Genomic DNA, 57671 nt, shown 5'->3' on the forward strand with positions numbered 1-57671 from the left:
GCCAACGCCTTGTCCAGCGCCTGGAGGAAGGCGTTCACGGTCGCACGGTCCCGTACGGCCAGCCGGAGCCACTCGGGTCCGAGCCCGGGAAACGTGTCCCCCCGCCGCACCGCGAACCCGAGACGGCGCAGATGCCCCCGTACCGCGTCCGCCCCCGGCAGGCGGACCAGCACGAAGGACCCCTCCGCGGGCTCGGCCACCCGTAGCCCGTCCGCGGCGAACTCCCTTAGCCCCGCGACCAGATGGGCGCGGTCCGCGGCGATCCGGCGCGCCGCCTCCTCCGCCTCCGCCACCGCGTCCGGAGTCACACATGCCTCCGCCGCCGCCAGCGCCGGCGTCGACACCGGCCACAACGGCTGCGCGCGCTCCAGCTCCGCGATCGTGTCCGGCGCCGCCAGCACATAGCCGATCCGCAGCCCCGCCAGCCCCCACGTCTTGGTGAGACTGCGCAGGACCACCAGGCCGGGAACGTCCTGCCGCCCGGCCAGCGCCTCCCGCTCACCCGGCACCGCGTCCATGAACGCCTCGTCCACCACCAGCGTCCGCCCGGGACGGGCGAGCCCGGCTATCGCCGCCGCCGGGTGCAGCACAGACGTGGGATTCGTCGGGTTGCCGATCACCACCAGGTCGGCGTCCTCGGGCACGACCCCGTCCGACAACCGGAAGCCGTTCTCCTCCCTCAGCAGCACCCGCCCGACATCGTGCCCGGCATCCCTGAGCGCCGCCTCCGGCTCGGTGAACTGCGGGTGCACCACCACCGGCCGCCGCACCTTCAGGGCCCGCGCGAGCAGCACGAACGCCTCCGCGGCACCGGCCGTGAGCAGCACGCGATCGGCCGGCAGCCCGTGCCGCGCCGCCACCGCCGCCCGCGCGGTCCGCCCGTCGGGGTACGCCGCGAGTCCGCCGAGCGACGCGGCGATCCGCTCCCGCAACCACGCCGGGGGCGTGTCCGCGCGCACGTTCACGGCCAGGTCGACCAGCCGGGCGCCGTCGTCGCGCACCTCGGCGTCCCCGTGGTGCCGCAGGTCGTGGGCGTCGCGAGCGGCGCCCTCCTCCTCAGTGCGCATGGGAGTGGGAGTGGGCGTGCCCGTGCGGACCGTGATCGTGCGGGCCGTGACCATGATGGTGATGGCCGTCGTCGTCCGGGTGGAAGTGCGGCTGCTGCGGCAGCCCCACCTTCTCCTCGAACCCCGGCAGCGCGATGCGGTAGACGCACGAGTCGCAGTTCATCCGCAGATCGCCGGCCAGGGCTTCCCGGTAGCGCTCCATGACCAGGTCGAGCAGTTCGGGCTCCGGGCCGATGACGTCGGCGGAACGGACGTCGAGTTCGGGGTGGGCGGCCGCCCAGCCCTCGGTCTGCATCCGCACCCGGTCCGGCAGCACACCCGTGAAGAGGAAGTAGGGCAGCACCACGATCCGCCGCGCGCCCAGCCGGGCACACCGCTCGAGCCCGGCGGGCACGTCGGGCGCGGCCAGCGACACGAACGCCGTCTCCACGCCCGCGTAACCGCGCCCCTCCCACAGCAGCCGTGCCGCCTTGTACACCTCGGCGTTGGCGTCGGGATCCGTCGAACCCCGCCCGACCAGCAGCACCGTCACCTCGGCCCGGTCGCCGGGCGTACGCGTCGCCGTCGCGCCGAGTGCCTCCTCCAGCCTGCGCTCCAGCACCGACAGCAGCGCCGGATGCGGACCGAGCGGGCGCCCGTACGTGTACGAGATCCCGGGGTGCCGCTCCTTCTCCCGGGCCAGCGCCGCGGGGATGTCCCCCTTGGCGTGCCCGGCGGACACCAGCATCAGCGGGACGGCGGCGAAGCGGCGTACCCCGCGTTCCACCAGCTCGGTCACGGCGTCACCGAGCGGGGGCGGCGACAATTCGATGAAGCCGCCCGCGACGGGCAGTTCGGGATGACGGCGCCCCAACTCCCTTACGAACGAACGGAACGCCTCGGCACCCGCGTCGTCCCGGGTGCCGTGTCCGGCGATGAGCAGGGCGGGGGGCGGGGTGGTCACAATGTCTCCCTTTTCTTGTGGGCTCGGTTCGCCTCCGGGGCGCCCGTCCCGGTCTCGAGGACGGGCAAGACCTACGGAACCGCTCACGACTCCCCCTGCCACCGGTAGCCGCGCGGCGTCACCATGCGGCCCGCGATCTCACGGGTCGCCGTGTTCCCCACGGTCACCACGGTCATCATGTCCACGATGGCCGGATCGAGCGCTGACAGGGTGGTGAGCCGGCTGGACTCGTCGGCCCGGGAGGCGTTGCGCACGACCCCGACGGGTGTGGACGGCTCCCGGTGCCCGGCGAGGATCGCCAGCGCCTTCGGCAACTGCCAGTCACGGCCCCGGCTGCGGGGGTTGTAGAAGGTCACCACGAGATCGGCCTCGGCGGCGGCCCGGACGCGGCGCTCGATGACCTCCCACGGTGTGTGCAGATCGGACAGGCTGATCGACACGTGGTCGTGGCCGAGCGGCGCACCCAGGATCGCCCCGGCCGCGAGGGCCGCGGTCACCCCGGGCACGCCCACCACGTCGATGTCGTCGGACGCCTCGGCGAGCGCGGGCGACGCCATCGCGTACACGCCCGCGTCGCCGCTGCCGATGAGCGCGACGGCCTGACCGCGCCGGGCCTCGGCGACCGCGGTGCGCGCCCGCTCCTCCTCGGCCCCGAGCCCCGACTCCAGCACCCGGGTGCCGGGCCGCAGCAGATCGCGGATCTGGTCGACGTACTGGTCGAGCCCGACCAGTACGGACGCCCGCCTGAGCTCCTCGCGGGCGCGCGGCGTGAGCAGGTCGCGCGCCCCGGGTCCGAGCCCGACGACCGCGAGCCGCCCACGCCCCGGGCGCCGTACGACGGCACAGGTCGCCATCGCCGGCCGGCCGTCGGCGCGCTCCGACTTCCGCTTGGGGACCAGGAGTTCACCGCCCCGCACGAGCGCGGCGGCCTCGGCCACCGAGGGCGTGCCGACAGCGGCCAGCGGCGCGCCGGACGGGTTGGGCACATCCACCCGCGCCAACTCCTCGGCGGAGTAAGTGACCACGGGCACGCCCAGCCGCCGGGCCGCCTGAAGGATCCCGGGCTCCTCGGCTTTCGCGTCCACCGTGGCGAGCTCCGCGAGGGACTTCACCGACAGCCCGGCCTCCCGCAGCGCGCCCGTCACCAGGTCGTGCACCTCGTCCGCCGGAGCGCCCCTGGAGGCGCCCACCCCGACCACCAGGGACGGCGGGCGCAGCAGCACCTCGTGTCCGGCCGGCTCGACCGCGCGATCGGTCGAACGGATCGTGTACGACCCCTGGTCCGCGACCGGCAGCGGCGGCAGCGGCCAGGGCAACTCCGCCTCCAGAGCGACGGGTTCGCCGTCCAGCAGCGCACGCGACACCGCGGCGACGTCCCCCTCCACCGGGAACCCGAGCGTGTCCAGGCCGGGCAGCCCGACGGAGTCGGTCGCGGTCGTCACCACCGGCCGCGCACCCAGCAACCCCGCCACCTCTCCGGCGAGTTCATTGGCGCCGCCCGCATGCCCGCCGACCAGCGACACGGCGAACCGGCCGCCCTCGTCGACACACACCACACCCGGGTCGGACACCTTGTCACCCAGCAGCGGGGCGATCAGCCGGACGACCGCGCCCGTCGCCAGGAAGCACACGAGCTGCTCGCACTCGGCGAACGCGGCCCGCACGGCGTCCGCCACGGGCCCGTCGTACACCCGCGTACGGTCCGGCCATGCCGCGGCCAGCCGGTCCCGCGCGGCCGCTCCCGCCGCCGTGGCGGAAATGAGCCCGATCACCGGTCAACTCCTTCACTACGCGCCGCGGGCCGGACGCCCCACAGCAGGAAAACGGGATTGGCCGCCGCGAGCCGGGTCACGTCCCCCGGCAGCGGCGCGAGCCGCGACGACTGCAGCAGTACCCCGCCGCAGTCGAACCCGGCGCCCACGAGTGCCTCCCGCGCCGCCGGCACCCGGTCCAGCGCGGCCACGGCCACCACCACGGCCCTGCGGGCGCGCCGCGCGCACGCCGTGACGATGGCGGGCAGCTCACGGCCCCCACCGCCCACGAACACGGCGTCGGGGTCGTCGAGATCGGACAGCACCGTCGGCGCCGCCCCGTGCACGACCCGAACGTCCACACCGTGCGCCGCCGCGTTGGCCCGCACCCGCTCCACACCGTCCCGGGTCTTCTCCACGGCGGTCACCGCGGCCCCGAACCGCGCGCACTCCACGGACAGCGACCCCGACCCGGCCCCTATGTCCCACACATGCTCACCGAGCCGCGGCCCCAGCCGGGCCAGTGCCAGCGCCCGCACCTCGAACTTGGTGATCATCGAGTCGCGGTGCTCGAACTCGTCCTCGTCCAGCGCCCAAAGGGCAGGCGGAGCCACCACCCCGGCGACGGTCCGCACCGGCGTGAGGGCCCGCCCCTCGGCCAGACACAGCACCACGTTCACCGCCCGCCCCCAGTCGCGGGCCGCGGCCTCGGAGGGCGTGCACCGCACGATCCGCTCGTGTCCCGGGTAGCCCAGAGCGGTGGCCACCACGAGGACCCGGTCGGCCCGGCCGGCGGAGAGCGCGGACCCCAACTCGGCGGGCCCGGCCCCGGGTCCGGTCAGCACGGCCACCTTCGGGTGCGCCCGGCACACGTTCACCGCCGCCCGCAGATCACGTCCGTGCGCGCTCACCACCACCGCGTCGTCCCACGGCAGCCCCACCCGCGCGAACGCGGCGGCCACCGACGACACCGCCGGCCGAACATCCAGCCGCTCGGGCCCGAACCGCTCGGCCAGCGCCCGTACGATCCCGAAGAACCCGGGATCCCCCGAGGCCAGCACCACGACCCCGCGCTGCTGTTTGTCGTCCTTCTCCAGGTACGCCTCGACGGCGTCCAGCGCGGGCGCCAGCGGGCCCAGCACGATCCGCTCGATGGCGTCCGGCAGCCGGGCCGCCGCGATGTGCCGCCGCGCACCCACCACGAGTCCCGCCCGGCCGAGCGCGATCCGGGCGTCGGGGGAGAGCGGCGCCCCCGTCCCCGTACCGACGACGGTGATCACGACGGACCGCCCTTGCGCGCCGCCCGCAACTCGGCCCGCGCCTGCGGATCGGCCTTGCGGTAGCCGTGGAAGTGGCCCGGGTGGTACAGGTGCGAGCGGGTGCCGTGCGCGTCGAGCGCCGGGCCGACCAGGAACAGCGTGTGCTTCCACAGCTTGTGTTCCTTGACCGTCTCCTCCAGCGTGCCGATCGTGCACCGCACGATCAGCTCCTCCGGCCAGGTCGCCTGGTACGCCACCACGACCGGCGTGGACGTCGGATAGCCGCCCTCCAGCAACTCCCGTACCAGCTGACCGCTGCGCGCCGCCGACAGGAACACCGCCATCGTCGTCCCGTGCCGGGCGAACTCCCGCACCTCCTCGCCCGGCGGCATCGGCGTCTTCCCGCCGCCGAGCCGGGTCAGGATCACCGACTGAGCGACCTCCGGGATCGTCAGCTCGCGCCCCGCGAGGGCCGCGACGGCGGAGAACGACGACACCCCCGGCACGACCTCGGTGTCGATCCCGATTCCGGCACAGCGGTCGAGCTGCTCCTGGGTACCACCCCACAGGGCGGGGTCGCCGGAGTGGATACGGGCGACCTTGAGACCGCTGTCCCGGGCCCGTTCGTAGACGGCGACGACGTCCTCCAGGGACATGGCCGCCGAGTCCAGGATCTCCGCGTCCGCGCGGGCGTGCCGAAGGACCTCCTCCTGCACCAGGCTGGCCGCCCAGATCACGACGTCGGCCTCGGCGATCGCCCGCGCGGCGCGGAACGTCAGCAGATCGGCGGCGCCGGGGCCGGCACCGACGAAGGTCACCTTGCCGGCGGTGGTGTCGGCCATGGGAGGGTCCTCTCCGGTAGGAACTTCAGGGACGGAACTTAGGTGACGGGACGGCACGGCCGATGTGCGTGGACCGGCGCCGATCGGATAGCAAGGACCCATGGCGGTGTTCGTCGCGCTCGGCGCGTTCCTGATGACGTTGGCCGGCGGATGGACGGCGCAACGCGTCACCGACCGCCGCCACCTGGTACTGGGCCTGGCGGGCGGGCTGATGCTGGGCGTGGTCGGCCTGGATCTGCTGCCGGAGGCGCTGGAGGCGGCCGGGCACGAGGTGTTCGGAGTACCGGCCGCGCTGCTGCTGTTCGTCGCCGGTTTCCTGCTGGCCCATCTGGTGGAACGCCTGCTGGCGGCCCGGCAGGCCGCGCACGGCGCCGAGGAGACGGACGGTCGCACACCCGAGGTCGGCCTGACGGCGGCCGCCGCGATGGTGGGGCACAGCGCGATGGACGGTGTGGCGATCGGCGCGGCCTTCCAGGTGGGCGGTGGCATGGGCGTGGCGGTGGCACTGGCGGTCGTCGCCCACGACTTCGCGGACGGCTTCAACACCTACACGCTCACCCGCGCGTACGGGAACGCCCGCCGCAAGGCCCTCGTCATGCTCTTCGCGGACGCCGCCGCCCCCATCGTGGGCGCGGCCTCCACACTCCTGTTCACCATCCCCGAGCCCCTGCTCGGCGGCTATCTCGGTTTCTTCGGCGGAGCACTGCTGTATCTCGCCGCCGCGGAGATCCTCCCCGAGGCGCACCACGCCCACCCCGCGCGCTCGACCCTGCTGTGCACGGTCGCCGGGGCGGCCTTCATCTGGCTGGTGGTGGGCATCGCGGGCTGACCCCGCGAATCTCCCGGCGTCCCGCGGGTTCACAGTTTCCCGCCGCGTCCGCCGTCGCGCCGGGCGGGCGCGATGAGGGTCGACAGATAGGGCAGCGGACCGCCCTCCTCCAGATCCGCGGCCGGACGGATCGACTCCTCCGGCAGCCCCAGCGCGGACCCCCACACGGCGTCCTCCACCCGCCCCGTCTCCCGCAGGGCCGCCGCGACCTCCTGGGCGAGCCGCCCGAACTTGTACGCCACGACCGTCCCCGGCCCCTGGAGCGCCTCCTTGAGCACGGCGGCCCCCGCGGTGACGGGAACCAGGGTCAGCGGCTCCGTCCCCTCGGTCAGCACGGCGCCGGAACGCGCGGCGAGGTCCTGCATGGCCGTGATGCCCGGGACGGTCTCGATCACCGTGCCCGGCACCAACTCCTCGACGGTCTGCGCGAGATAGGTGAACGTGGAGTACACGTTGGGATCGCCGATGGTCGCGAAGGCCACCGACCCGTGCCGCCGCAGCAGTTCCGCCACACGCTTCCCGGCCGCGTCCCAGGCGGCCTCCCTGCGCCCTCGGTCGGTCCGCTCGTTCAGCGCGAAGACGACCCGCTCCACCTTGTCCCCGGGCACGTAGTGCAGCACGGTCGCCTCGGCCCGCCCGCGCTCTCCCGTGTCCATGACGGGCACGACGACGACATCGGCGGCCCGCAACGCGCCCACGCCCTTGACGGTCACCAGCTCGGGATCCCCCGGCCCGACCCCGACCCCGATCAGTGTGCTGCTCATGACGTCCGGCACCTCTCCACGAACCGACGGGCCACAGCGGGCGCGGACGCCCAGTGGGTGTGCAGATAGCTCGCGTGCACACCGTCTTGTACGAAACCCTCCACACGCCGTTCAGTCCCCCGGAACCCCCACGCCGGGGCGGCCCCGGCGCCCGGCTCCACGACGGTCCGGTGGAACTCGTGCCCGCGCGTCCGGGACCCGGCGGCGACCAGCACACTGTCACTCACGGCCACCGCGTCCCGGTAGCCGAGCGTGAGCCGCTCACCCATCCGCGCCTCGGCGTCGATGACACCACACATGGGCTGCCCGTCGAGCGCGCGGGACAGGTACAGCAGCCCCGCACACTCGGCGGCGACTGGCGCACCGCTCTGCGCGAGCGCCGCAACGGCCTTGCGGAGCGGCTCGTTCGCGGAGAGTTCGGGCGCGTAGACCTCGGGGAAACCGCCGCCGATCACGAGCCCGGCGGTCCCGTCGGGCAGCTGCTCGTCACGCAGCGGATCGAACGGCACGACGTCGGCACCGGCGGCACCGAGGAGTTCGGCCTGCTCGGCGTAGGAGAAGGTGAAGGCGGGGCCGCCGGCGAGAGCGACGGTGACCTTCGAGCGCGCATGAGCACGACTCAGCCCGTCCGGCGTCCGAGCAGGAGGCCCTGCGGACGGGGACGGGGAACCGGGGGCGGAGCCCCCCGGGTCGGCAACGGGAAGGGACGGAGGGGACGGAACGCGCAGGGCGTCAACCGGATCCCAGGCCGCACCCGACAACGAACCGGCACTGCACGCCAGCGCGAACAAACCATCCAGATCACACCCTTCGCGCACCCGCGCCCCCATGGCCGTCACGGCCTCCACCGCCTCGGCCCGACGCTCGGCGACCGGCACCAATCCCAGGTGACGTGAGGGGGTCCCCACCTGGTCGGCCCGCCGCAACGCGCCCAGCACAGGCACCCCGGCAGCGTCCAGCGCCTCCCGCAACAACCCCTCATGCCGGTCCGAGGCAACCTTGTTCAGGATCACGCCCCCCACCCGCACCCCGGGATCCCAGGAGGCGAACCCGTGCACGAGCGCCGCCACCGACCGCGACTGCGACGACGCGTCCACGACCAGCACCACCGGCGCCCCGAGCAGCTTCGCCACCTGCGCCGTGGAAGCCAGCTCACCCTCGCCGGCCGCCCCGTCGTAGAGCCCCATCACCCCTTCGACGACGGCCAGATCACACCCCCGCGCCCCGTGCGCGAACAACGGTGCGACCAACTCCGCGCCGCACAGGTAGGCGTCGAGGTTCCGCCCCACCCGCCCGCAGGCGAGCGCGTGGTACCCGGGGTCGATGTAGTCCGGCCCGACCTTGTGCGGGGACACGGCGAGCCCCCGCGCGGCGAACGCGGCCATCAACCCCGTGGCAACGGTGGTCTTGCCGCTGCCCGAGGAGGGCGCGGCGACGACCAGCCGAGGGACGGACGACATCACCACTCGATGCCCCTCTGCCCCTTCTGCCCGACGTCCATCGGATGCTTCACCTTGGACATGTCGGTCACGAGGTCCGCGAAGCCGACCAGCTTCTCCGGAGCGTTCCGCCCGGTGATCACCACATGCTGGGTCCCCGGCCGGTCCCGCAGCACGGAGATCACCTCGTCGGTGTCGACCCACCCCCAGTGCATCGGGTACGCGAACTCGTCGAGGACGTACAGCCGGTAGGTCTCGGCGGCCAGGTCCCGCTTGACCTGCTCCCACCCCTCGCGGGCCTTCTCCTCGTTGGTTGCGTTGTCGCCCTGCAGGTCACGCTGCACCCAGGACCACCCCTCGCCCATCTTGTGCCAGGCGACGGACCCGCCCTCCCCGCTGTCACCCAGCACCCGCAGCGCCCGCTCCTCGCCGACCTTCCACTTGGCCGACTTTACGAACTGGAAAACCCCGACCGGCCACCCCTGGTTCCAGGCGCGCAGGGCGAGCCCGAACGCGGCGGTGGACTTGCCCTTGCCGACCCCGGTGTGCACGACGACCAGCGGCCGGTTGCGGCGCTGACGAGTCGTCAGTCCGTCGTCCGGCACGACACTCGGCTGTCCCTGCGGCATTACGCGGCCCTCCTGCTGTTGCCCTGCATGTCCTTGACCAGCCCGGCGATCGACTCGGCCCGCAGCTCGTCCAAGGTCACGGCCGTACCGCCGAGTTCACCCGCGAGTTGCCCGGCGAGACCCAGCCGTACGGGCCCCGACTCACAGTCGACGACCACCGACGCGATGCCCTCCGCGGCGAACAACCGCGCGGCCCGCCCGGCGAGTTCGACCGGCTGGGGGCCTCCGGTGGCCCGCCCGTCGGTCACGACCACCACGAGCGCCCGCCGCGCGGGATCGCGCAGCCGCTCCACCCGCAGCACGTCATGAGCCTTCAGCAGCCCGGCCGCGAGCGGAGTCCGACCGCCCGTCGGCAGCGACTCCAGCCGGGCCGCGGCCGCGTCCACGGACGAGGTGGGCGGCAGCGCTACCTCGCCCGCCGACCCCCGGAAGGTCACCAACCCCACCTTGTCCCGCCGCTGGTAGGCGTCGAGCAGCAGCGACAGCACGGCACCCTTCACCGCGCCCATCCGCTGCCGGGCCGCCATCGACCCGGAGGCGTCCACGACGAACAGCACGAGATTGCCCTCGCGGCCCTCGCGGGTGGCCTGCCGCAGATCGTCACGCCGTACCACGAGCCCCGGCCCGGACCGGCCCCGGGCCCGCTGATGCGGCGCCGCGGCCTGCACGGTCGCCGCCAGATGCAGTTTCGTCAGCGCACCCTGCGGACGCCGCGCGCCCGTGGTCCGCCCGTGCTGCGTCCGCGCCCGGGACCGCCGCCCGGCCGCGCCCTCGCCGAGGCCCGGCACGGTCAGCACCTTCGTACGGAACGGTTCCGAGGCCCGGGCCGGCGACTGCTCACCGCCGCCCGCTCCGGACGGCTGCGGTTCCCCGTCCTCGCCGGCCTCGGGACGCGCGGCGGAGTCGTCGCCCCGCGGTCCGTCGTCCGGGTCCGGCTGCCCACCACCCCCACCGGGCCCGTCAGGACCGGGGTCGGGGTCCGGATCGTCGTCCTCTGAGCCCCCGAACTCCTCCAGCGTCTCGTCGAGCTTGTCCTCGTCGAGCCCGGGCGCGTCGAACGGATTGCGCCGCCGCCGGTGGGGGAGGGCGAGCAGCGCGGCCTGCCGCACGTCCTCGGCGAGCACATCGGTCCGCCCGGCCCACGCCGCCAGCGCGGTGGCGGTCCGCGCCATCACGATGTCGGCCCGCATACCGTCCACCTCGAAAGCGGCGCACGTGGCGGCGATCTGCCGCAGCGCGCCGTCGCCCAGCCGCACGGAGGGCAGCAGGTCGCGCGCCGCCACGATCCGCGCCCGCACGGCGGCCTCCTCGTCGGCCCAGCGCGCGGCGAAACCCTCCGGGTCGTCGTCGTAGGCGAGCCGCCGCCGCACGACCTCCACCCGCTGCTCGGGCTCCCGCGAGGCCGCGACCTCCACGGTCAGCCCGAACCTGTCCAGCAACTGCGGGCGCAGCTCGCCCTCTTCCGGGTTCATCGTCCCCACCAGCAGGAAACGCGCGGCATGCCGTACGGAGACACCCTCGCGCTCCACGTACGACGCGCCCATCGCGGCGGCGTCGAGGAGGAGGTCGACGAGATGGTCGTGGAGGAGGTTGACCTCGTCGACGTAGAGGATGCCGCGGTGTGCGTCGGCGAGCAGTCCGGGCTCGAACGCCTTCACGCCCTCGGCCAGCGCCCGCTCGATGTCGAGCGCGCCGACGAGCCGGTCCTCGGAGGCCCCGACGGGCAGTTCGACCATCCGCGAGGCCCGGCGAACACCCGCCCCGGTCTCGTGCGGCCCGTCCGGGCACGCGGGGTCGGGCGCGCCCGGATCACAGGAGAAACGGCACCCCGGGACGACGTCCACCTCGGGCAGCAGCGCCGAAAGGGCCCGCACCGCCGTGGACTTGGCGGTGCCCTTCTCACCGCGGACCAGCACACCGCCGACCGCCGGTGACACCGCGTTCAGCAGCAGCGCGAGCCGCAGGTCGTCCTGTCCGACGACGGCCGTGAACGGAAACGGAACAGTCACTGGTCGTCGCCCTCCGAGTTGCCTTCCAGGTCTCCCTCGAGCTCCAGGTAGGTGGCGCGCAGCCGTTCCAGCGTGTCGGCGTCCGGCTCCGCCCACAGCCCCCGGTCGGCCGCTTCCAGCAACCGTTCCGTGATGCCGCGCAACGCCCACGGGTTGGACTTCTTCATGAAGTCCCGGTTCTCCGCGTCGAAGACGTACTCGGCGCTGAGCTTCTCGTACATCCAGTCGTCGACCACACCCGCGGTGGCGTCGTACCCGAAGAGGTAGTCGACGGTCGCCGCCATCTCGAAGGCGCCCTTGTAGCCGTGCCGCCGCATCGCCGCCATCCAGCGCGGGTTGACCACCCGGGCGCGGAACACTCGGTGGGTCTCCTCGCCCAGCGTCCGCGTCCGCACCTGGTCCGGTGTCGCCGAATCCCCCACGTACGCCTCGGGGGAGGCCCCCGTCAGATGCCGCACCATGGCGACCATCCCGCCGTGGTACTGGAAGTAGTCGTCCGCGTCGACGAGATCGTGCTCGCGCGTGTCGACGTTCTTCGCCGCCACCGCGATCCGCCGGAACGCCGTCTCCATGTCGCCCCGGGCCGCGCGCCCGTCGAGCCCGCGCCCGTAGGCGTAGCCGCCCCACACCGCGTACACCTCGGCGAGGTCGGCGTCCGAGCGCCAGTTCCGGGCGTCGATCAGCGGGAGCAGACCGGCCCCGTACGCGCCCGGCTTGGAGCCGAAGATACGGGCCGTGGCACGCCGCCGGTCACCGTGCTCCGCGGTGTCCGCGTCGGCGTGCGCCCGGACGTAGTTGGACTCGGCAGGCTCATCAAGTTCCGCGACCGCGCGCACCGCGTCGTCGATCAGCCCGACCACGTGCGGGAACGCGTCCCGGAAGAAGCCGGAGATGCGGACGGTGACGTCGATGCGGGGCCGGCCGAGTTCGGCGAGCGGCACCACCTCGAACCCGGTCACCCGCCGCGACGCGTCGTCCCACACCGGACGGCAGCCCAGCAGCGCCAGGATCTCCGCGATGTCGTCGCCCTGGGTGCGCATCGCCGACGTGCCCCACACCGTGAGCCCGACGGACTTCGGGTACTCACCGGTGTCGCTCAGATAGCGCGCCACGAGCGAGTCGGCCAGCGACTGCCCGACCTCCCAACTCAGCCGGGACGGAATCGCCTTGGGGTCGACCGAGTAGAAGTTCCGGCCGGTCGGCAGCACGTTCACCAGGCCACGCGTCGGCGAACCCGACGGACCCGCCGGAACGTAACCGCCGTCGAGGGCCTTGAGGATGTGCCCGATCTCGTCCGTGGTCCGCGCGAGCCGCGGCACCACCTCACGGCAGGCGAACTCCAACACGGCGACCGCCTCGGGGAGTTCGATGCCGAGCACGTCCCGCACGAGGGACGGCACGGCCGCCGCGTCCCACCCGCGCTCCTCCATGCCCTCCGCGACCCGCCGGCACAGCTGCTCCAGCAGATCGATCGCGTCGGCGGCCGTACGCGACGGCCCCTGAACCAGATCGGTCAGCTCGGCCGGCACCTTCACACCCGCCCCGGGCTCGGCCAGCAACTCCTTCTCCACCAGCCCGAAGTGCTCCGCGAGCGAGGCCCTGAGCCCCGGCAGCGCATTGGCCTGCCCGCCCCACACCTGAGAGGCGCGCAGCACGGCCAGCACCAGATTGACCCGCGGCCCACCGACCGGTCCGCCGCCGAGGATGTGCAGACCGTCCCGGATCTGCACGTCCTTGATCTCGCACAGATAGCCGTCGATGTGCATGACGAACTCGTCGAAGTCGTCGTCGCCCGGCTGCTCGTCGACGTGCAGGTCGTGGTGGAGCTCGGCCGCCTTCACCAGCGTCCAGATCTGCGCCCGTACGGCCGGCGCCTTCGCCGGGTCCAGGTCGGAGACGAGCGCGTACTCGTCGAGGAGCTGCTCCAGCTTGGCCAGGTCGCCGTAGGTGTCGGCGCGGGCCATCGGCGGTACGAGGTGGTCCACGACGGTGGCGTGGCCGCGGCGCTTGGCCTGGGTGCCCTCGCCGGGGTCGTTGACGATGAACGGGTAGATCAGCGGCAGGTCACCGAGGACCGCGTCCGGGGCACAACCGCCGCTCAGCCCGAGGCCCTTGCCGGGCAGCCACTCCATCGTGCCGTGCTTGCCCATGTGCACGATCGCGTCGGCGCCGAAACTGTCCTCCAGCCACCTGTACGCGGCCATGTAGTGGTGCGAGGGCGGCATGTCGGGGTCGTGGTAGATCGCGATCGGGTTCTCCCCGAAGCCGCGCGGCGGCTGGATCATCACGACGACGTTCCCGAACTGCAGCGACGCGAGCACGATGTCGTCCCCGTCGACGTACAAGGACCCCGGCGGCTCGCCCCAAGCCTCGAGCATCCCGTCCCGCAGCTTTGGGTCGAGCTTGTCGAACCACGCCCGGTAGTCGGCGAGCGGCACCCGCGCGGGTGCCGCGGACAGTTGTTCCTCGGTCAGCCACTCCACGTCGTGACCACCCGCCTCGATGAGCCGGTGGATCAACTCGTCGCCGCCCGCGGGGTATTCGGTGAGCGCGTACCCGGCGTCCCGGAGCGCGTCGAGCACCCGGACCGCCGACGCGGGCGTGTCCAGCCCGACCGCGTTGCCGACCCGTGAGTGCTTGGTCGGGTACGCGGTGAAGACGAGCGCGAGCTTCTTCTCCGCGTTCGGCTTGTGCCTCAGCCGGGCGTGCCGCACCGCGATCCCGGCGACCCGCGCGGCCCGCCCGGGGTCGGCGACGTACACCGGCACGTCGGCGCCGTCTTCGTCGACCTGCTCCTTGAACGAGAACGGCACGGTGATCAGCCGTCCGTCGAACTCGGGGATCGCGACCTGCATCGCCGCGTCCATGGGGGAGAGGGCGGCGTCCGACTCGTCCCACGCGGCACGGGAGGAGGTCAGGCATAGGCCCTGCAGCACGGGGACGTCGAGTTCGGCGAGCGCGCCGATGTCCCAGGCCTCCTCGTCGCCGCCCGCGGACGCCTGCGAGGCGTGCGTACCGCCGGCCGCGAGCACGGTGGCCACCAGCGCGTCGGCCCCGCCGAGCAGCTCGTACAGCCCGGCGTCGGCCCCGCGCAACGAACCGCAGTAGACGGGAAGGGCGTTGGCGCCGTGGGCCTCGATCGCGTCGCAGAGGGTGTCCACGAACCCGGTGTTGCCGCTGAGTTCATGGGCCCGGTAGAAGAGCACGCCCACAGTCGGACGGCCCGCCACGACGGCACGCTCGCCATGGACCCCGTACTCCGGCATCTTCTGCGGTTCGACGAACCCCTCGCCGGTCAGCAGCACGGTGTCGGAGAGGAAGCGCGCCAGCTCGGTGAGGTTGGCGGGCCCGCCCTCGACGAGGTAGCGCAGCGCCTCCGCCACCACACCCGCGGGGACGGACGACTCGGCCATCAACTCCGCGTCCGGCACGGCCTCCCCGCCGAGCAGCACGGTCGGGATGCCGGCCGCCTTCAGCGCGGCGAGTCCGTCCTCCCAGGCGCGCTTGCCGCCGAGCAGCCGTACGACAGCGATGTCGGCGCCCTCGACAAGACCCGGCAGCTCCTCCGTGACGTCCACCCGGGTCGGGTTGCCGATCCGGTAGGGGGCGCCGGAGGCACGGGCCGCCAGCAGATCGGTGTCGGCGGTCGACAACAACAACACTGTGCTCATGCGGGTGCTCCCGGTGGAATGAAGGGCAGTCCTTGCGGCGCGCCGGACTCGATGAGCCGCCACAGCGCGTCCGTGTCCGCGTGTTCCTCGATCAGATCGCCGAGCCGGTCCAGCTGCGCCTCGCGCAGCGCGGCGAACGACGTGCCGGCGGCCGGTACGAAGCGGCGGCCCGCGGCGGCGGCCACCTCGCGCAGGAAGGCCCGCCGGAAACCGTCCGACTCCAGCGAGCCATGCCAGTGCGTGCCCCAGACGGCCCCGACCCGGCAGCCGTCCAGGCTGTGTCCGTCGTCATCGCGGATGAAGGCCTCCCCGCCGGTCACCTCGGCGACCCCGTGGTGGATCTCGTACCCCTCGACGTACTCGCCGAGGGCCTCCCCGACGGGCCTGGTCAGTGTCTTCTCCCGGGCGAACCGCACCCGCACCGGGAGCAGTCCGAGTCCGTCGACGTGCCCTTCGCGGCTCTCCACGTCGTCCTCGATGTGCTCGCCGAAGATCTGGAAACCGCCGCAGATGCCGAGCGTCGGGCGGCCCTCCGCGGCTCTTCGGACGAGCGCGTCGGCGAGTCCGCGCTCACGCAGCCACTCGAGGGCCCTGACCGTCCCCCGGGTCCCCGGGACGACGACCAGGTCCGCGTCGCTCAGTTCCTCCGCGCGGTCCACGAACCGCACGACGACGCCGGGTTCGGCGGCGAGAGCGTCCACGTCGGTGAAGTTGGACATGAGCGGGATCGCGCAGACGGCGACGCGCAGGACGTCCTCGCCGACGGGCGCGGACACCTCGGACTCCCGCACGGCCCCGCGCAGCGAGACCGCCATCCCGTCCTCCTCGTCGATGCCGAGCCCGCGCCGGAACGGCAGAACCCCGTACGTGCGGCGCCCGGTGAGCCCCCGCAGCATGTCGAGGCCCGGCTCCAGCAGTGAGACGTCCCCCCGGAACTTGTTGACGAGGAACCCGGCGACGAGGGCCTGGTCCTCCCGGGACAGCAGGGCGACGGTCCCGAAGAACGAGGCGAAGACACCACCGCGGTCGATGTCACCCACGACCAGCACCGGAAGTCCGGCGTTCCGGGCGATGCCCATGTTCACGATGTCGGTCCGCCGCAGATTGATCTCGGCGGGAGAGCCGGCCCCTTCGCAGATCACCGCGTCATACGTGCCCCGCAACTCGGCGAGGCACTCCAACACCGTCCCCAGCAGCGCCTCCTGGCGCCCGCCGTGGTAGCCGCGGGCCGACAGCTCGCCCACGGGCTTGCCCATGAGCACGACCTGGCTGCTGCGGTCGCTGCCCGGCTTGAGCAGTACGGGGTTCATCCGGGCGGTGGGCTCGATGCGGCACGCCTGGGCCTGCATCGCCTGCGCCCGGCCGATCTCCGCGCCCTCACGTGTCACGAACGAGTTCAACGACATGTTCTGCGCCTTGAAGGGCGCGACCTTCACCCCCTGCCGCACCAGCCAACGGCAGATCCCGGCGGTGACGACGCTCTTCCCGGCGTCGGAGGTGGTTCCGGCGACCAGCAGTCCACCGCTCACGAGGTCCTCCTGCGTTGGGTGACGAACCGTCCTGCGACACACACCGCGAGGGCCAGCCAACTCACCCGGTGCGACAGCCGAACCGCCCGTTCGATGTCGTCCACGACCACGGGCCGCCCGTCGCCGTTGAGCACTGGCCGGTGCTCGACGCGTCCGCCGTAGGAGAGGGTCCCCCCGAGCCGTACGCCGAGCGCTCCCGCGAAGGAGGCCTCCACGGGACCGGCGTTGGGGCTGGGGTGCTTGCCCGCGTCCGCACGCCACGCGCGCACCGCCCCGCGCGGATCGTCCCCGGCCGCGGCGGCCAGCGCGGCGGTGAGCCGGGCACCCGGCCATCCCGCGACGTCGTCCAGCCGGGCGGACGCCCACCCGTACCGCCGGTACCGCGGCGACTTGTGGCCCACCATCGCGTCGAGCGTGTTCACCGCCCGGAACCCGACGAGGCCCGGCACCCCGCCCACCGCTCCCCAGACGAGGGCACCCACCACCGCGTCGGAGGTGTTCTCGGCGACGGACTCGACGACGGCCCGGGCGATCCCGTCGGCGTCGAGCGCCTGCGGATCCCGCCCGCACAGATGCGGCAACCGCGCCCGGGCGCCCTCGATGTCCCCGGCCCGCAGCGCGCGCCCGACGGCCCGCGCCTCACGTCCGAGGGAGGTGCCCCCGACAACGGCCCAGGTGGCGGCGGCGGTCAGCGCGACGGAGGCGGTTCCGGAGCGGCGTACGGCCGAGGCGGCGACGGCGGCGGCACAGACGGCCCCACCGGCGCACGCGGCGGTGTGCAGCGCTCCCCACCCCCGGTGTTCCCGCCACAACACCCGCTCCACGGCGCCCGCGGCACGCCCGAACCCGGCGACCGGATGCCACCGGCGGGGATCGCCGAGCAGCAGGTCACCGACGAGTCCGGCGGCGGCGCCGTACGCGAAGACGCGATCGGCACGCATCGCTCAGCCGATCGCGGGGTCAGTCAGGGCCCTGCGGATGGTCCTCGGGGTGGTCCGGTGGCGGACCCTCAATCGGCAGCCCTGCATGGCGTTTTGTCCTCACTCAGGGTGTCCACGCCCTGGTTCGACGAGACCGGCGACGAGAGTTCCTGACTCCCGGGGACGTTCGCACCCCGGTCACAGTGGCGGGACCGCGCCGGATTCTCACCGGCTTCCTCTCCTGTCGCCGTATTGGCTCCGGCAGTCCACCACGGCCCGAGAAGGCCCGTCAACTTGCCTTTGACCTGCAACGGGAGAGTGTGCTGAGGCCCACACACAGGTGGGGTGCGGGACGGGTGACACCTCCCGCACCCCCCCGGGTAGAGGTGCCGCGCCGGCCGGCGCGGCTCAGGTGCCGGTCAGGCGACGATCAGCGAGATCCCGTACGCGACCGCCGCCGCGCAGGCGGCGAAGCACGCGTACGCGCCGGCTACCGCGAGCGCCGCGGAGGCGCCCGTGGCCGACTCCTTCTTGGAAAGACCCGCGATGCCCAGGGTGAACAGCGCCACCAGGGCGACCGTGACCACGAGGCTGACTCCGAAGACGGAGCCGAGGGCTGCCCAGTCGATGTGCATGGTGTGTTACTTCCTTCGGACTCAGGCTCAGGCTCAGGCCACGGCCGACGGGGACGAGGAGTTCGCCGGGGTCTCCTGGCCGGCCGGGACGGAGGCCGCTAGGTCCTCCGCGGGGTGGCCGACCGGGGGCGGGGTGACGGCGGCGATGGCGGTCGTCACCACGCCGGCGGGCTCCTCGGTGTCGTTGACGTTGGTGTGGTCGACCACCTCGCGGCGGGAGACGACCCAGATCGCGGCGCTGGAGGCGACCAGGAAGACCGCGACGAGGCCGGTGCCCCACGCCCCGAAGGAGGTCACGAACTCCGCGAGCGCGCCCACCAGGGCGGCGGCCGGGAGCGTCAGGCCCCAGGCGACGAACATCCGGGTCGCCGTGGACCAGCGGACCACACCGTGCTTGCGGCCCAGGCCGGCGCCCATCACCGAACCGGAAACCGAGTGCGTGGTGGACAGGGAGAAGCCGAGGTGCGAAGAGGCCAGGATGACCGTGGCCGCGCTGGTCTGGGCGGCGAAGCCCTGCTGCGGCTGGAGGTCGGTCAGGCCCTTGCCCATGGTGCGGATGATGCGCCAGCCGCCCAGGTAGGTACCGAGCGCGATGGCGACACCGGCGGAGAGGATGACCCAGGTGGGCGGGTCCGAGTCGGGGGCGATCGAGCCGCCGGCGACCAGGGCCAGGGTGATGATGCCCATCGTCTTCTGGGCGTCGTTCGTGCCGTGGGCCAGCGACACCAGGCCCGCCGAGGCGATCTGGCCGGCCCGGTAGCCCTTGGAGGTCGTGTTGTCGTCGGCGTTCCGGCCGAGCGCGTACGTCAGCCGCGTGGCGATCATCGCAGCGATGCCCGCGACCAGCGGGGCCGCGACGGCGGGGATCAGCACCTTGGTGACGAGCACGTCGCCGTGGACCGCGCCCAGGCCGGCCGAGGCGATGGTGGCACCGATCAGACCGCCCATCAGGGCGTGCGAGGAGCTGGATGGCAATCCGACCAGCCAGGTCAGGAGGTTCCAGAGGATCGCGCCGACGAGGGCGGCGAAGATCACTTCCGGCTGTATACCGGATTCGTCGACCAGGCCCTTGGAGATCGTGTTGGCGACCTCTATGGAGAGGAAGGCGCCGACAAGGTTGAGCACGGCGGACATGGCCACCGCGACCTTGGGCTTGAGTGCGCCGGTCGAGATGGTGGTGGCCATCGCGTTGGCGGTGTCGTGGAAACCGTTCGTGAAATCGAACGCGAGCGCTGTCACAACCACGATCGCGAGGATCAGCGAGAAGCTTTCCATTTACCCAGGCTTCTTTTGGACGTCAGTGGCACGTGGACCGTAGGCAACCTGGATGAACAGTAGATGAACTGAGGCAGGCGATGGAGTGACCTGATTGGAGTGCCGTCCTTCCGCTTGTGGCGGAGCGATTGATTCCAGCCCCCCTCGAACGGATGCGGAAGGACTGGGTCCATCGCATACGGACGGGTGGCAGCCGTCCGGTCCTGGGCGTCCGGCCCTGGGGGACGGGGCGCGCCACTCAGCTCACACGCCGAATCGACCCGCCAGCACACCGCGCCCCGCGCGCTCGCACCACGCGCCTGCGCGGCACGACCCCGGCGCCTGCGCGGCACGACCCCGGCGCCTGCGCGGCACGACCCCGGCGCCTGCGCTGTGCAAGCCGCGCACGAGGAGCACGCCTGCGCCGCGTGAGCCGCGCACGAGCGGCGCACTCCGCGACGCCTACCCGCGCGAGCCGCGTGCATCCTCCACGAAGCCGCCCCGCTTCGATGGGAGCCCGCCCGCCCATCCTGCGCCAGAGCCCCCCGCCCCGCGTGAGCCGCCCACCCTTCGGGAGGCCCGCCCGCTTTGTGGGAGCGGCTCGCCGCCCTGCGCGGGAGCGTTCCGCCGACGCTGCGGGAGGCACTGCCCCGAGTGAACCGCCCCCTTCGGGAAGCCCGCCCAGCCCTGTGGGTGCGGCTCGCCGCCCTGCGCGGGAGCGTTCCGCCGACGCTGCGGGAGGCACTGCCCCGAGTGAACCGCCCGGAGCGGCTCGCCGCCCTTGTGTGAGCCGCCCGCTCCGCGAGCTGCGCGCCATCCTTCGCGAAACCGCCCAGCCTTACGGGAGGCGCCTCGCCCATCCTGCGCCAGCGGCCCGGTCGCCCCGCGTGCCTGCGCCTGCGCCCCGGTCGCCCCGTGTGCCTGCGCCGCCCACTTCGCGAAGCCGCGCGCCACGCGAGCCGCGCGCCACGCGAGCCGCGCGCCACACGAGCCGCCCGCCATGCGAGCCGCGGGAGCGGCAGGCCCGCCCCGCGAGCCGTGCGCCACCCTGCGCGAGGCCGGTCGTCTTGCGGGAGCCGCCCGTACTGGGAGCCGCGCGCCGCGTCGTGCGTGACCCGCCCGCCTCGCTTGAATCGCGGGCCACCGCTTTCCCGCGGCCCCACCCGCCTCGCGGGAGCCGTGCGCCACCGCTTCGTGCGCGCCCGGCCCCCTTCGGGAAGCCCGCCCCGCCTCGCGGGAGCCGTGCGCCACCGCTTTCCCGCGCGCCCCGCCCCGCCCCGCCTCGCGGGAGCCGCGTGCCACCCCTTCCTGAGCGCCCCGTGGGAGCCGCGGGAGCCGCGTGTCTACCCTTCGGCGTTGGCGAATTTTCTGAGGCCGGTCATGGACCCGTTGAAGAGGTTCTGGTCGCCCGGGAAAGTGCCGCTGTCGTCGTGTTGCCAGAACGTCCAGTACGTCCAGCCGGCCGGAAGTGCCCCGGCCGAGGCGTTGTAGCGCGCGAGCCACAGCGGATGGTTCGCGCCGAAGGCCCTGCTCCCGCCGGTGCAGTCGTTCCACCACCCGGTGGTCGTGTAGATCACCGGTCGGCGCCCGGTCCGCCGGTTCACCTCGTTGCTGAACGCCTTGATCCAGCCGACCATCTCGGTCTTGCTCAGCCCGTAGCACTTCTTCTTTTTGTCGTACGGGTTGTGCTCGACGTCGAGCGCGGGCGGCAGCGTCCAGTCGTCCGCGCGCCAGCCACCGCCGTTGCCCACGAAGTGCGCCGCCTGCGCCGTGCCCGACGAGCGGTTCGGCAGGGCGAAGTGGTACGCCCCCCGCAGCAGACCCGCGTTCCGCGCCCCCTCGTACTGCCGGCCGAAGTACGGATTGCGATAGGTGTGCGACTCGGTCGCCTTCACATAGACGAAGCGGGCGCCCTTCTTCTTGGCGCCCTGCCAGTCGACGTTCCTCTGGTACGACGAGACGTCGTGCCCCATGGGCTTGCCCGCCGTCGAGCCCGGCAACTCCGCGAGCGCCGTTCCCCCGATGGTCAGTGTCGCCACGGACACCGCGAGCAGACGGGCGCGACTGCGTGGCGGTTTGCGATCACGGACCATGTTTCCCCCCGAATGACAACGTCCATGACAAATCTCCAGGATCGTAGGGGAAGATCAGAGAAAATCTGATCATCTCCGGCCAATGTGAGGCTCGCCGACCACGCCACCCCGCGGCGGCGGTGGCAGGATCGCGGTATGGCGGACGAACGGGTGGACGAGTGGGACGAGCCGGTGCGCGAGGCGCGGGCGCGGGCATGGGACGACCTCGTCGCGGCCGCGTGCCGCACGGTGACCGACGGACTGGTCGTCGGCACCTCGGGCAATGTGTCGGTGCGCGTCGGGGACACCGTGCTGGTCACCCCCACCGGGGTGCCCTACGACCGGCTCACGCCCGACGACGCCGTGGGCGTCGACCTCGACGGACGGCAGGTCCTCGGCTCGCTCCGCCCGACCAGTGAGCTGCCGATGCACCTGGCGATATACCGCACCACCGACGCCGGAGCCGTGGTCCACACCCACGCGGTTCACGCCACGGCCGTCTCCACACTGGCGACGGAGCTGCCGCTGATCCACTACATGACGGCCGCCCTGGGCGGCACCGTCCGAGTGGCCCCCTACGCCACCTACGGCACGGAGAAGTTGGCCGAGAACATGCTGCGCGCACTGGACAACCGAACAGCGTGTCTCCTCCAGAACCACGGCACGATCGCCCACGGCCGCACCCTGGCCGAGGCGTACGACCGCACGGCCCAACTGGAGTGGATGTGCAGGGTATGGCTGACGGCCTCGGCGGTACCCGGCCACGAGCCGACCCTGCTGACGCCGGAGCAGGTGGAGGAGGTGAGGGAACGCCTGCGCGGGTACGGACAGCCGGGGTAGCTCCTGCCCGGCCGCGGGAAGGCGTCACACGACAGCGTCACCCCGCTGGCCGCCCGATCCCTTGCCAAGGAGACTGGACACGTGCGCACCGCCAGAGCGACGGCAGCGGCCGTCACCGCCGTGATAGGTGCCGGTATGGTCGCGGTGGCGGTCGGCCGTCACGCGAGCGACGCCGCGCTGAAGATCCAGCCGGGCCGACCCCTGCCCACCGAACCCGTCCTCACCGTGCACTCCACGGCCGCCGGCCGGATAGAACTCACCCGCGACCTGGCCTCCCTGCGCCCCGGCGTCCACGGACTCATGGGCAACGGCACCCACGCCGTGGTCGGCGAGGTCCTCACCGCCGCTCCGCACCCCGCAGACACCGTCGTACGCCGCCTCGAACGCGTCACCCACGGCACCCTGGGCCCCCGCGACAAGGTCTGGTTCACTCCCCAGCTGCACCTCGGAAACCCCCGCGACGCCCTCGGCCTCGACCACGCCGACGTCGACATCCCCGGTGAACTCGGCGCCCTGCCCGCCTGGTTCGTGCCCGGCGACCGGGAGACCTGGGTGCTCACCGTGCACGGCCTCGGCACCAGCCGCGAACACCCCTTGAACGTCATGGAGTTCCTGCACCGCCAGCGCTTCCCGGTGCTCGACCTCGCCTACCGCGGCGACCTCGGCGCCCCGCGCACCCCGGACGGCCTCCGTCATTTCGGCGAGAGCGAATGGCGCGACCTGGACGCCGCGATCCGCTTCGCCGTCCGCTACGGCGCCGAGCACGTGATCCTCTACGGCTGGTCCACCGGCGCCACCATGGCGTTGCACGCCGCCGCCCACTCCGCCCTGCGCGACCGGGTCCGCGGCCTCATCCTCGACTCGCCCGTCCTCGACTGGGAGGCCACCGTGCGTGCGCTGGCCGGCCCGCGCACGCCCGGTGCCCTGATGCCGCTGGCCGTCCGCGCCGCGCAGGGCCGGACCGGGCTGCACAACGGCCTGCGGCACATCGCCGACGCGGAGACACCCCGGGTGCCGACCCTGCTCATCCACGGCCCCGGGGACACGGTCGCCCCCTGGGGCCCGTCCCGCCGCCTCGCAGCGCACCGCCCCGACCTGGTAACCCTCCACACGGTCCCGGACGCCCACCACGCCGCCATGTGGAACGCCGCCCCCGATCCCTACGAGGAGGCGCTCCGCCGCTTCCTGACCCCGCTGATGTAGCGGCGTCGCCGGACGTTCTCAGCCCGTCCGGCTGTCCGGCCGTCCGCCGTCCGGCGAATGAGGGCGAGGCCGTCCAGGCCGATGCGGGGCTGGGGGTAGAGCCGCCGGGCTGCCCCCGGCCTGTCCCCGGCCTGTCCCCGGCCTGTCCCCGGCCTGTCCCCGGCCTGTCCCCGGCCTGTCCCCGGCCTGTCCCCGGCCTGTCCCCGGCCTGTCCCCGAGCTGCCCCGGCCTGTCCCCGGGCAAGGGACGGGTAGCGGCGGAGGGTACGAGGAGCCCCTGGGCCGCGGCGGCCGGACCCTGACGCCGAGACACAGCGGGAAGGCCCGCCGCAAGGTGACAACGAAGCCCGCCGCAGGCGGACCGGCGCCACTCGTTCCGCTTCCGCCTCGCACCAACCCTTCCGGACCACCCGGACACCATCGGCAACCGCCCACCCGGGCCCGTGCGTTGGCCGTCCCCGTGGCCGCGCGTGACATTCCGTTTGGGTTTTCGTACCGTCAACCGGAAGACTGCCCCCGTGACGTCCCGTACCCCGCGCGACTCCAGGCTCCGACTCGTCGGCGGACGGCCGCTGGCCGCGGCCGCCCGAGCGGTGCCCCAGCAACGCTCGCGCCGCCCCGCTCCCCGGCCGCCCGAGGGCACACCGCCGCCCGCGGAGCTGGCCCGCATGGCACGCGCCGTCCTCGCCGACGCGGCCCGGGTGGCCCGCTGGGCCGACCACGCCCTCCGCCCCGGCCGGGATCGCGACGGCACCGCACCCGGCGGCACGGGCACCCTCTCCGAGGCCACCGCAGTACGGGCCGCCGCCGACCTGGGCCTGACACCGGCTCAGGTCCGCGCCGACTGGGACACCGCGCGGCTCTCGGGTCTCGTCGAGGTGCACGGCGACACGGCCCGCCCCGGCTGGCGGCTGCGCGCCTGGGACCGCGACGACTCCGCGGTGCTGCGTGGCTGGGTCGCCCTCTTCGACGCCTGGTCGCTGGCCCACCCCGACGTCGACGACGGCCACGAGCCCGCCGCCGTGGCCGAGGTCGTGGAGGCCATGCCGCAACTGCTGTCCTTCCTGCAGCTGTCCGCCGGCCCCGTCCCGGTCGAACAACTCCTCGACCTGCTGCGGCAGCGTGTCACCGAACTGCGCACCGAACGCTGTGAGATCCCGTACGGACCGCAGCCGGAGCCCACCGACGGCACCGACGGCACCGGCACCGACCCCACCTCCGACGACGCCCCGCTGCCCCCGCTCCTCGATTGGGCCCTGCACGCCCTCGCCGCCGTAGGAGCCCTCACCTGCGCCGACGGACAGGCCACGCTGACCCCGCTCGGCAGCTGGGCGGTCTGGGTGAAGCTGGAGCAGATCTGCGTCGCCGCGCAGAGCCCCGCCGGGAACATCGAGCAGGGCGCCGAGGACATGCTGCGCGGCTGCGCCCAACTGCGCCCCAACGCGGCCCGCGCCGAGTACCGCGCCTGGCTCGCCGCCCGCACCGTGAGCAGCGCCGTCACCGAACTCATCGGCGCCGCCCGCGGCGAGGACGCCCTGCTGCGCGGACTCGCCTTCGAGGCGCTGCGCGTGGTCGGCGCACCCGCCGAGCCCGATGTGCGCGCCGTCGTCGACGAGCCCTGGCTGCGCCCCTACGCACTGCTGTGGCTCGCCGAACACGACGGCACCGACCCCGAGGACGCCCACGAGGTACTCACCCGTGAAGAAGCCACCTGGCTCTGGGTGGACACCGCGGCCGCCGTCGCCGACCACGGCGAGGCTCCGCTGCTCGTACGGCATCTGGAGTCCGCCGTGCAGCCCACCGTCCCCATGCTCCTCGACGAGGTGCGGGCCGTCGGACACCCGCGCACCGTGCAGGTCCTGGTCGCGCTCGCCGCCGCCCACCCCGACCCGGCACTCGCCAAGGCCGTGCGCCGGGCGGCGTTCCAGGTGCACACCGGCGGGAGTTGAGCGGGGAGCGGCCCACTCGGGGAGTGCCGCCGGCTACTTCGCGGCTATCTCCGGCGCGTACGTGCCGAAGCTCCAGACGTTGCCCTCGAGGTCCCGGGCCATGTAGTCCCGTGAGCCGTACTCCTGGTCCGTGGGGGGCATCAGGATCTCCGCGCCGTGGTCCACGGCCCGCCGGTGGTGCGCGTCCACGTCCTCCACGACGACGTACACCCCGGCCGGGCCGGAGCTCTTCATGGCCTCGTCGAAACGGCTGCCGGTGCCCTTGGAACCGAGCATCACGCCGCCGTTGCCCTGCACCAGCTCGGCGTGCACCACCGTGCCGTCCTCCGCCTCGTACACGGCCTGTTCCGAGAAGCCGAAGGCCTCGGTGAGCTGCCGGATCGCCGCCTTGGCATCGGTGTACGTCAGCGTCGGAAAGATGCTCGGAAGACCTTCCTTGCCCGCCATACCGATCACTTCCTCTCGTCCGGGCACCGGCCACGAGGACCGGAATGTGACCCGCTCCACAGTCTTGCACCGACCACTGACAACGCCCTGCCGAGCCGGACCCGGCGGCGTGACGCACGCCATCCCCAGGCACGAAAAGCGCTTGCCGCGCCCCGCTAGAATTGCCCTCATGGCCATTCTCCTCGCGCATTAGACGGCGGGAACGTCCTCAGCCGCCCACCCGCCACCCCTTATCCGCCCTGGAGTCTGTCCGTGATCTCCGCCTCCGGTATCGAGCTGCGCGCCGGTGCCCGTGTCCTCATCGAGTCCGCCACCTTCCGCATCACCAAGGGCGACCGCGTCGGCCTCGTCGGCCGCAACGGCGCCGGCAAGACGACGCTCACCAAGGTCCTCGCCGGCGAGGGCATCCCCGCCGCGGGCACCGTCGCCCGCTCCGGCGAGGTCGGCTACCTCCCGCAGGACCCGCGCACCGGCGACCTCGACATGCTGGCCCGCGACCGCATCCTCTCCGCCCGTGGACTGGACGTCCTGATCCGCAAGATGCGGGAGAACGAACAGCGGATCGCGAACGGCCAAGGAGCCACCCGCGACAAGGCGTTGAAGCAGTACGAGCGCCAGGAGACCGAGTTCCTCACCAAGGGCGGCTACGCGGCGGAGGCCGAGGCCGCCACCATCGCCGCCGCGCTCAACCTCCCCGACCGGGTGCTCGGCCAGCCGCTGCACACCCTCTCCGGCGGTCAGCGCCGCCGGATCGAGCTGGCCCGCATCCTGTTCTCCGACGCGGACACCCTGCTCCTGGACGAGCCGACCAACCACCTCGACGCCGACTCGATCGTCTGGCTGCGCGACTACCTCAAGACCTACCGCGGCGGCTTCATCGTCATCTCCCATGACGTGGATCTCGTCGAGACGGTCGTGAACAAGGTGTTCTACCTGGACGCCAACCGCGCCCAGATCGACGTCTACAACATGGGCTGGAAGCTCTACCAGCAGCAGCGCGAGGCCGACGAGAAGCGCCGCAAGCGGGAGCGGCAGAACGCCGAGAAGAAGGCCGCCGCGCTCAACGCGCAGGCCGACAAGATGCGCGCCAAGGCCACCAAGACGGTCGCCGCGCAGAACATGGCCCGCCGCGCCGACAAGCTCCTCGCGGGCCTGGAGGCCGAGCGCAAGTCCGACAAGGTCGCCAAGCTGCGCTTCCCGGAGCCGGCCCCGTGCGGCAGGACACCGCTGATGGCCGAGGGCCTGTCGAAGTCGTACGGCTCCCTGGAGATCTTCACCGACGTCGACCTCGCCATCGACAAGGGCTCCCGGGTCGTCATCCTCGGCCTGAACGGTGCGGGCAAGACCACCCTGCTGCGTCTGCTCGGCGGTGTGGAGGAGCCCGACACCGGCAAGGTCACCCCGGGCCACGGCCTCAAGCTGGGCTACTACGCGCAGGAGCACGAGACCCTCGACCCGGACCGCACGGTCCTGGAGAACATGCGCTCCGCCGCCCCCGACCTGGACCTGGTCGAGGTACGCAAGGTGCTCGGCTCGTTCCTGTTCTCCGGCGACGACGTCGACAAGCCGGCCCGGGTCCTCTCCGGCGGCGAGAAGACCCGCCTCGCGCTCGCGACGCTCGTGGTCTCGTCCGCCAACGTCCTGCTGCTCGACGAGCCCACCAACAACCTCGACCCGGCCAGCCGTGAGGAGATCCTCGGCGCGCTGCGTACCTACAAGGGCGCGGTCGTCCTCGTCACCCACGACGAGGGCGCGGTCGAGGCGCTCCAGCCGGAACGCATCATCCTGCTGCCCGACGGCGTGGAGGACCTGTGGGGCGCGGACTACGCGGACCTGGTCGCTCTCGCGTGACGGAAGCTCTCGCCTGACGGAAGAGTGATCCACTTCGTATGGATCATTCGGCCGATCCGTGATCCATCATCTGTGTGAGATCTCCTGGTACCGAGGTGTGTCCTACATCGATTTCGCGGGTGGATCCCCTGGTGACGACGGCCCGCCCTTCGCGCCGCGCTGACCTGGAGCTTCGCGGATGAACCCGTTCGGGTGTACGGACAGCGCTGTGCGGAACATCAAATTCCGCATCGGGTCCGGCCGGTACGCCGTCCAAAGCCTTTCGGATCGACCTTGCCGAATGGGTGGCCAGGAAGCGCGGGAGGGGTGATCATGAGAAGTCCAGAGCGCACTTCCCATGAGGAGGCACGGGTGGCCGAGACTCTGAAGAAGGGCAGCCGGGTGACCGGCGCCGCGCGCGACAAGCTCGCGGCAGACCTGAAGAAGAAGTACGACTCCGGTGCGAGCATCCGGGCGCTGGCCGAGGAAACCGGCCGCTCGTATGGCTTCGTCCACCGGATGCTCAGCGAGTCGGGCGTCACGCTGCGTGGGCGTGGCGGGGCGACGCGGGGCAAGAAGACCCAGACGGCCTGAGGCCGGACGGCTCATCGCTTCCGTGGTGGCCACCCGGCCGGTCGGGTGACCGACCGGGTGGTTACTGTGCAGTCACTTGAGGACGCCCGGGTACGGCGTCCCTTCCGACCGCACCCCTTCGGAGGCGCCCCAATGGCTTCGCTCGACCCTGTACTCGACAAGGACGGCGTACGGCTCACCGTCGACGACGCGATCGCCACGGTGACGCTGACCAATCCCGCCAAGCGCAATGCTCAGACGCCCGCGCTGTGGCGGGCCTTGGTCGACGCCGGGCGGGCCCTGCCGGGCAGCGTCCGCGTCGTCGTGCTGCGCGCCGAGGGCAAGTCGTTCTCGGCCGGACTCGACCGGCGGATGTTCACACCCGAGGGCCTCGAGGGCGAGCTGTCCTTCGTCGAGCTGGCGCGCAGCTCCGACGCCGACCTGGACGCGACCATCGCTTCGTACCAGGAGGCGTTCACCTGGTGGCGGCGCAGTGACCTCGTGTCCATCGCCGCCGTACAGGGGCATGCCGTAGGTGCGGGCTTCCAGCTCGCCCTCGCCTGCGATCTGCGCGTCGTTGCGGACGACGTCCAGTTCGCCATGCGCGAGACCAGCCTGGGCCTCGTCCCCGACCTCACCGGTACGCACCCTCTGGTGCACCTCGTCGGCTACGCCCGCGCGCTGGAGATCTGCGCGACGGGCCGCTTCGTGACGGCCGACGAGTCCGTCCAGACAGGCCTGGCCAACGTCGCCGTGCCCGCCGACCAGCTCGACGACACCGTGCGCGACCTGGCCGCGGCCCTGCTCTCCGCCCCGCGCGACGCACTGATCGAAACCAAGGCGCTGCTCCAGGGCGCCGTGGAACGCACCTATGAAACCCAGCGAGCGTCCGAGCGCGCGGCTCAGGCCCGCCGCCTGCGGGATCTGGCAGGGCTGGGGGAGTAGGGGCGCCCGTGGTCCGGCGGGGGCGCACGTGGCGGGTTCCCCGGGATCACCCGTGGTCACAGGGGTGACGTGCGCGCTCTCAGGGAACACCCGTGTGGCGGACCGGCGGGGCGTATGTGGCGGGCTCGTCGGGGGATCACCCCGGTCCCGCTGGGGCCCGGGTGGCGGGCTCGCTAAAGATCACACGTGGTCCGGCGGGGGCGCACGTGGCGGTTAGCAGGGAACACCCGTGTGGCGGACCGGCGGGGCGTATGTGGCGGGCTCCTGCGCCCGGGCCGGACCACACGGCACGTCACTCGACCGCAGTGACCAGCACAGCCACCGTCGGCCGGTCCGTGAGGGCCCCACCCACAGCGCCCCGCACCGCCCGCGCCACATCCAGCGCACGGCGCTCGGCCGAGACGGCGAACTCCACCCACACATGACGTCCGGCGAGCACGGCCCCCGCCCCCGCGCCGCCGACGCTCTCGAAGTGCACCGCGCGCCCCAGCCCGCCGAACATGCCGGTCAGCCTGACCACGCCGTCGGTCGCCAGCACCGCCGCGGTGACCCGGGACTCCTCGTCGTCCGGGGGCGCCTCCGCCGCCGAGTCGGTGCCCTGAGCCGCGGCGCCGGTGTCCCGCTCCGGAAGCCCGTTGCCCGTACCTCCGGGCTCCTCGTCCAGCAGCCGGGTGACCCGCAGATCCACCTCCGTCACCGTCAGCCCCAGACGTTCCCGCGCCGCCGCGGCCAGCGCCGAGCGCAGCCGGGTTGCGGCCGTCGGCAGCGGCTCAGCCGCGGTCGCCTCGAACTCTGCGCGGATGCGCAGCGGCCCCGGCGGCAGCGCACTCGGCGGTGGCGGGACGGCGGGCTCGTAGGAGTTCTCCGGATCGGCCAGGGACACCCGCAGCGATCCGAGCCGCACGCCCCGGAGCTCCGACGCCGCACGTCGCAGTACCGTGTCGGCGGCCGACTCCGCCAGCCACGCCCCGTCCCGCGGCCCGCCGAGCGGCAGCAGCCGACCTAGTCCGAGCAGACGCCGCACGCCCCACCCCTCTCCGACCCCGGCTCCCGCGCCGATTCCGGCTCCCGCTCCGGCCCCGGCTCCCGCTCCGGCTCCCGCGCCGATTCCGGCTCCCGCTCCGGCCCCGGCTTCCGCTCCGGCAGCCGCTCCGGCTCCCGCGCCGATTCCGGCTCCCGCTCCGGCCCCGGCTTCCGCTCCGGCAGCCGCTCCGGCTCCCGCGCCCGCCGAGGACACCGATCCGTGTCGTCCCGGCTGTTGCCCCTGATTCTGTGTCCACCCGTCAGCCGTCATTGCTCCAGCCTGCCGCATCCCCGGCGCGTCACCGGGCAACCGCACTTAGTGTGGGGTCGAAGGGGGACAACCGAAAGGGGCGTACGGCGATGACCGACATGGCGCAGGGCCCCGGTGCCGAGACCGCGGCGCCGGACGCACCGAACCGGAAGACCAGTGTGACCAAGCGTGGCGGCGGCGACCCGGGCGTCCGGGGCCGCACCACCATCGCGGACGGCGTGGTCGAGAAGATCGCCGGACTCGCCGCTCGGGACGTCCTCGGCGTGCACGCCATGGGCAGCGGAGTCTCCCGCACCTTCGGTGTGGTCCGGGACCGCATGCCCTCCGGATCCAGGGCTGTCACGCGCGGTGTGAAGGCCGAGGTCGGCGAGGTGCAGACGGCACTGGACCTGGAGATCGTCGTCGAGTACGGAGTGTCCATCGCGGACGTCGCCCGCGCGGTCCGGGAAAACGTCATCTCGGCGGTCGAGCGCATGACCGGCCTGGAGGTCGTGGAGGTAAACATCGCGGTGAGCGATGTGAAGCTGCCCGAGGAAGAGGAAGAGGAGCCGGAACCCCGGATCCAGTAGCCGCCGGTCCCGACCGGTTCATGAGGAGCGTCGCAGATGAGCATGGCCGTGATCGGCATGATCGCCGGAATGGCGCTGGGCTTCGCCGGTTACTTCGGGGGGTTCGGCGCCTTCCTCCTGGTGGCGGCGTTGGGCGCCATCGGTTTCGTGGTCGGCCGGCTCCTGGAGGGTGACCTGGAGCTCGGTGACTTCTTCCGCGGCCGCCAGGACAGGAGGCGGTGACGCGGATGTCCGGGGAGCCGGACCGGCCGGACCAGCCCGGGCGACCCGGCGTGCCGGGGTCCGCCGGGGATCCCGGGTCCGCAGGCGGGTCCGCCGGGGAAGGCGGGTTCGCCCAGGAAACCCGGGGTCTTGGAGAAGGCGGGTCCACGGAGGACGGCGGGTCAGTCGAAGAGATCGGGCCCGCCGGGGAACGCGGGTCCGCCGGGGAAGGCGGGTCGGTCGGAGATCGCGGGCCGGCCGGACGCCGTGTCGTGGCGGGGGAGCGCGGAGCGACCCGTATCGCCGACCGGGTCGTGGCGAAGATCGCCGCTCAGGCCGCACGTGAGGTGCTGCAGGCACCGCCCCCGGACGCGGTGCCGCCCCACGCCACGGTGGTCGTCCACCAGGACGTCGCCCGGCTCCGGATCGGTCTCGAACTGCGCTACCCCTCCGACATCGGCGCCCAGTGCGCCGCCGTGCGTCGCCATGTCACCGAACGGGTAAGTGCGTTGGCGGGGATGGCGGTGCCCGAGGTGGCCGTGCAGGTGGAGCGGCTGCACCCGGACCGGGCGCCCGGCGTGGTGCAGCGGAGGACATCATGAACGACTCCCAGGGCCCCGGCGGTACCCGGCCGCTGCCGGTCGTGGAACGGACCGACGGCCCCGATGGCCCCGACGGCGCGGAAGGCGGGTTCGGGCAGTCCGCGTCCGCGGCGGACTACGAGCCGACGCGGGCACCCGACGCGGACGGCCGCGACGGCCGGTTCTGGTCCGCGCGCCGGGTGCCTGCCGGACTGCTGGCGCTGCTTCTCTTCGCGGGCGCCGGACTGTTGCTGTACGACGTCGCCGCCGTGCGCGCGCACCGGTCCGCCATGCAATGGCGCAAGACGCTCGCGCGCGAACTGGCGGAGCGGCCGCTCGACGACTTCTGGGTGCTGCTCGGAGCCGGCGTCGCGGCGGCCCTGGGCCTGTGGCTGATCGTGCTCGCCGCGACACCGGGGCTGCGCGCCTTGCTGCCGATGCGGCGCACGCACCCCGACGTACGGGCCGCGCTGGACCGGGCCGCCGCCGCGATGGTGCTGCGGGACCGGGCGATGGAGGTGTCCGGCGTGCAGTCCGTGAGCGTACGCGCGGGCCGCACCAAGGTCGACGTCCGCGCGGTCTCCCATTTCCGCGAACTCGACGACGTACGCGCCGACTTGGACACCACGCTCACCGACGCCGTCCGGGGCCTCGGCCTGACCCGGCCGCCCGCGCTGTCGGTGCGCGTACGGCGTCCCGGACGGAAGGGGTGACGGGCATGCTGAGGGTCGTGAACCGGGTGCTGCTGGGGATCGCCGGGCTGGTGCTGCTCGCCCTGGGCGGCGCGGTGCTCGCCGTGGGACTCGGCGCCGCACCGCCCTCCTGGTGGATCCACGACGGGGCGGACGACGTACTGCTCAGTGACGCGGAGCGCACCCACTGGCGGGACGAGCAATGGTGGTGGCCCACCGTCATCGCGGTGCTCGCCGTCGTGGTGCTGCTCGCGCTGTGGTGGCTGTCGGCCGTGCTCCGCCGGCGCCGGCTCACGGAAGTACTCGTCGACACCGGGGACGGCGAGGGGGCGCTGCTTCGCGGGCCGGCGCTGGAGGGGGTACTCGCGGGCGAGGCGAGCCAGTTGGAGGGCGTGGCACGCGCACAGGCCGGACTGACCGGCCGCCGTACCGCGCCCCGGGCCCGAGTACGGCTCGTCATGGAGCCCCACGGCGCGCCCGGTGAGGTGCTGCACCGCCTGACCGGGGAGGCCATCGCCCACGCCCGGGGCTCGGCGGGGCTGGCCACGCTGCCCACGGAGGTGCGCCTGCGGGCGGTGAAGCACGGCGCGGAGCGTGTGAGCTGAGCGCGACCGCAAGCGCGACCGCAAGCGCGACCGCAAGCGCGAGCGCAGGCCGGGGCCGGGGTGTGGCCGGGCTGAGGCAGGCCGGACAGTGGCCGGACTGAGGCGTGGCCGGGCTGGGGCCGCGAGCGGATCTTCCTTGGGGGCGGCCGTCGCTAGAACCCGTGCCGCATCCCCCCGTCCACCGGCACCATGATCCCCGTCAGATACGAAGCCGCCGGAGACAGCAGGAACGCCGCCGTCCGCCCGAACTCCTCCGGTCTGCCGTAGCGGCGCAGCGGAATGCGGGACTCGTTGGCCGCCCGGGTGGCCTCCGGGTCGGGGGAGAGGCCGTCCAGTTCGCGGACGCGGTCGGTGTCGATGCGGGCCGGGAGCAGGCCCACGACACGGATACCGCGGGGCCCGAGTTCGTCGGCGATGGACTTGGCGTAGCCCGCGAGGCCGGGACGCAGTCCATTGGAGATCGTCAGAGCGGGGATCGGCTCGTGCACCGAGCCGGACAGCACGAACGCGATGACCCCGCCCTCACCCAGCGCCGCCGCAGCGGCCCGCGCGAGTCGTACCGCCCCCAGGAACACCGACTCGAACGCCGTCCGCCACTGTTCGTCCGTGTTGTCCCCGACGAACCCGGGCGGCGGCCCCCCGACGCTGATCAGGATGCCGTCGAAACCCCCGAACCGTTCCCGCGCGACGCCGATCAGCCGCTCGGCGGTGGCCGGATCGGCGTTGTCCGCGGCGACCCCGTGCGCGTTCGGCCCGAGCGCGTCCGCGGCCTCGGCCACCGCCTTCTCGTCCCGCCCGGTGACGATCACTTTCGCGCCGTCCGCCACCAGTTCCCGTGCCGCCGCGTGGCCCAGCCCGCGGGTGGCGCCGGTGACGACGTAGACGCGGTCCTTCAGTCCAAGATCCATGCCCCTATCCTGCCCGCTCCTCCCCGAACAGGGCGAGGGCGGTACCGACGAGACCGATGTGACTGAACGCCTGGGGGAAGTTGCCGAGCTGCCGGCCGGCCGTCGGGTCGTACTCTTCGGCGAGGAGTCCCACGTCATTGGCCAGCCCCACCAGGCGCTCGAAGAGTTCGCGCGCCTCCTTTGTGCGCCCGATCATGTGCAGGGCGTCGGCGAGCCAGAACGTGCAGACCAGGAAAGTGCCCTCGCCGCCCGGCAGTCCGTCGATGACGGCGATGTCCCTGGCGTCCGTCGTGTAGCGGCGCAGCAGACCGCCGTGCCCGAGTTCGGCGCTGATCGCGTCGACCGTGCCGATCACCCGTGGGTCGTCGGCCGGCAGGAAACCGACGCGCGGGATCAGCAGCAGCGAGGCGTCCAACTCCTGCGACCCGTAGAACTGCGTGAAGGTGTTCCGCTGGGCGTCGTACCCCTTCGCGCAGACCTCCCGGTGCACCTCGTCGCGCATCGCACGCCAGCGCTCCACGTCCCCCGGCAGCTCCGGATACTCCTCCAGGGTCCGTACCGTGCGGTCGGCCGCGACCCACGCCATCACCTTGGAGTGCACGAAGTGGCGCCGCGGGCCCCGAACTTCCCACAGCCCCGCGTCCGGGTTCCGCCAGGCCTCGTGGAGGAAGTCCATCAGCGCCTGCTGCATGCGCCAGGCGTGCGGCTTGGCGGCCAGCCCCGAACGGCGGCCCAGCGCAAGGGAGTCGACGACCTCGCCGTAGACGTCGAGCTGCAACTGCCGTACCGCGTCGTTGCCGATGCGTACCGGGCTCGACCCCTGGTAGCCGGGCAGCCACGCCAGCTCGTATTCGGGGATCCGGCGCTCGCCCGCCAGCCCGTACATGATCTGCAGATCGGCGGGGTCGCCCGCGACCGCGCGCAGCAGCCAGTCGCGCCAGGCCTCGGCCTCCTCCAGATAGCCGGCCGACAGCAGCGCGTTCAGGGTCAGGGTGGAGTCGCGCAGCCAGCAGTAGCGGTAGTCCCAGTTCCGTACGCCGCCGATCTCCTCCGGGAGCGAGGTGGTGGGGGCGGCCACGATGCCACCGGTTGGGATGTAGGTGAGGGCCTTGAGCGTGATCAGGGAGCGGACCACCATGTCCCGGTGCGGACCGTCGTAGCGGCAGCGCGCCGCCCACGCCTGCCAGTCCGCGACGCTGGAGGCCAGTGCCTCGTACGGGTCGATCAGCCCGGGGCGCGGCTCGTGCGAGGGGTGCCAGGTCAGGACGAAGGCGACCGACTCGCCCGCCTCGACCGTGAACTCGGAGAGGGTCGCGTTGTCCCTGCCCCAGGTGCGTACCTCCGGATGGCTGCGCAGCCACACCGAGTCGGGCCCGGCGACGGCCACCCGGTGGCCGTCCGTCCGGCGCATCCACGGCACCACCCAGCCGTAGTCGAAGCGCAGCCGCAGGGTGCTGCGCAGGGTGACACGGCCGGAAAGGCCCTCCACGACACGGACGATGTCGGGCGCGCGGTCGCGCTGCGGCATCAGGTCGGTCACCCGGACCGAGCCCTCCGCGGTATCCCACTCGGTGTCCAGGACGAGCGAGTCAGGGCGGTAGGCGCGACGGGTGCAGGGGCCCTCGCCCTTGGGAGCGATCTGCCAGTGGCCGTTCTCCTTGTTGCCGAGCAGCGCGGCGAAGCACGCGGGCGAGTCGAACCGCGGCAGACACAACCAGTCGATCGATCCGTCACGCCCTACCAGGGCGGCGGTCTGGTGGTCGCCGATGAGCGCATAGTCCTCGATGGGTCGGTGCACTCTTGCCGGGTTCCCGGAGGGGAGCGGGGACAATCCGTGGCTGCTCTCGCCGGGTGAACATATCGCGCCCACCACGCGCCCGGCCCACACCGGCCCGCACCCGACCACCGGGACCCGGACCCGGACCCGGACCGGGACCGGGGCGGATCGTGGGGTGCCGGGGTGGACCGTCGGGGTTCGGGTCGGCGGGATTGCCGGGGGCTCGGGGTCGGCCGGGCTTCCGGGGCCGGGCCGGGGCGGGCCGTCGGGGTTCGGGTGCGGGACTGCCATGGCTCGGGCCGGAGCGGGGCCGTCGGGGCTCGGGCCGACGGGACTGCCATGGCTCGGGCCGGCCGGACCGTCGAAGTCGGCCGGGGTCGGCCCGACCGTCCGGGCGGGCTAGACCGTCGCCGGTTCGGCTTCCGGCTCGTTCGCCTCGGCTGCGGCCTCCGCCCGGTCGCGGGCCTCGCGGCGGACCAGGATGGTCCAGCCCACCGGCACCCCGGCGGCGAAGAGCCACCACTGGACCGCGTACGCCATGTGCGGGCCGATGCCGCTGTGATCGGGGTCGGAGATCAGCTCGGGGGTGTCGCCCTTGGGCTCCGGCGCGGTCAGTTCGACGTACCCGCCGAGGACCGGTTTGTCGAGCCGCTCCGCCTCCTGCTCGCTGTTGATCAGCATCACCTGGCGGTCGGGCAGACCCTTGACGTCCTTGATGCCGCTCGTGGCCGTCGTCTCGTCGGCCATCAGCCGTCCGGTGATGGTGAGCTCACCGCTAGCCGGGGCCGGGATCTTCGGGAACTCGGTCTGCGCCCCGTCCGCCGGGATCCAGCCCCGGTTGACCAGGAGCACCCGTCCGTCGTCCAGCACGAACGGGGTGAGGACATGGAAGCCGACCTTGTCGTCGGAGTTGGTGCGCCGCCGCACCACGACCTCGTGCGCGGTGTCGAAGCGCCCCTTCGCGGTGACGCGGCGGTAAAGGTCCTCGCGCTTGACGGTCGCACCGGGCAAGGTGAGTGACTCCGCCGGCACCGGTTTCGCGGCCAGCGAGTCGGAGATCACCTTGTTCAGCGCCACCCGGCGCTCATGGCGGTGCAGCTGCCAGAACCCCAGCTCGATCATCGTCGGGATGAGCGCGAGCGTGATGAGGGTGAGGATCACCCACTGCCGGGACAACAGGAAGCGGTACACCCCACGACCGTACCTCTCCGCCACGGGGTGCCCTCGACCAGGGGCGGCTTCCCGACCCGACGGGCACCCCCGCCTCCGGGCGCGACCGAACCGGCACCCCGCCTCCCGCCTCGACGGACATCCACCTCGTGCCTCGACGGACATCCCGCTTCCGCCTCGACGGACATCGCGCCTCCCGGCCCGGCGGAGGCTCGGCCGGTCAAACCCTGTCGACGATCCCCGACCTCCCCTCCGCCCGCGCGCAGTGCGCCCCGCAGTACCAGTGGCCGTCGGCCTCCACGCCCTGGCCGATGATCTGGACGCGACAGTGCTCGCAGATGGGCGCCATGCGGTGGATCGCACAGGAGAAGCAGTCGAAGACGTGCACCGCCCCCTGGGCGTGCACCTCGAAGGTCATACCGTAGTCATTTCCGCATACTTCGCATCTCGCCATGATGCACAGGGTGAGCCGCCACGGCGGGAGGGGCGAGCGGCCGACGGGCGAGTCGCCCGCCAATCACCCGTCTGACGCCCGCGCCACACGACGTCGGCCCCGTCCGGCGTCAGGCGCCGTCACTCCTCCGACGCCGGTTCCACATCCAGCAGCAGCTGTCCGAACGCCGCCTCGTCGATCACCGGAGTCCCGAACTGCCGTGCCTTGACCACCTTCGTCGTACCGGCCTCCGGGTCGTTCGTGACGAGGAGGCTGGTCAGCCTCGACAGGCTCGTCGCCACATGGAGTCCGGCCTCGACCGCCCGGTCCTCCAGCAGCTCACGGTCGACGGACGTGTCCCCGGAGAACGCCACCCGCATGCCCTGCCTGAGCGGCTTGCCCTCCTCGTAGCGGCCGGGATTGGGGTACGGGCACGCGGGCCGCTTCCGCGACGGACGCCAGCTGCCGGAGCGGTACCCGCCACCGGACTGCCGCCCGATGAGCGGCGCCGGCCCCGGTGACCACTCGGTCAGCGGCCGGCACTCCAGCAGCGGCAGCCGCAGCCCGTCCCGCGCCGCGGCCCGCAGGCTCGGCCGGAACGCCTCGGCCAGCACCCGCGCGTCGTCCAGCGCGTGGTGCGCCCGCCGCTGCTCGACCCCGAAGTGCGCCGCGAGCGACTCCAGTTTGTGGTTCGGCAGCGGAAGCCCCAGCTCCTTGGAGAGCGCGATGGTGCACAACCGCTGCCGCACCGGCGCCTCGAGCTTCGCGCGCGCGTATTCCCGCGCGATCATCTGCCAGTCGAAGACCGCGTTGTGCGCGACGAGCACCCGGTCCGCCAGCCGGGACGCGAACTCCTCGGCGATGTCCGCGAACAGCGGTGACCCTTCGAGCATCTCGCTCGTCAACCCGTGGATCCACACCGGTCCCGGATCCCGCTCCGGGTTGACCGTCGTGTACCAGTGGTCCTCGACCTCGCCGCGCGCGTCCAGCCGGTAGACGGCCGCCGAGATGATCCGGTCGTCCCGCGCCAGACCGGTGGTCTCGACGTCAACGACCGCGTACCCCTTGGGATACGCGGTCGGCCACGGGACTGGCGAGGCTGCGATCGTACGGTCTTCGAGCATGGTTCCTGAGGATACGGTCCCCGACTGACAGCCCATCGCACACGCCCCCTGGACCCGCCGTGCACCAGCCCCTCCGTACCCGCGGTCGGCGCTGTGCCGGTACGTGCCGACGCAGATCGGGCCGACGGGCCGGTTCGGCCCCCACCCAGCCCCAACCAGAGGCCAGTTCGAGCCCGTCCACGAACCATTTTCGGGACCTTCTATGGACCTTTGGCCCAGGTGATGCGACCGTGCTGCGCGCCCGATGGATGACGGGGCGTCAGAAGCCATCAGAAGAAGGGTGGCACGCCATGGCACGAGTGCGCTACGGCCCGCGGACCGAGGCAGAGATCGCCGCCGCGCGCGCCGCGAACACCAAGCTCCCCGACATCTGGTCGACGGGTGTGGTCGCCGTGTGGGAGAGCGATCCGGACGCGGTCGCGGCGGTCCTGCCCCCGCCGCTGAAGCCCACCGCGAGCCCTCTCGTCCGCGTGAACATCAGCAAGGTCGACCTGCCCGGCTATCCGCTGGGCGCGGGCTCGTTCGCGGTCGCCGCCGAACACGCCGGCGTCGAGGGCTGGTACCCGCTCGTCATGCCGATGACCCACGAACGGGCCCTCATCGGCGGCCGGGAGGTGTTCGGCGAACCGAAGAAGCTCGGTGAGGTCACGCTGGAGCGCGACGGCCCGGTCGTACGGGCCGTCCTGGCCCGGCACGGCATCGCCTTCGTCGAGGTCCGAGGGGCGGTGAGCGGGCCACTGCCGCTGCCCGGGCCGACGCGGAAGACCGACTTCTACTTCAAGTTCCTGCCCGCCGTGGACGGCTCCGGCTTCGACGCCGACCCCGTCCTCGTGCACTGCGTGCGCGGCGAACGGGTGCGCCGACTCGAAGGCGTCACCGGCGACGTCGTCCTGCGCGAGTCGGCGTACGACCCGGTCGCCGACCTCCCCGTACGCAGGCTCCTCGAGATCACCATCGGGGAGAAGACCAGCGACCAGCGCGGCAGGGTCGTCGAACGGGTCAGCGCCGAGGCCCTGTCGCCGTACGTCCACCAGCGCTACGACGACCCCCAGCACGTCCTCGACGGACCTCCCGAGGGGAGCGCGTGATGGAACCGGAGCCGGGACAGGTCGCGGTCGTCACCGGAGCGGCCAGCGGCATAGGGCTCGCGATGGCACGGCGATTCGCGGCCGAAGGACTCAAGGTGGTCCTCGCGGACGTGGAGGAGGGCGCCCTGGCGAAGGCGGCGGACGACCTGAGGGCGGACGGCGCCGTCGTCCACGCGCGCGTGGTCGACGTCGGCGAACGGTCCGAGGTCCAGGCGCTCGCCGAGGACGCCTACGACACGTTCGGCGCCGTCCACGTGCTGTGCAACAACGCGGGGGTCGGCTCGGGCGCCGAGGGCCGTATGTGGGAGCACGACCCGAACGACTGGAAGTGGGCGTTCGCCGTCAACGTCTGGGGCGTCTTCCACGGTATCCAGGCCTTCGTGCCGCGCATGCTGGCCGCCGGTGAACCCGGTCACGTCGTCAACACCTCCTCCGGGGACGGCGGTATCGCCCCGCTGCCCACCGCCTCCGTGTACGCCGTCACCAAGGCCGCCGTCGTGACCGTCACCGAGTCCCTGTACGCGCATCTGAAGGCGGAGCACGCACGCGTGGGGGCGTCCGTGCTCTTCCCCGGCCCGCACATGCTGCGCACCGGCCTGTGGGAGTCCCACCGCAACCGGCCCGCGCGGTACGCCAAGGAGAAGCCGCGGAAGACCCCGTACCGCAGCCTCGACCAGTGGGAGGCGGCCATGCGCGCGGCCGGCCGCGAGGTGGAGTTCACCCCGGTGGAGGAGGTCGCGGAGCTGGTCCTCGACGGCATCCGCGCGGACCGGTTCTGGCTGTTGCCGCGGAGCGAGCACAGCGACGCGCAGATCCGCGCGCGGGCGCGCTCGATGCTGGACCGGGCGAACCCGGCGTACCTGGAGAACTTCATCCTCGACTGACTGGACTGAGCCTGAGGAGGCCGTGGTGACCGACCAGGACCCCTACCTGATCATCTCCTCCGACTGCCACGCCGGGCTGCCCACCGAGGAGTACCGGCCGTATCTGGACGCCCGGTTCCACCGGGACTTCGACGAGTTCCTCGCGGGACGGGACCGGCGCCGGGAGGAGATGACGCGCCTCGGCATCCGCAACGAGGCCTTCGCCAGCAAGTGGTTCCACGACAACGAGGAGGGGCTGCGCGGTGGCTGGGACACCGCGCAGCGGCTCAAGGAACTCGACGGGGACGGGGTCGCGGGCGAGGTGGTCTTCCCGGACGCCGACGCCGTGGACAGCCAGACCGCCGCGCCCTTCGGGGTCGGGCTCGGTCTCTCCGGCGACCAGAACCCGGAGCTCGGGATGGCGGGCGCGCAGGCGCACAACCGCTGGCTCGCCGACTTCGTGTCCGAAAACCCCGAACGGCACTGCGGTGTGGCCCTGCTGCCGATCACGGCAGAGGTGCCGAAAGTTGTGGCCGAGATCCACCGTGCCAAGGAGACGGGGCTGGGCGCGCTGATGATCCCCTCCATGTGGGTCGACAAGGAGCCGTACCACGACCGCCGTTACGACCCGGTGTGGGCGGCGGCAGCCGAGTGCGGAATGCCGGTCGTCACCCACTCGGGAGCGGCGCCCCGGCACGAGTACGGCGACCACCTGGGGATCTATGTCTCCGAGGTCACCTGGTGGCCGGCCCGTCCGCTGTGGTTCCTGCTGTGGTCGGGCGTCTTCGAGCGCCACCCGGGCCTGAGGTTCGGCGTGGCCGAGTCGGGCTGCTGGTGGCTGCCGAACCTGCTGTGGTTCATGGACCGGCTCTACCTGGGCGCGCACGGCGGCAAGAAGCTCTCGCCGTTCGCGGAACTGAGGCGGCCCCCGCACGAGTACCTGGACCGGCAGGTCTTCATCTGCGCCACCAACACCAAACGCCGCGAGCTGGCCCAGCGCTACGAGATCGGCGTCGACAACATCCTCTGGGGCAGCGACTTCCCGCATCCCGAGGGCACCTGGCCCGACACGCGCGCGTGGCTGAAGCGGACCTTCCATGACATCCCGGTGGCGGAGACCCGCCGCATGCTGGGCCTCGCGGCGGCGGAGGTGTTCGGCTTCGACGTGGCGAAGCTGACCCCGCTGGCCCGGCGCATCGGCCCGACCCCGGCCGAACTCGGGCAGAGCGACGACCAGTCCGCGGTCGAGGCGTCCTGGGCGCGTTCGCGCGAGGTGGGCCGGCACTGGCTGACCGACCACGACTTCCCGGCGCTGGGGGTGGACCGGTGAGCACGGAGGACCGCTACACGGTGATCTCGGCCGACTGCCACGCGGGCGCGGACCTGCTGGACTACAAGCCGTACCTGGCGTCGAAGTACCACGACGAGTTCGACGCGTGGGCGGCCACGTACGTCAATCCGTACGAGGACCTGCTCGCCGACACCGCCGACAAGAACTGGAACTCCGAGCGGCGGCTGGCGGAGCTGGAGGAGGACGGCATCGTGGCGGAGGTGGTGTTCCCCAACACCATCCCGCCGTTCTTCCCGTCCGGTTCGCTGATGGCGCCGGCTCCCACGGCCGAGGAGTTCGAGCGGCGCTGGGCCGGCCTGAGGGCTCACAACCGCTGGCTGGCGGACTTCTGCGCGGCGGCACCGGGACGCCGGGCGGGCGTCTTCCAGATCCTCCTGGGCGACGTCGAGGAGGCGGTGAAGGAGATCCGGTGGGCCGTCGGGGCGGGGCTGAAGGGCGGTCTCCTGCTCCCCGGCACCCCGCCGGGCTCGGGCCTGCCGGAGCTGTACTCGTCGACGTACGACCCGATCTGGGCGGTCTGTGAGGAACTGGACGTCCCCGTGAACCACCACGCGGGCTCCGCCTCCCCGCCGCTCGGCGACGAACCGGCGGCCCGGGCGGTCTTCATGGTGGAGACGACGTGGTTCTCGCACCGGGCGCTGTGGCACCTGGTGTTCGGCGGCGCCTTCCGCCGTCACCCGGGTCTGAAGCTGGTGCTGACCGAGCAGGGCTCGGGCTGGATCCCCGGAGTGCTGGACATGCTGGACTACTACCACGGCCGGTTGGTGGCGGCCGCCGCCCGGGCGTCGACGGCGGAGTCGAAGTTCGGTGCCGGGCTCGCCGCCTCGATGGGCAAGGGACCCTCCGAGGTCTGGCGGGACAATTGCTACGTGGGCGCCAGCTTCATGCGCCCGCACGAGGTGCCACTGCGGGACCGTATCGGCCTCGACAAGATCATGTGGGGCAGCGACTACCCGCACGACGAGGGGACCTACCCGTACTCCCGGGAGGGCCTGCGCATCGCGTACGCGGGACTGCCGCGCGAGGAGGTCGCGGCGATGGCCGGCGGCAACGCGGCCCGGGTGTACGGCTTCGACCTCGGACTGCTGGACCCGCTCGCGGCGAAGGTGGGCCCGACGGTGGAGGAGCTGGCGCAGCCGCTGCCCGAGCCACCGGCCGACGCGACGAGCCCGGTGTTCGCCCCGGGCGGGTCGGTGCGCGTCTGGTGAGGCCGGCGCGCGTCCGGTGAGTTCATCCCCCAACCCTGCGGGGGCGGAGGTGCTTTCAGCCGCCCCCGCACCACTCACCAGCGGATCGGCACCGGCAACGCCGTGAGGAGCGCCGACACCGCGACCACCAGCCCCAGCACCACCAGCTCGGCCCGCGCCGGAGTGCAGGCGGTCAGCGGGTCGGACGCCCGGCCCAGCCGCAGCCGCGCGGTCAGCGCCAGCGCCGCGACCACCACGACGAGGAGCGTTTTGGCCAGAAGTGTGCGCCCGTACGCCGTCTCCGTCAGCTGATCCAGAACGGTCGACGGCGGCATCCGGCGCAGAGTGCTGCACAGCCCCGTCGCGGTGATCGCCGCGAGCAGCACGGCCGCCACGCGCGCGTAGAGGCCGATCAGCGCGGCGGCCGGCCCCGGGGCGGTGCCCCGCCACACCCGCACCGTCCGCAGGACGTACAGCAGACCGCCCACCCACAGCGACGAACAGACGACGTGGATGAGCGTCAGCCCCGAACCGATCAGCGGGCTGTCCTCCACCGTGGGGTGCGCCCGCAGCGCCTCCGCGACGGCGACGGCGGACAGAGGGAGCAGCTGAGTGGCCGGCCTCCGGGACTGGGCGCACAGTCCGGCCGCGAGGAAGGCGTTGACCTCCAGGAGGGCGAGCTTGCCGTCCCGGGTCTCGTAGAGCCCTCCGATGTCGATGTCGGAGAGCTGCTGCGGTATCAGATTGCCGGTGGACACCACCGAGGCGAGCGCCAGCGCGGCGACGAAGCCCGCGCCCGCCGAGAGCACGGACCAACTGCTGGGCGACTTCCGCGGCGGCGGCCCGCCCGGCACCCGGCGGGCCAGCCATGTCGTGAACACCTCGCCGACGGGTATGCACAGCGCCGCGAACATGACCGTGCGCAGCAACGTGATGCTGCCGACCCCGGGGGCCGCGGCCTCGCCCGTGCCGTCCAGTGCGACGCGCGGGCCGAGCAGCGGTATCAGGGCGGCGGCGCCCACCAGGACGAGCAGGGCGACGGCGCGTCCGATACCGGCCCGGTGTTCGGGTCCTTCGGCGGCGGGCGCATCGGGTATCGGTCTTATCGAGCTCACCCCAAGGATCTTCACCAGTCCCGCACATCCGGGCAAGTTCCGGAAAGCAACTGGCGCCAGGACATTCCGCCCAGCAATACGCTTCCGGACAAAGTTCGGCTCATCGCCAGCGGGGCGAATCGCCGCCCCAGGGCCCCGGCGGTCGCGTCCAGCCGACGGGACCACCGGCGAAGGAAACGGGGGAGCGAGCGTAACGCAGTCTCCCGAGCGGGCTGTCGGTTTCGGCGAGCCAGGGGCCGGGATCCTGCGGGTCGTACGAGCCGGGTGCGGCCTGTTCACCCACCGGTTCACCGCCTGCCACCGGCTCGGCGAACCCGCTCGTCAGCCAGCGCGCCGTCTGCGTCAGCGCCAGTCGTACCAGCCGGGTGCCGCCTTCCGCCGTCTGCTCGGTCAGCGCCCGCAGCACCCCCGCGGCCAGCAGATAGCCGGTGCCGTGATCAAGGGCCTGCGCGGGCAGCGCGCCGGGCTCCTCCGGCGACCCCTCGGTCGCCGCGATGCCCGTGGCGACCTGCACCAGGCTGTCGAACCCGCGGCGCCCGCCCCACGGCCCGTACGCGCCCCAGGCCGACAGCTGCGCCACCACCAGCCCGGGGCGCCGCGCGGCCAGGTCCTCCGCGGCGAGTCCGAAGGGGTCCAGGGCGCCGGGACGGTAGCCGGTGACGACGACGTCGGCCCCGGCGAGCAGTTCCTCGAAGGTACGGCGGTCGGCGTCCCGGGTCAGATCCAGGGTGGTGGAGCGCTTGCCGAAGCCGGTGTCGGCGTGCTGGTCGGCGAGTTCGGGCAGGTGCGGCGCGTCGACGCGCAGCACGTCGGCACCGAGCAGGGCGAGGGTGCGGGTGGCGACGGGCCCCGCGAGCACGCGGGTGAGGTCGAGGACGCGCACCCCCTCCGCGGGGCGCGGTGCGGCGGACAGCCGCCGGGGCCCGGACGACTCGGGGCCGGGGACCACGCTCCGGTGCAGCAGGCCCCGTTCGGCCACCGCGCGCCCCTGCTCGTGCGCGGCCCACTCCTCGGGCGTCCGCAGGGCGACGGCGAGTCCGCCGGCCGCGTACACGGCCTCCTCGACCTCCGCGGCGGACCGCCCGGCGAGCTCCCCGGCGACGGTGTCGACGGAGGCCTCGCAGGCCAGCCCCAGCGCGCCCAGCAGCCGCTCACGGTGGTGCGGATAGTTCGCGTGCGTGCGCACCCACCCGTCCGCCGTGCGCCAGAACCGCGACAGCGGTGCGAAGGAGACGGGCGCCCGCCCGTCCACCAGCAGATGCCGCTCGCTGTGGAAGGCCGCGGCCACCGCCCCGTCGTCCACCCGCACCGCGGGAACCCCGCCGCCGCACCGCCGTGCGTGCAGCTCCGCGGCGGCCAGGGCACAGGCCCCGACGCACCCACGCGCCAGTGCCCGCACCGGCAACCGCGCCGGCAGGAACCCGTCCCGCAGGACCACGAAGGCCCGTGGCAGCAACTCCGCATCCCCGCCGAGGGCAGCCCAGGCCCCACCCAACGCCGCATGTGTCATGACGCCACTATGCATCTCGGGTACGCCCGGTCACCGACGCGACCGGGCCGGACGGTCGCCCCGTCCGGCCCGGTCGTCACCTGCGCGCCCTCCGGCGTCTACTTGGTCACCGCGTCCAGTGCGTCCGCGATGCCCGCCCCGTAGAAACCGTTGCGGTTCTTGCCGCCCTCGCAGACGGCGTCGACCTTGCCGTCGCCGTCGATGTCGTACGGCTTGGTGCAGGGGGTGTCGTCCGCCTCGGCGTACAGCAGGGCCTTGACCAGGGCCGGGGAGGCGTACGGGTGGGTCGACTTGATCAGTGCCGCCACGCCCGCGACGTGCGGGGACGCCATCGAGGTGCCCGCCATGTAGCCCCACTTGGCGCCGGGCAGCGGGCCGAGGATCAGACCGCTGGTGGCCGGGGGTTCGGGCTTCTGGTACGCCGTCGAGTCGCCACCGGGGGCCGCGATGTCGACGACGCCCTTGCCGTAGTTCGAGAACGACGACTTGATGCCCTTGGCACCCGTCGCCGCGACGGTCACGACACCCGGCAACTGGGTCGGGATGTCATAGCACTTGGAGGGGTCGACGACCCGCTCCGTGGGCGTGGAGTCGTTCGGGGAGACCGGGTCGGTGATCTCGTCGGCCGCGAGGTCGTAGTTCTCGTTGCCGGCCGCGGCGACGTTCACCGCGCCCTTCCTCTCCGCGTACCGGGAGGCCCGGGTGATCGCCTCGACCAGGGCCTTCTGGTCCGGGTCGTCCTTGCAGTTGAAGTACCAGGGGTCGGTGTAATAGCTGTTGTTGGTCACGTCGACGCCGTGCTCGGCGGCCCATACGAAGCCACAGACCACCGCCTCGGTGTAGAAGAAGCCGGCCGTGGTCGACACCTTGATGCCCGAGACCTTCACACCGGGCGCGACACCGGTGATGCCGACGCCGTTCTTGGCGCCAGCGATCTCACCCGCCACATGCGTGCCGTGCGGGCTCTCGGACGCGCTCGGCCGCCATGCCCCGTCCGTCGTGTCCGGCTTGCCCGTCACGCAGTTGACCGACGCCTCGCGGTCGAAATTGGGCGCGATGTCCGGGTGGGTGTCGTCGACACCGGTGTCGATGACGGCGACCGTCACCTTCTTGCTGCCCAGCGACTTCTTGTGCGCCTGGTCGGCCTTGATCGCCGGCAGGTCCCACTGCAGCGGCTCCAACGGGTCCTGACCCTCGGCCGCCTGAGCCTTCGTCACCTGCTCGGAGGTGAGCGCGACCGGCGTGCCGACGTCGGTCGTCGACGCCGCGGGCAGCGGCGCCGTCCGTGTCGCCCCGGCCGAGTCCACGCCCCGCACCTTGCGTATTTCCTTGGCGAAGTCGGCGTTCGACGAGTGGACGACGATCACGCCGATCTTGTCGTAGGACGTCACGATGGTGCCGCCGGCCGCGGTGATGGCCTTCTTCACCTTGGGTGAAGTGCCGTAACCCGGGCGCACGTTGACCACATAGCTCAGCGCGGGGGCGTCCGCGTCGGGCGCGGCGGTGGCGGAGCGGGGGGCCCGGACATCTGCCTCCAGGGCCGTCGCGGAGGCGCTCGGCAGGAAGGCCAGTGCCGTCGTCATCGCCATTCCGAGCGGAAGGGCCACGGCGCGGCGGGAGCGCGCGTGGGGCGCTGTCATGGAATCTCCAGTTCGTTCTCGGTACCAGCGAGCCGTGCGGGAGGGGTGGTACCCCCGAGGCAGTGGTGAGTGCTGCTCTTCATCTGCCTCGGGGCAAGTACCTCTCAAACGCGGTGGTTCGAGCCTTACTTGACGTATTTGCTTGACGCTGGGGCCTGACGGCCCTACTTGACGGCCTTCAGAGCGTTGACGATTCCGTCACCGTAGAAGCCGTTGCGCCACTTGGGACCCACACAGGTCGCGTCCACGACGCCGTCGCCGTTGCCGTCGTAAGGCTCCGACGGGCACGCCGTCTTGTCGGCCGTCGCCTTCAACAGGGCCTGCAGCTGGGCGGCGTTGGCCCACGGGTACCGGGACTTCAGCAGCGCGGCGACACCCGCGGCGTGCGGCGACGCCATCGACGTCCCCTGCAGGAACGCGTACTGGCCGTTCGGCATGGTGGACAGGATCCGCCCGTTCTTCGACGGCGTGTCCGGGATCTGGTACCGGTCGCCGCCCGGCGCCGCGACGTCGATGACGCCCTTGCCGTACGTGGAGTAGTACGACTTGGCGCCCTTGACGCCGGTCGCGCTGACGGTGACCACACCCGGCAGCTGGGTGGGCACGTCGAAGCACTCGTGCGGGTCGATGGTGCGCTCGACCGGGGTGGAGTCGTCGGGGCTCGAGTCGTCCACGATCGCGTCCGAGTCGAGGTCGTGGTTGGAGTTGCCCGCCGAGGCCAGGTTGAGCGTGCCCTTTCTCTGCGCGTAGAGCTGGGCGCGGTTGACCGCGTCGACGATGGCCTTCTGGTCCGGGTCGTCCACGCAGTTGTAGAGCCACGGGTCGACGTAGTAGCTGTTGTTCGTGATCTCGACGCCGTTGTCGGCGGCGAACACGAACGCGCAGACGACGCTCTCGGGGTAGAAGAGGCCGTTGTTGGGGTCGCTGACCTTGATGCCGGAGACCTTCACCCCGGGTGCGACACCGGCGACGCCGACGCCGTTGCGGGCCGCGGCGATCTCACCGGCCACGTGCGTGCCGTGGTAGTCGTCCGCGGTGTACGGGCGCCAGGCCCCCTCGCTGGTGTCCGCGACACCGCCGACGCAGTTGGCCGACTGCGAGGCGGAGAAGTTCGGCGCGAGGTCCGGGTGGGTGTCGTCGACGCCGGTGTCGATGACCGCGACGGTGACCTTCTTGCTGCCCGGGTTGATCTGGGCGGCCTTGTCGGCGCCGATCGCGCGCAGGTCCCACTGGTCGGCCTCGAGCGGCTCCTCGCCGGGGGCGGCCTCGGCCGCGGCCTCGGCGGCCTCCGCCTTGGACAGGTACTGCGCCGCGCCCTCGTCCGTCGTGCCCGCAGCCACCAGCGGAGTGGTCCGGGTCGCCCCGGCCGACTGCACACCGCGCACCGCCCGAAGCTGCTTGCCGAAGTCCGGGTTGGCGGAGTGGACGACGATCACGCCGATCTTCGCGTAGGTGGCGACGACCTTGCCGTCGGCCTTCGCTATCGCCCGCTTCACCGACGCGATCGTGAGGTGGTCGGTCTTCGTGTTGACCACGTACGCGAGGTTCGGGGCGTCGGCGGCGGCCGCCGCGGGGACCTCGGGCACGGCGGCGGACGCGGCCGTCGGGAGGAAGCCGAGCGAGGCGGTCAGCGACAGCACCACCGGCGCCGCGAGGGCGAGGCGGCGTCTGGAGCGCAGATGAGCCATGGGATCTCCACATCATCCGGATAACGGAACTGCCCGAACACAGGTGGTGCTCGGGCAGGTACATGACTAGGCATGCAGGGCGAAACTATCCCCCGTCGTGCCTGGTCAGCAACGAGTTCCGAAAGAAAGCCAGTGTGTTGAACCGCATCTGGCGCGCCGCCGTGACGTTGGGCAGGGAGCGTCTGCACCATCGACAACCGTTCTATTCAGCCAGTTCCGACCTCGACCCGACCCCGCTCCCCACGCTGTGACCGCACCCGTACCCCGAGGAGACTCCGTGGCTACCGACGCACCGCCACCTTCGAAGGCATCGTCCACCCTTCCCTCGACGGAGGCCTTCGTCGAGGTTCACGAGAGCGCTGAGTTCGGTGAACTGCGCCGCTCCTACCGCTCGTTCGCGTTTCCGCTGACCGTCGCCTTCATCGCCTGGTACCTGCTGTACGTCCTGCTCTCCAACTACGCGGGCGGGTTCATGGGCACCAAGCTGTTCGGCAACATCAACGTCGCCTTCGTCTTCGGCATCGCCCAGTTCGTCACCACATTCCTCATCGCCTGGTGGTACTCGCGGCACGCCGCAGCGAAGCTCGACCCCAAGGCGGAAGCCATCAAGTCCCGGATGGAGGGCGGCGCATGAGCCCCGCACAGCAGACCCTTCTCGCCGCGAACCAGGCCAGCGAGCACAGGCCGCTGATCATCTCCTTGTTCGCGGTGTTCGTCGTGGCGACGCTCGTCATCACCGTCTGGGCGGGCCGCCAGACCAAGGACGCCGCCGACTTCTACGCCGGCGGACGGCAGTTCAGCGCCTTCCAGAACGGCCTCGCCGTCTCCGGCGACTACATGTCGGCCGCGTCGTTCCTCGGCATCGCGGGCGCCATCGCCCTCTTCGGGTACGACGGCTTCCTCTACTCCATCGGCTTCCTGGTCGCCTGGCTGGTCGCCCTGCTCCTGGTGGCCGAACCGCTCCGCAACTCCGGCCGCTACACGATGGGCGACGTCCTCGCCTACCGCATGCGCCAGCGCCCCGTCCGCACCGCGGCCGGCACCTCCACGATCGTCGTCTCGATCTTCTATCTGCTGGCCCAGATGGCGGGCGCGGGCGTGCTCGTCTCGCTGCTGCTCGGCATCACCAGCGACGCCGGCAAGATCGGCATCGTCGCCCTCGTCGGCATCCTGATGATCGTGTACGTCTCCATCGGCGGCATGAAGGGCACCACCTGGGTGCAGATGGTCAAGGCCGTGCTGCTCATCGGCGGCACCCTCCTGATCACCTTCCTGGTGCTGCTGAAGTTCAACTTCAACATCTCCGACCTGCTCGGCTCGGCCGCCGAGAACAGCGGCAAGGGCACCGCCTTCCTGGAGCCGGGACTGCAGTACGGCGCCACCGGCACCTCGAAGCTGGACTTCGTCTCCCTCGGCATCGCCCTCGTCCTCGGCACCGCCGGTCTGCCGCACATCCTGATCCGCTTCTACACGGTGCCCACGGCCAAGGCCGCCCGTAAGTCCGTGAACTGGGCGATCGGCATCATCGGTGGCTTCTACCTGATGACCCTCGCCCTCGGCTTCGGCGCCGCCGCGCTGATCTCGCAGGAGGAGATCATCGCGTCCAACCCGTCCGGCAACACGGCGGCACCCCTGCTCGCCCTGCACCTCGGCGGCGTCGACTCGGCCTGGGGTGCGATCCTGCTCGCCACGATCTCGGCGGTCGCCTTCGCCACGATCCTCGCCGTGGTCGCCGGCCTCACCCTCGCCTCGTCGTCGTCCTTCGCGCACGACATCTACGCCAACGTCATCCGCAAGGGGCAGGCCACCGGCGAGGAGGAGGTCCGTGCGGCCCGCTGGGCGACCGTGTTCATCGGCATCGTCTCCATCGGCCTGGGCGCCCTCGCCCGCGACCTGAACGTGGCCGGCCTGGTCGCGCTGGCCTTCGCGGTCGCCGCCTCCGCCAACCTGCCGACCATCCTCTACAGCCTGTTCTGGAAGCGGTTCACCACCCAGGGCGCGCTGTGGTCGATCTACGGCGGCCTGATCGTCGCGGTCGGCCTGGTGCTGTTCTCGCCCGTCGTCTCCGGCGACCCCAAGGCGATGTTCCCCGACGTCGACTTCGCCTGGTTCCCGCTGAAGAACCCGGGCATCATCTCGATCCCGTTCGGCTTCTTCATGGGCTGGCTGGGGACCATCCTGTCCAAGGAGGAACCCGACACCAAGAAGTACGCCGAGCTGGAGGTGCGCTCCCTGACCGGCACCGGGGCGCACTAACCCACTCGTCGATCCGCTCGTCGGCCCACCACTCGCACGGGCCCGCCGCTCCGACCGACACGGTCGCCGCGGCGGGCCCGTGTCCGTTGTCAGTGACGTCACGTAGGCTCGCTGGTGTCGGAGAAAGTGATCCGCGTCGAGGGAGGGGGCCCACGTGCTCATCGACACCTACGGCCGAGTGGCCACCGACCTGAGGGTCTCGCTGACGGACCGGTGCAATCTGCGCTGTACGTACTGCATGCCCGAGGAGGGCCTGCAGTGGCTCGCCAAACCCGATCTGCTCACCGACGACGAGATGGTCCGGCTCATCGACGTCGCGGTCCGACTGCTCGGCATCGAGGAGGTCCGCTTCACCGGCGGCGAACCGCTGCTGCGCCCCGGCCTGGTCGGCATCGTGGAGCGCGTGGCGGCACTCGAGCCGCGCCCGCAGATGTCCCTCACCACCAACGGCATAGGTCTCGGGCGCACCGCCGAGGCCCTGAAGGCCGCGGGCCTGGACCGGGTCAACGTATCCCTGGACACCCTGCGCCCGGACGTCTTCAAGACCCTGACCCGCCGCGCCCGCCACCAGGACGTCCTCGACGGCCTCGAGGCAGCCCGCGCGGCCGGCCTGACCCCGGTCAAGGTCAACACCGTGCTGATGCCGGGGCTCAACGACGACGAGGCCCCGGACCTGCTCGCCTGGGCCGTGGAACATGACTACGAACTGCGCTTCATCGAGCAGATGCCGCTGGACGCCCAACACGGCTGGAAACGCGAGGGCATGGTCACCGCGGGAGACATCCTCGCCTCGCTGCGCACCCGCTTCGACCTCACCCCCGAGGGCTCCGACGAACGCGGCTCCGCGCCGGCCGAGCGCTGGCTCGTCGACGGCGGCCCCCACCGGGTCGGCGTGATCGCCTCGGTCACCCGCCCGTTCTGCGCGGCCTGCGACCGTACGCGACTGACGGCCGACGGACAGATACGAACGTGCCTGTTCGCCCGCGAGGAGACCGACCTCAGGGCCGCGCTCCGCTCGGACGCCTCCGACGAGGAACTCGCCCGGATCTGGCGGCTGGCGATGTGGGGCAAGAAGGCGGGCTCGGGGCTGGACGATCCGTCGTTCCTGCAGCCGGACCGGCCGATGTCGGCGATCGGAGGCTGAGCGCGGGACCGGGAGCCGGACGCGGGGCAGCGAGCGCGTCCGGGAGCCGGGCGCGCGGCAGCGGGCGGGGCCGGGAGCCAGTGCCCCGACGCTGCCGCGGCACTGGATGCGGGGCACGGAGCCGGGACTACGCTTCCCCCCGCTCCGGCGACGGCGCCTCCCACTCCGCCAGCCTGACCACGTCCTTCAGGAACCCGCGCACACCGAGGAACTTCGACAGGTGCTCACGGTGTTCCTCGCAGGCGAGCCAGGTCTTGCGGCGCTCCGGGGTGTGCAGCTTCGGGTTGTTCCACGCAAGCACCCACACGGCGTCGGCACGGCAGCCCTTGGCGGAGCAGATCGGGGAGGACGGGTCGGAACCGGGGGCGTTGAGAATCACGCCCTGACCCTAACGGTGGACACGCGGAAAAGGCGACGCCGAGCAGCCACGGGGGGAGCTGCCCGGCGTCGGTCTGTCGCTCCGACGGGGGATGCGGAGCGCGTACGAAGTATGTCACGGAGTACCCTCTGCCGGGCACTGGAACAACATGATTGATCTGAGCATTTCTTGAGCTTGCCGCCCGGCCAGGGGGACCCGTGCCGGGGTGCGCCGGAACGGCCGTGGTCAGGTTCGTTCGCGAGGCTCGCGCCGCGCACCGGCCGCCGCGTCCTCCGGTACGGATTCCGCGTGGTCGGCGTAGTCGTCGCGGTCGGCGTCGTCGTCGGCGGCGGCGTCCTGGTGCGACGACGCCAGCATCGGCCGAGGGGGCATCGAGACGAAGGTCGAGGGCAGCGAGGGCGCGTTCTCGCGGCCCGCGTTGGCGATCACCACGGCGATGTAGGGGAGGGTCGCGCCGAGCACCAGCGCGACGATCGCGACCGGGCGTTCGACATTCCAGAGAACAGCCGCGAGGATCACCGAGACCGTGCGGACCGACATCGAGATGACGTAGCGGCGCTGCCTGCCCCGTACATCCGCTTCGAGTCCCTTTCTGGCCCCTGTGATCCGGAAGACCTGGGTGCTGCTCCGCTTCCGCATCACGTTCCACCGTCCTGCCGCTTCGGACTCCCGTCGCCCGTGCCCGGTCACGCTCGTCGGCGAACCCGACCCGAACAAGGCCCACGTTACGCCGCGGCAGCGACGGCATCGAGACCGGGTCGGGCTCGCCGGAGGGCGCGCGGCGTGCGCCTTACCGCGTATGGCCGCACCCGGCATGCGCCGTACCGAGCCGCAACGGAAGCTGGGTACAGCGCCCGCGTGGAGCCGTACCGCGCGGAACCGCCGGAGGAGGCAGCCATGGGCTGGTTGTGGGCGATCATCGTGGGATTCGTGCTGGGCATCCTGGCCAAGCTCATCCTGCCGGGCAAACAGCACTGCCCGCTCTGGCTGACCACGATCCTCGGCATGCTCGGAGGGATCGTCGGCAACGCGGTCGCCCGGGGCCTCGGTATCGCCGCCACGGAAGGCATCGACTGGGGCCGGCACGGCCTGCAGCTCGCGGCGGCGGTCCTCTTCGTGTTCCTCGGGGAGATGCTCTACACATCGGCCAAGGGGAGGCGGGAACGCGCCTGAGGGGCGGTTCACAAGGAACCGCCCCCTCAGGCGCACATGTGAGCAGGTCTCCGGCCCTCGGGGTCAGGCCCCGGTGACCTCCACCGCCGCGAGGCTCTTCTTGCCCCGGCGCAGCACCAGCCACCGCCCGTGCAGCAGCTCCTCCCGGGCCGGCACGGCGTCCTCGGCGGTGACCTTGACGTTGTTCACGTACGCGCCGCCCTCCTTCACCGTGCGCCGCGCCGCCGACTTGCTGGCCACCAGGCCGACCTCCGCGAACAGGTCCACCACCGGGCCGAGCTCGGCGACCCGGATGTGCGGCACCTCGGAGAGCGCCGCGGCCAGCGTCCTGTCGTCCAGGTCGGTCAGCTCGCCCTGGCCGAAGAGGGCCTTGGACGCGGCGACCACGGCGGCCGTCTGGTCCGCGCCGTGCACCAGCGTCGTCAGCTCCTCCGCCAGCGCGCGCTGCGCGGCACGCGCCTGCGGACGCTCCTCGGTCTGCCTCTCCAGCTCCTCGATCTCGGCACGGGACCGAAAGCTGAAGATGCGCAGGAACTTGGAGACGTCCCGGTCGTCCGCGTTCAGCCAGAACTGGTAGAACGCGTACGGCGTCGTCATCTCCGCGTCCAGCCAGACCGTGCCGGACTCGGTCTTGCCGAACTTGGTGCCGTCCGCCTTGGTGATCAGCGGGGTGCCCAGCGCGTGCACCACGGCCTCGGGCTCCACCCGGTGGATCAGGTCGGTGCCGGAGGTGAGGTTGCCCCACTGGTCGCTGCCGCCGGTCTGCAGGGTGCAGTTGTACCGGCGGTACAGCTGCAGGAAGTCCATGCCCTGCAGGATCTGGTAGCTGAACTCGGTGTAGCTGATGCCCGCGTCGGAGTTCAGCCGCCGGGACACGGCCTCCTTCGCGATCATCTTGTTGACCCGGAAGTGCTTGCCGATGTCCCGCAGGAACTCGATGGCCGACAGGCCCTGGGTCCAGTCCAGGTTGTTGACCATGACCGCGGCGTTCGGGCCCTCGAAGCCCAGCAGCGGCGCGATCTGCGCGCGCAGCCGCTCCACCCACTGGGCGACGACCTCCGGCGAGTTAAGCGTCCGCTCCGCGGTCGGCTTCGGGTCGCCGATCAGGCCCGTCGCGCCCCCCACCAGAGCCAGCGGGCGGTGGCCCGCCTGCTGGATCCGGCGCATCGTGAGGATCTGCACGAGGTTGCCGAGGTGCAGACTCGGCGCGGTCGGGTCGAAGCCGCAATAGAACGTGACGGGACCGTCCGCGAACGCCTTGCGCAGTGCGTCCTCATCGGTGGAGAGGGCGATCAGCCCACGCCACTTCAGCTCGTCGACGATGTCCGTCACGGTTCTCGTACTCCTTGGATGATCAGTCGGCTGTCGAGTGACAGCCGACTACGAGGTTATACGCCCCGACTGACAGAGCTCACCGGGTTATGACCCCGCGCCTCACACGCCCTGGCTGACCGAGCTCATGTTGAAGTCCGGCACGCGCAGGGGGGGCATCGCGGCCCGGGTGAACCAGTCGCTCCACTCCCTGGGCAGCGTCTTCTCCGTGCGCCCCGCCTCCGTCGCCCGCCCCAGCAGACCCACCGGCGACTCGTTGAACCGGAAGTTGTTCACCTCACCGGTGACCTCGCCGTTCTCCACGAGATACACCCCGTCCCGGGTCAGCCCGGTCAGCAGCAGCGTCGCCGGGTCGACCTCGCGGATGTACCAGAGGCAGGTCAGCAGCAGCCCGCGCTCGGTACCGGCGACCATCTCCTCCAGCGAGCGGTCGTCACCGCCGTCCAGGATCAGGTTCCCGAGCGCCGGCGCCAGCGGCAGCCCGGTCAGGGCGGCGCTGTGCCGGGTGGTCAGCAGCCGCTCCAGCCGGCCCTCGCGGATCCATTCGGTGGTGCTCACCGGCAGCCCGTTGTCGAAGACCGAGAAGTCGTCCCCGGACGAGTGCGCGATCACGAACGGGGGAGTCTCCAGGCCCGGCTCGTGCGGGTCGCTGCGCAGCGTCAGCGGCAGCTCGGTGAGCTTCTCGCCGACGCGCGTGCCACCGCCCGGCTTCGAGAACACCGTCCGCCCCTCGGCCGCGTCCCGGGCGGACGCCGACCACATCTGGTAGATCAGCAGATCCGCCACGGCCGTCGGCGGCAGCAGCGTCTCGTAGCGCCCCGCCGGGAGCTCGATCCGCCGCTCGGCCCACACCAGCCGCTGCGCCAGCTCCGCGTCCAGCGCCGCCGGATCGACGTCCTTGAAGTCCCGCGTCGACCGCCCCGCCCACGCCGAACGCGTACGGTCCGGCGACTTCGCGTTCAGCTCCAGTGTCCCGTTCGGCTGGTCGTGCCTGAGCCGCAGCCCGGTCGACGTGCCGAGGTAGCTGGAGACGAGCTCGTGGTTGGCGAAGCCGTACAGCTCGCGTCCACCGGCACGCGCGCGTGCGAACGATTCGCCGAGCGCGGGCGCGAAGTCCGCGAAGACGGCGGACGACGTCTCGGCCGGCGCGTCGGTGAAGTCGGCCGAGGCGGGCACACCCGTGATCAGCGGCTGGGCGTCCTCGGCGGGTCCCGCGCCGCGTGCGGCGGCCTCGGCGGCACGCACCACGGGCTCGAGTTCGTCGACGGTCACGGCCGAGCGCGAGACGACTCCGGAGGCGGTGCCCTCCTTGCCGTCGACGGTCGCGATGACGGTGATCGTGCGCCCGCGTGTGACGCCGTTCGTGGTCAGCGCGTTGCCCGCCCAGCGCAGGTTGGCGGTGGAGTGCTCGTCGGCGATGACGATGCAGCCGTCGGCCCGGGACAGCTCCAGGGCCCGCTCGACGACCTCGTGCGGCTTCTGCGGCTTGCCGTTGCTGGGGGCGCTCATCGACCGGCCTCCTGGGTGGTGTTGAGGATGTTGACGCCCTTGAAGAGGGCCGACGGACAGCCGTGCGAGACCGCGGCGACCTGGCCCGGCTGGGCCTTGCCGCAGTTGAAGGCACCGCCCAGGACGTACGTCTGCGGCCCGCCGACGGCCGCCATGGAACCCCAGAAGTCCGTGGTGGTGGCCTGGTAGGCGACATCGCGCAGCTGCCCGGCGAGCCGCCCGTTCTCGATCCGGTAGAACCGCTGACCGGTGAACTGGAAGTTGTAGCGCTGCATGTCGATCGACCAGGACCGGTCCCCGACGACGTAGATACCGCGGTCGACGCCTCCGATGAGGTCCTCCGTGGACAGCCCGCCCGGATCCGGCTGCAGGGACACGTTGGCCATGCGCTGCACCGGCACATGGGCGGGGGAGTCGGCGTACGCGCACCCGTTGGACCGCTTGAAGCCGGTGAGCCGCGCGATGCGCCGGTCCAGCTGGTAGCCCACCAGCGTCCCGTCCTTCACCAGGTCCCAGGACTGCGCCTCCACGCCCTCGTCGTCGTACCCGATGGTCGCGAGGCCGTGCTCGGCGGTGCGGTCGCCGGTGACATTCATCAGGTCGGAGCCGTACTTCAGCTTGCCGAGCTTGTCGAAGGTGGCGAAGGAGGTCCCGGCGTAAGCGGCCTCGTACCCGAGCGCGCG

Annotated in this window: 52 protein-coding genes and 1 riboswitch (2 of these 53 running past the window's edge); of the genes, 21 read left to right on the forward strand and 31 right to left on the reverse strand. The window is 72.3% G+C overall.

Annotated features, from left to right (window positions below; genetic code table 11):
* From cobC to cobM, 5 genes are all read right to left on the reverse strand, one after another.
* Window positions 1-1067, reverse strand: partial view of an Rv2231c family histidinol phosphate aminotransferase CobC gene (gene cobC, locus EF387_RS19765; RefSeq protein WP_238431596.1) — the 5' portion only. It extends 16 nt beyond the left edge of the window; 1067 of the gene's 1083 nt are visible here — the first part of the coding sequence; the start codon lies at window positions 1065-1067; its stop codon lies off the left edge, out of view.
* Window positions 1057-2010, reverse strand: a complete 954-nt coding sequence (locus tag EF387_RS19770) for a sirohydrochlorin chelatase (RefSeq protein WP_128377901.1) — start codon at window positions 2008-2010, stop codon at window positions 1057-1059. The genes cobC and EF387_RS19770 overlap by 11 nt, the downstream gene beginning before the upstream one ends.
* A gap of 83 nt (window positions 2011-2093) precedes the next feature.
* Complete coding sequence (gene cobJ / locus EF387_RS19775) at window positions 2094-3782, reverse strand: precorrin-3B C(17)-methyltransferase (RefSeq protein ID WP_128377902.1); 1689 nt, start codon at window positions 3780-3782, stop codon at window positions 2094-2096.
* Window positions 3779-5041, reverse strand: a complete 1263-nt coding sequence (gene cbiE, locus EF387_RS19780) for a precorrin-6y C5,15-methyltransferase (decarboxylating) subunit CbiE (RefSeq protein ID WP_128377903.1) — start codon at window positions 5039-5041, stop codon at window positions 3779-3781. The genes cobJ and cbiE overlap by 4 nt, the downstream gene beginning before the upstream one ends.
* Complete coding sequence (gene cobM / locus EF387_RS19785; RefSeq protein WP_128377904.1) at window positions 5038-5862, reverse strand: precorrin-4 C(11)-methyltransferase; 825 nt, start codon at window positions 5860-5862, stop codon at window positions 5038-5040. Before cobM ends, cbiE begins: the two co-directional genes overlap by 4 nt.
* Window positions 5863-5962: 100 nt before the next feature.
* Between cobM and EF387_RS19790 the strand changes: the two genes are divergently transcribed.
* Complete coding sequence (locus tag EF387_RS19790) at window positions 5963-6691, forward strand: ZIP family metal transporter (RefSeq protein ID WP_128377905.1); 729 nt, start codon at window positions 5963-5965, stop codon at window positions 6689-6691.
* Between the two features lie 29 nt (window positions 6692-6720).
* Here EF387_RS19790 and cobI read toward each other — a convergent pair whose 3' ends face one another.
* From cobI to EF387_RS19835, 9 genes are all read right to left on the reverse strand, one after another.
* Window positions 6721-7455 (reverse strand): precorrin-2 C(20)-methyltransferase, encoded by a 735-nt coding sequence (cobI, locus tag EF387_RS19795; RefSeq protein WP_128377906.1) that lies wholly within the window; start codon window positions 7453-7455, stop codon window positions 6721-6723.
* On the reverse strand, window positions 7452-8915 hold the full coding sequence (locus EF387_RS19800) for a cobyrinic acid a,c-diamide synthase CobB (RefSeq protein ID WP_128377907.1): 1464 nt from the start codon (window positions 8913-8915) through the stop codon (window positions 7452-7454). The genes cobI and EF387_RS19800 overlap by 4 nt, the downstream gene beginning before the upstream one ends.
* On the reverse strand, window positions 8915-9523 hold the full coding sequence (gene cobO, locus EF387_RS19805) for a cob(I)yrinic acid a,c-diamide adenosyltransferase (RefSeq protein ID WP_128377908.1): 609 nt from the start codon (window positions 9521-9523) through the stop codon (window positions 8915-8917). The genes EF387_RS19800 and cobO overlap by 1 nt, the downstream gene beginning before the upstream one ends.
* Window positions 9523-11532, reverse strand: a complete 2010-nt coding sequence (locus EF387_RS19810; RefSeq protein ID WP_128377909.1) for a putative cobaltochelatase — start codon at window positions 11530-11532, stop codon at window positions 9523-9525. The genes cobO and EF387_RS19810 overlap by 1 nt, the downstream gene beginning before the upstream one ends.
* Entirely contained in the window at window positions 11529-15203 is a 3675-nt protein-coding gene (gene cobN / locus EF387_RS19815) for a cobaltochelatase subunit CobN (protein WP_128377910.1), read from the reverse strand. Before cobN ends, EF387_RS19810 begins: the two co-directional genes overlap by 4 nt.
* Complete coding sequence (locus EF387_RS19820; protein ID WP_128377911.1) at window positions 15200-16732, reverse strand: cobyric acid synthase; 1533 nt, start codon at window positions 16730-16732, stop codon at window positions 15200-15202. Before EF387_RS19820 ends, cobN begins: the two co-directional genes overlap by 4 nt.
* Entirely contained in the window at window positions 16729-17673 is a 945-nt protein-coding gene (locus tag EF387_RS19825; RefSeq protein WP_128377912.1) for a cobalamin biosynthesis protein, read from the reverse strand. The genes EF387_RS19820 and EF387_RS19825 overlap by 4 nt, the downstream gene beginning before the upstream one ends.
* Before the next feature lie 124 nt (window positions 17674-17797).
* Window positions 17798-17938, reverse strand: a riboswitch (cobalamin riboswitch).
* 133 nt (window positions 17939-18071) lie between these two features.
* Window positions 18072-18287 (reverse strand): hypothetical protein, encoded by a 216-nt coding sequence (locus EF387_RS19830; protein ID WP_128377913.1) that lies wholly within the window; start codon window positions 18285-18287, stop codon window positions 18072-18074.
* Between the two features lie 33 nt (window positions 18288-18320).
* Entirely contained in the window at window positions 18321-19562 is a 1242-nt protein-coding gene (locus tag EF387_RS19835; RefSeq protein ID WP_128377914.1) for an inorganic phosphate transporter, read from the reverse strand.
* A 633-nt stretch (window positions 19563-20195) separates the two neighbouring features.
* Here EF387_RS19835 and EF387_RS49445 point away from each other — a divergent pair.
* Window positions 20196-20330 carry a hypothetical protein gene (locus EF387_RS49445; RefSeq protein WP_274388948.1) on the forward strand — a complete coding sequence of 45 codons (135 nt, stop codon included), beginning with the start codon at window positions 20196-20198 and terminating at the stop codon, window positions 20328-20330.
* 554 nt (window positions 20331-20884) lie between these two features.
* Here the strand turns inward: EF387_RS49445 and EF387_RS19840 are convergent.
* Entirely contained in the window at window positions 20885-21634 is a 750-nt protein-coding gene (locus tag EF387_RS19840; RefSeq protein WP_128377915.1) for a lysozyme, read from the reverse strand.
* 135 nt (window positions 21635-21769) lie between these two features.
* On the opposite strand from EF387_RS19840, the gene EF387_RS19845 reads away from it, so the two are divergent.
* The 3 genes from EF387_RS19845 (at window position 21770) to EF387_RS19855 (ending at window position 25604) form a co-directional block, all read left to right on the forward strand.
* The gene (locus EF387_RS19845; protein ID WP_128377916.1) at window positions 21770-22453 is read left to right on the forward strand and encodes a class II aldolase/adducin family protein; all 684 of its coding nucleotides are present in this window, start codon (window positions 21770-21772) and stop codon (window positions 22451-22453) included.
* A gap of 81 nt (window positions 22454-22534) precedes the next feature.
* Window positions 22535-23656 carry an alpha/beta hydrolase gene (locus EF387_RS19850; RefSeq protein ID WP_128377917.1) on the forward strand — a complete coding sequence of 374 codons (1122 nt, stop codon included), beginning with the start codon at window positions 22535-22537 and terminating at the stop codon, window positions 23654-23656.
* A 517-nt stretch (window positions 23657-24173) separates the two neighbouring features.
* A complete protein-coding gene (locus EF387_RS19855; protein WP_202918317.1) occupies window positions 24174-25604 on the forward strand; it encodes a hypothetical protein in 1431 nt (476 codons plus the stop codon).
* A gap of 33 nt (window positions 25605-25637) precedes the next feature.
* Here the strand turns inward: EF387_RS19855 and EF387_RS19860 are convergent, their stop codons facing one another.
* Complete coding sequence (locus EF387_RS19860; protein WP_238431597.1) at window positions 25638-26051, reverse strand: VOC family protein; 414 nt, start codon at window positions 26049-26051, stop codon at window positions 25638-25640.
* Window positions 26052-26303: 252 nt separating this feature from the next.
* Here EF387_RS19860 and abc-f point away from each other — a divergent pair, with 252 nt between their 5' ends.
* The 3 genes from abc-f to EF387_RS19875 all read left to right on the forward strand — a co-directional run bounded on the left by abc-f (window position 26304) and on the right by EF387_RS19875 (window position 29399).
* On the forward strand, window positions 26304-27902 hold the full coding sequence (abc-f, locus tag EF387_RS19865; RefSeq protein ID WP_128377919.1) for a ribosomal protection-like ABC-F family protein: 1599 nt from the start codon (window positions 26304-26306) through the stop codon (window positions 27900-27902).
* A gap of 351 nt (window positions 27903-28253) precedes the next feature.
* Window positions 28254-28475 (forward strand): helix-turn-helix domain-containing protein, encoded by a 222-nt coding sequence (locus EF387_RS19870; RefSeq protein WP_202918318.1) that lies wholly within the window; start codon window positions 28254-28256, stop codon window positions 28473-28475.
* Window positions 28476-28607: 132 nt separating this feature from the next.
* Window positions 28608-29399 (forward strand): enoyl-CoA hydratase/isomerase family protein, encoded by a 792-nt coding sequence (locus EF387_RS19875; RefSeq protein ID WP_128377921.1) that lies wholly within the window; start codon window positions 28608-28610, stop codon window positions 29397-29399.
* A gap of 292 nt (window positions 29400-29691) precedes the next feature.
* Here EF387_RS19875 and EF387_RS19880 read toward each other — a convergent pair whose 3' ends face one another.
* A complete protein-coding gene (locus EF387_RS19880) occupies window positions 29692-30423 on the reverse strand; it encodes a nucleopolyhedrovirus P10 family protein (protein ID WP_128377922.1) in 732 nt (243 codons plus the stop codon).
* Window positions 30424-30782: 359 nt separating this feature from the next.
* On the opposite strand from EF387_RS19880, the gene EF387_RS19890 reads away from it, so the two are divergent.
* From EF387_RS19890 to amaP, 5 genes are all read left to right on the forward strand, one after another.
* Window positions 30783-31262, forward strand: a complete 480-nt coding sequence (locus EF387_RS19890) for an Asp23/Gls24 family envelope stress response protein (protein WP_128377923.1) — start codon at window positions 30783-30785, stop codon at window positions 31260-31262.
* Window positions 31263-31298: 36 nt separating this feature from the next.
* Complete coding sequence (locus EF387_RS19895; protein ID WP_128377924.1) at window positions 31299-31484, forward strand: hypothetical protein; 186 nt, start codon at window positions 31299-31301, stop codon at window positions 31482-31484.
* Window positions 31485-31735: 251 nt separating this feature from the next.
* Window positions 31736-32065 (forward strand): Asp23/Gls24 family envelope stress response protein, encoded by a 330-nt coding sequence (locus EF387_RS19900; protein WP_128377925.1) that lies wholly within the window; start codon window positions 31736-31738, stop codon window positions 32063-32065.
* Window positions 32062-32757: a DUF6286 domain-containing protein gene (locus EF387_RS19905; protein ID WP_128377926.1), complete on the forward strand. Its 696-nt coding sequence runs from the start codon at window positions 32062-32064 to the stop codon at window positions 32755-32757. The genes EF387_RS19900 and EF387_RS19905 overlap by 4 nt, the downstream gene beginning before the upstream one ends.
* A 5-nt stretch (window positions 32758-32762) precedes the next feature.
* A complete protein-coding gene (gene amaP, locus EF387_RS19910) occupies window positions 32763-33341 on the forward strand; it encodes an alkaline shock response membrane anchor protein AmaP (RefSeq protein ID WP_128377927.1) in 579 nt (192 codons plus the stop codon).
* Between the two features lie 152 nt (window positions 33342-33493).
* On the opposite strand, the gene EF387_RS19915 is transcribed toward amaP, so the two are convergent.
* From EF387_RS19915 to EF387_RS19935, 5 genes are all read right to left on the reverse strand, one after another.
* The gene (locus tag EF387_RS19915) at window positions 33494-34249 is read right to left on the reverse strand and encodes an SDR family oxidoreductase (RefSeq protein ID WP_128377928.1); all 756 of its coding nucleotides are present in this window, start codon (window positions 34247-34249) and stop codon (window positions 33494-33496) included.
* Window positions 34250-34253: 4 nt separating this feature from the next.
* Entirely contained in the window at window positions 34254-36047 is a 1794-nt protein-coding gene (locus EF387_RS19920) for a glycoside hydrolase family 15 protein (protein ID WP_128377929.1), read from the reverse strand.
* Between the two features lie 378 nt (window positions 36048-36425).
* On the reverse strand, window positions 36426-37217 hold the full coding sequence (locus EF387_RS19925) for an SURF1 family cytochrome oxidase biogenesis protein (RefSeq protein WP_128377930.1): 792 nt from the start codon (window positions 37215-37217) through the stop codon (window positions 36426-36428).
* Between the two features lie 199 nt (window positions 37218-37416).
* A complete protein-coding gene (locus EF387_RS19930) occupies window positions 37417-37650 on the reverse strand; it encodes a hypothetical protein (RefSeq protein ID WP_128377931.1) in 234 nt (77 codons plus the stop codon).
* 119 nt (window positions 37651-37769) lie between these two features.
* Entirely contained in the window at window positions 37770-38753 is a 984-nt protein-coding gene (locus EF387_RS19935; RefSeq protein WP_128377932.1) for a DEDDh family exonuclease, read from the reverse strand.
* Between the two features lie 290 nt (window positions 38754-39043).
* Between EF387_RS19935 and EF387_RS19940 the strand changes: the two genes are divergently transcribed.
* From EF387_RS19940 to EF387_RS19955, 4 genes are read left to right on the forward strand one after another with little or no spacing between them, the layout of a single operon-like run.
* Complete coding sequence (locus tag EF387_RS19940; protein WP_128377933.1) at window positions 39044-39841, forward strand: acetoacetate decarboxylase family protein; 798 nt, start codon at window positions 39044-39046, stop codon at window positions 39839-39841.
* Complete coding sequence (locus tag EF387_RS19945; protein WP_128377934.1) at window positions 39841-40725, forward strand: SDR family NAD(P)-dependent oxidoreductase; 885 nt, start codon at window positions 39841-39843, stop codon at window positions 40723-40725. The genes EF387_RS19940 and EF387_RS19945 overlap by 1 nt, the downstream gene beginning before the upstream one ends.
* Before the next feature lie 25 nt (window positions 40726-40750).
* Window positions 40751-42034, forward strand: a complete 1284-nt coding sequence (locus tag EF387_RS19950; protein ID WP_128377935.1) for an amidohydrolase family protein — start codon at window positions 40751-40753, stop codon at window positions 42032-42034.
* A complete protein-coding gene (locus EF387_RS19955) occupies window positions 42031-43263 on the forward strand; it encodes an amidohydrolase family protein (RefSeq protein ID WP_128377936.1) in 1233 nt (410 codons plus the stop codon). Before EF387_RS19950 ends, EF387_RS19955 begins: the two co-directional genes overlap by 4 nt.
* A gap of 74 nt (window positions 43264-43337) precedes the next feature.
* Here EF387_RS19955 and EF387_RS19960 read toward each other — a convergent pair whose 3' ends face one another.
* The 4 genes from EF387_RS19960 to EF387_RS19975 all read right to left on the reverse strand — a co-directional run bounded on the left by EF387_RS19960 (window position 43338) and on the right by EF387_RS19975 (window position 49195).
* On the reverse strand, window positions 43338-44357 hold the full coding sequence (locus EF387_RS19960; protein ID WP_128377937.1) for a CopD family protein: 1020 nt from the start codon (window positions 44355-44357) through the stop codon (window positions 43338-43340).
* A 100-nt stretch (window positions 44358-44457) separates the two neighbouring features.
* Window positions 44458-45867, reverse strand: coding sequence for a CoA transferase (locus EF387_RS19965; protein ID WP_128377938.1), 1410 nt, complete (start codon window positions 45865-45867; stop codon window positions 44458-44460).
* Between the two features lie 98 nt (window positions 45868-45965).
* Window positions 45966-47507 carry a S8 family peptidase gene (locus EF387_RS19970; protein WP_128377939.1) on the reverse strand — a complete coding sequence of 514 codons (1542 nt, stop codon included), beginning with the start codon at window positions 47505-47507 and terminating at the stop codon, window positions 45966-45968.
* Window positions 47508-47671: 164 nt separating this feature from the next.
* A complete protein-coding gene (locus EF387_RS19975; protein ID WP_128377940.1) occupies window positions 47672-49195 on the reverse strand; it encodes a S8 family peptidase in 1524 nt (507 codons plus the stop codon).
* A gap of 277 nt (window positions 49196-49472) precedes the next feature.
* On the opposite strand from EF387_RS19975, the gene EF387_RS19980 reads away from it, so the two are divergent.
* From EF387_RS19980 to moaA, 3 genes are all read left to right on the forward strand, one after another.
* Complete coding sequence (locus EF387_RS19980; RefSeq protein ID WP_128377941.1) at window positions 49473-49829, forward strand: DUF485 domain-containing protein; 357 nt, start codon at window positions 49473-49475, stop codon at window positions 49827-49829.
* Entirely contained in the window at window positions 49826-51451 is a 1626-nt protein-coding gene (locus EF387_RS19985) for a solute symporter family protein (RefSeq protein WP_128377942.1), read from the forward strand. The genes EF387_RS19980 and EF387_RS19985 overlap by 4 nt, the downstream gene beginning before the upstream one ends.
* A gap of 154 nt (window positions 51452-51605) precedes the next feature.
* Window positions 51606-52595, forward strand: coding sequence for a GTP 3',8-cyclase MoaA (gene moaA / locus EF387_RS19990; RefSeq protein WP_128377943.1), 990 nt, complete (start codon window positions 51606-51608; stop codon window positions 52593-52595).
* A 127-nt stretch (window positions 52596-52722) separates the two neighbouring features.
* On the opposite strand, the gene EF387_RS19995 is transcribed toward moaA, so the two are convergent.
* Both EF387_RS19995 and EF387_RS20000 read right to left on the reverse strand, forming a co-directional pair.
* Window positions 52723-52974, reverse strand: a complete 252-nt coding sequence (locus EF387_RS19995) for a hypothetical protein (RefSeq protein ID WP_128377944.1) — start codon at window positions 52972-52974, stop codon at window positions 52723-52725.
* A gap of 225 nt (window positions 52975-53199) precedes the next feature.
* Complete coding sequence (locus EF387_RS20000; RefSeq protein WP_202918319.1) at window positions 53200-53613, reverse strand: DUF3099 domain-containing protein; 414 nt, start codon at window positions 53611-53613, stop codon at window positions 53200-53202.
* Window positions 53614-53871: 258 nt separating this feature from the next.
* Between EF387_RS20000 and EF387_RS20005 the strand changes: the two genes are divergently transcribed.
* Window positions 53872-54147 carry a GlsB/YeaQ/YmgE family stress response membrane protein gene (locus EF387_RS20005; RefSeq protein WP_128377995.1) on the forward strand — a complete coding sequence of 92 codons (276 nt, stop codon included), beginning with the start codon at window positions 53872-53874 and terminating at the stop codon, window positions 54145-54147.
* Between the two features lie 63 nt (window positions 54148-54210).
* Here EF387_RS20005 and tyrS read toward each other — a convergent pair whose 3' ends face one another.
* The 3 genes from tyrS to EF387_RS20020 form a co-directional block, all read right to left on the reverse strand.
* Window positions 54211-55479: a tyrosine--tRNA ligase gene (gene tyrS / locus EF387_RS20010; RefSeq protein ID WP_128377946.1), complete on the reverse strand. Its 1269-nt coding sequence runs from the start codon at window positions 55477-55479 to the stop codon at window positions 54211-54213.
* A gap of 102 nt (window positions 55480-55581) precedes the next feature.
* Entirely contained in the window at window positions 55582-56988 is a 1407-nt protein-coding gene (locus EF387_RS20015; protein ID WP_128377947.1) for a TldD/PmbA family protein, read from the reverse strand.
* On the reverse strand, window positions 56985-57671 hold the 3' portion of the coding sequence (locus tag EF387_RS20020) for a TldD/PmbA family protein (RefSeq protein ID WP_128377948.1). The gene runs 837 nt beyond the window's last position; 687 of the gene's 1524 nt are visible here — the last part of the coding sequence; its start codon lies beyond the right edge, outside the window; the stop codon is at window positions 56985-56987. The genes EF387_RS20015 and EF387_RS20020 overlap by 4 nt, the downstream gene beginning before the upstream one ends.

It is taken from the genome of Streptomyces cavernae (genome assembly GCF_004023625.1).
GTDB lineage: Bacteria > Actinomycetota > Actinomycetes > Streptomycetales > Streptomycetaceae > Streptomyces > Streptomyces cavernae.

What these genes read in the sequence shown, in the direction of transcription:
- cobN (WP_128377910.1), bottom strand. Translation starts at nt 15,203, where the DNA reads ATGAGCACAGTGTTGTTGTTGTCGACCGCCGACACCGATCTGCTGGCG.
- EF387_RS19840 (WP_128377915.1), bottom strand. Translation starts at nt 21,634, where the DNA reads ATGGTCCGTGATCGCAAACCGCCACGCAGTCGCGCCCGTCTGCTCGCG.
- cobI (WP_128377906.1), bottom strand. Translation starts at nt 7,455, where the DNA reads ATGAGCAGCACACTGATCGGGGTCGGGGTCGGGCCGGGGGATCCCGAG.
- EF387_RS19945 (WP_128377934.1), top strand. Translation starts at nt 39,841, where the DNA reads ATGGAACCGGAGCCGGGACAGGTCGCGGTCGTCACCGGAGCGGCCAGC.
- EF387_RS19845 (WP_128377916.1), top strand. Translation starts at nt 21,770, where the DNA reads ATGGCGGACGAACGGGTGGACGAGTGGGACGAGCCGGTGCGCGAGGCG.
- EF387_RS19930 (WP_128377931.1), bottom strand. Translation starts at nt 37,650, where the DNA reads ATGGCGAGATGCGAAGTATGCGGAAATGACTACGGTATGACCTTCGAG.
- EF387_RS19935 (WP_128377932.1), bottom strand. Translation starts at nt 38,753, where the DNA reads ATGCTCGAAGACCGTACGATCGCAGCCTCGCCAGTCCCGTGGCCGACC.
- EF387_RS19905 (WP_128377926.1), top strand. Translation starts at nt 32,062, where the DNA reads ATGAACGACTCCCAGGGCCCCGGCGGTACCCGGCCGCTGCCGGTCGTG.
- EF387_RS19975 (WP_128377940.1), bottom strand. Translation starts at nt 49,195, where the DNA reads ATGGCTCATCTGCGCTCCAGACGCCGCCTCGCCCTCGCGGCGCCGGTG.
- EF387_RS19965 (WP_128377938.1), bottom strand. Translation starts at nt 45,867, where the DNA reads ATGACACATGCGGCGTTGGGTGGGGCCTGGGCTGCCCTCGGCGGGGAT.
- EF387_RS19890 (WP_128377923.1), top strand. Translation starts at nt 30,783, where the DNA reads ATGACCGACATGGCGCAGGGCCCCGGTGCCGAGACCGCGGCGCCGGAC.
- EF387_RS19860 (WP_238431597.1), bottom strand. Translation starts at nt 26,051, where the DNA reads ATGGCGGGCAAGGAAGGTCTTCCGAGCATCTTTCCGACGCTGACGTAC.
- EF387_RS19790 (WP_128377905.1), top strand. Translation starts at nt 5,963, where the DNA reads ATGGCGGTGTTCGTCGCGCTCGGCGCGTTCCTGATGACGTTGGCCGGC.
- EF387_RS20015 (WP_128377947.1), bottom strand. Translation starts at nt 56,988, where the DNA reads ATGAGCGCCCCCAGCAACGGCAAGCCGCAGAAGCCGCACGAGGTCGTC.
- EF387_RS19895 (WP_128377924.1), top strand. Translation starts at nt 31,299, where the DNA reads ATGAGCATGGCCGTGATCGGCATGATCGCCGGAATGGCGCTGGGCTTC.
- EF387_RS19940 (WP_128377933.1), top strand. Translation starts at nt 39,044, where the DNA reads ATGGCACGAGTGCGCTACGGCCCGCGGACCGAGGCAGAGATCGCCGCC.
- amaP (WP_128377927.1), top strand. Translation starts at nt 32,763, where the DNA reads ATGCTGAGGGTCGTGAACCGGGTGCTGCTGGGGATCGCCGGGCTGGTG.
- EF387_RS19985 (WP_128377942.1), top strand. Translation starts at nt 49,826, where the DNA reads ATGAGCCCCGCACAGCAGACCCTTCTCGCCGCGAACCAGGCCAGCGAG.
- EF387_RS19915 (WP_128377928.1), bottom strand. Translation starts at nt 34,249, where the DNA reads ATGGATCTTGGACTGAAGGACCGCGTCTACGTCGTCACCGGCGCCACC.
- EF387_RS19835 (WP_128377914.1), bottom strand. Translation starts at nt 19,562, where the DNA reads ATGGAAAGCTTCTCGCTGATCCTCGCGATCGTGGTTGTGACAGCGCTC.
- cobO (WP_128377908.1), bottom strand. Translation starts at nt 9,523, where the DNA reads ATGCCGCAGGGACAGCCGAGTGTCGTGCCGGACGACGGACTGACGACT.
- EF387_RS20000 (WP_202918319.1), bottom strand. Translation starts at nt 53,613, where the DNA reads ATGCGGAAGCGGAGCAGCACCCAGGTCTTCCGGATCACAGGGGCCAGA.
- EF387_RS19800 (WP_128377907.1), bottom strand. Translation starts at nt 8,915, where the DNA reads ATGTCGTCCGTCCCTCGGCTGGTCGTCGCCGCGCCCTCCTCGGGCAGC.
- EF387_RS19875 (WP_128377921.1), top strand. Translation starts at nt 28,608, where the DNA reads ATGGCTTCGCTCGACCCTGTACTCGACAAGGACGGCGTACGGCTCACC.
- EF387_RS19970 (WP_128377939.1), bottom strand. Translation starts at nt 47,507, where the DNA reads ATGACAGCGCCCCACGCGCGCTCCCGCCGCGCCGTGGCCCTTCCGCTC.
- cobM (WP_128377904.1), bottom strand. Translation starts at nt 5,862, where the DNA reads ATGGCCGACACCACCGCCGGCAAGGTGACCTTCGTCGGTGCCGGCCCC.
- EF387_RS20005 (WP_128377995.1), top strand. Translation starts at nt 53,872, where the DNA reads ATGGGCTGGTTGTGGGCGATCATCGTGGGATTCGTGCTGGGCATCCTG.
- EF387_RS19825 (WP_128377912.1), bottom strand. Translation starts at nt 17,673, where the DNA reads ATGCGTGCCGATCGCGTCTTCGCGTACGGCGCCGCCGCCGGACTCGTC.
- EF387_RS19830 (WP_128377913.1), bottom strand. Translation starts at nt 18,287, where the DNA reads ATGCACATCGACTGGGCAGCCCTCGGCTCCGTCTTCGGAGTCAGCCTC.